53 protein-coding genes and 1 tRNA gene (2 of these 54 cut by a window edge) are annotated in these 56658 nt (G+C 57.2%); 28 read left to right on the top strand and 26 right to left on the bottom strand.

From position 1 onward, the window contains the following. Positions 1-150, top strand: the final stretch of a protein-coding gene (gene fpr / locus KO1_RS06660; protein WP_004106932.1) for a ferredoxin--NADP(+) reductase. It extends 597 nt beyond the left edge of the window; 150 of the gene's 747 nt are visible here — the last part of the coding sequence; its start codon lies beyond the left edge, outside the window; its stop codon occupies positions 148-150. Here the strand turns inward: fpr and KO1_RS06655 are convergent, their stop codons facing one another. Beyond that, positions 151-579: a DUF805 domain-containing protein gene (locus KO1_RS06655; protein WP_004106933.1), complete on the bottom strand. Its 429-nt coding sequence runs from the start codon at positions 577-579 to the stop codon at positions 151-153. A gap of 112 nt (positions 580-691) precedes the next feature. Between KO1_RS06655 and KO1_RS06650 the strand changes: the two genes are divergently transcribed. Both KO1_RS06650 and tpiA read left to right on the top strand, forming a co-directional pair. Beyond that, positions 692-1291 carry a DUF1454 family protein gene (locus KO1_RS06650; protein ID WP_017145231.1) on the top strand — a complete coding sequence of 200 codons (600 nt, stop codon included), beginning with the start codon at positions 692-694 and terminating at the stop codon, positions 1289-1291. 108 nt (positions 1292-1399) lie between these two features. Further along, a complete protein-coding gene (gene tpiA / locus KO1_RS06645; protein WP_004106939.1) occupies positions 1400-2167 on the top strand; it encodes a triose-phosphate isomerase in 768 nt (255 codons plus the stop codon). A gap of 105 nt (positions 2168-2272) precedes the next feature. Here the strand turns inward: tpiA and KO1_RS06640 are convergent, their stop codons facing one another. From KO1_RS06640 to zapB, 8 genes are all read right to left on the bottom strand, one after another. Beyond that, positions 2273-3577, bottom strand: a complete 1305-nt coding sequence (locus KO1_RS06640) for an SLC13 family permease (RefSeq protein WP_032729142.1) — start codon at positions 3575-3577, stop codon at positions 2273-2275. Positions 3578-3676: 99 nt separating this feature from the next. After that, positions 3677-4399, bottom strand: coding sequence for a GntR family transcriptional regulator (locus KO1_RS06635; protein WP_004106944.1), 723 nt, complete (start codon positions 4397-4399; stop codon positions 3677-3679). A 62-nt stretch (positions 4400-4461) separates the two neighbouring features. Continuing rightward, entirely contained in the window at positions 4462-5502 is a 1041-nt protein-coding gene (locus KO1_RS06630; RefSeq protein ID WP_032729143.1) for an ADP-ribosylglycohydrolase family protein, read from the bottom strand. Positions 5503-5511: 9 nt separating this feature from the next. Continuing rightward, on the bottom strand, positions 5512-6471 hold the full coding sequence (locus KO1_RS06625) for an aminoimidazole riboside kinase (RefSeq protein WP_004116482.1): 960 nt from the start codon (positions 6469-6471) through the stop codon (positions 5512-5514). 10 nt (positions 6472-6481) lie between these two features. Then, positions 6482-7816, bottom strand: coding sequence for an MFS transporter (locus KO1_RS06620; RefSeq protein ID WP_017145229.1), 1335 nt, complete (start codon positions 7814-7816; stop codon positions 6482-6484). Between the two features lie 266 nt (positions 7817-8082). Further along, a complete protein-coding gene (locus KO1_RS06615; protein WP_024274822.1) occupies positions 8083-8844 on the bottom strand; it encodes a CDP-diacylglycerol diphosphatase in 762 nt (253 codons plus the stop codon). A 217-nt stretch (positions 8845-9061) separates the two neighbouring features. After that, on the bottom strand, positions 9062-10051 hold the full coding sequence (locus KO1_RS06610; protein WP_004106966.1) for a sulfate ABC transporter substrate-binding protein: 990 nt from the start codon (positions 10049-10051) through the stop codon (positions 9062-9064). Between the two features lie 150 nt (positions 10052-10201). Beyond that, positions 10202-10447 carry a septal ring assembly protein ZapB gene (zapB, locus tag KO1_RS06605; protein WP_009652751.1) on the bottom strand — a complete coding sequence of 82 codons (246 nt, stop codon included), beginning with the start codon at positions 10445-10447 and terminating at the stop codon, positions 10202-10204. 443 nt (positions 10448-10890) lie between these two features. On the opposite strand from zapB, the gene KO1_RS06600 reads away from it, so the two are divergent. Then, positions 10891-11742 carry an MIP/aquaporin family protein gene (locus KO1_RS06600; protein WP_004106970.1) on the top strand — a complete coding sequence of 284 codons (852 nt, stop codon included), beginning with the start codon at positions 10891-10893 and terminating at the stop codon, positions 11740-11742. A gap of 21 nt (positions 11743-11763) precedes the next feature. Next, positions 11764-13275 (top strand): glycerol kinase GlpK, encoded by a 1512-nt coding sequence (gene glpK, locus KO1_RS06595; protein ID WP_004106971.1) that lies wholly within the window; start codon positions 11764-11766, stop codon positions 13273-13275. Positions 13276-13493: 218 nt separating this feature from the next. Here glpK and gltS read toward each other — a convergent pair whose 3' ends face one another. Further along, positions 13494-14696, bottom strand: a complete 1203-nt coding sequence (gene gltS, locus KO1_RS06590; protein WP_004116504.1) for a sodium/glutamate symporter — start codon at positions 14694-14696, stop codon at positions 13494-13496. 286 nt (positions 14697-14982) lie between these two features. Here gltS and KO1_RS06585 point away from each other — a divergent pair, with 286 nt between their 5' ends. The 4 genes from KO1_RS06585 (at position 14983) to KO1_RS06570 (ending at position 21470) form a co-directional block, all read left to right on the top strand. Further along, positions 14983-16374 (top strand): nucleobase:cation symporter-2 family protein, encoded by a 1392-nt coding sequence (locus KO1_RS06585; RefSeq protein ID WP_004106976.1) that lies wholly within the window; start codon positions 14983-14985, stop codon positions 16372-16374. 145 nt (positions 16375-16519) lie between these two features. Next, positions 16520-18235, top strand: coding sequence for an AsmA family protein (locus KO1_RS06580; RefSeq protein WP_047720523.1), 1716 nt, complete (start codon positions 16520-16522; stop codon positions 18233-18235). 282 nt (positions 18236-18517) lie between these two features. Next, on the top strand, positions 18518-20077 hold the full coding sequence (locus KO1_RS06575; RefSeq protein ID WP_004106980.1) for a PTS transporter subunit EIIC: 1560 nt from the start codon (positions 18518-18520) through the stop codon (positions 20075-20077). A 13-nt stretch (positions 20078-20090) separates the two neighbouring features. After that, positions 20091-21470 carry a family 4 glycosyl hydrolase gene (locus KO1_RS06570; protein ID WP_004106983.1) on the top strand — a complete coding sequence of 460 codons (1380 nt, stop codon included), beginning with the start codon at positions 20091-20093 and terminating at the stop codon, positions 21468-21470. Positions 21471-21566: 96 nt separating this feature from the next. Here the strand turns inward: KO1_RS06570 and KO1_RS06565 are convergent, their stop codons facing one another. From KO1_RS06565 to KO1_RS06555, 3 genes are all read right to left on the bottom strand, one after another. After that, positions 21567-22298, bottom strand: coding sequence for a MurR/RpiR family transcriptional regulator (locus tag KO1_RS06565; RefSeq protein ID WP_032729145.1), 732 nt, complete (start codon positions 22296-22298; stop codon positions 21567-21569). Positions 22299-22702: 404 nt separating this feature from the next. Continuing rightward, the gene (gene yicI, locus KO1_RS06560; protein WP_024274825.1) at positions 22703-25021 is read right to left on the bottom strand and encodes an alpha-xylosidase; all 2319 of its coding nucleotides are present in this window, start codon (positions 25019-25021) and stop codon (positions 22703-22705) included. 13 nt (positions 25022-25034) lie between these two features. Continuing rightward, a complete protein-coding gene (locus tag KO1_RS06555) occupies positions 25035-26429 on the bottom strand; it encodes a glycoside-pentoside-hexuronide family transporter (RefSeq protein ID WP_004106990.1) in 1395 nt (464 codons plus the stop codon). Between the two features lie 290 nt (positions 26430-26719). On the opposite strand from KO1_RS06555, the gene KO1_RS06550 reads away from it, so the two are divergent. Then, positions 26720-26814: transfer RNA gene (locus tag KO1_RS06550), tRNA-Sec, on the top strand. 38 nt (positions 26815-26852) lie between these two features. Here KO1_RS06550 and KO1_RS28835 read toward each other — a convergent pair. The 3 genes from KO1_RS28835 to KO1_RS06540 form a co-directional block, all read right to left on the bottom strand. Continuing rightward, complete coding sequence (locus tag KO1_RS28835) at positions 26853-26975, bottom strand: hypothetical protein (RefSeq protein ID WP_094298907.1); 123 nt, start codon at positions 26973-26975, stop codon at positions 26853-26855. Positions 26976-27253: 278 nt separating this feature from the next. Further along, a complete protein-coding gene (locus KO1_RS06545) occupies positions 27254-27808 on the bottom strand; it encodes a PIN domain-containing protein (RefSeq protein WP_224227089.1) in 555 nt (184 codons plus the stop codon). Positions 27809-27828: 20 nt separating this feature from the next. After that, on the bottom strand, positions 27829-28284 hold the full coding sequence (locus KO1_RS06540; protein ID WP_004106993.1) for a helix-turn-helix domain-containing protein: 456 nt from the start codon (positions 28282-28284) through the stop codon (positions 27829-27831). 200 nt (positions 28285-28484) lie between these two features. On the opposite strand from KO1_RS06540, the gene KO1_RS06535 reads away from it, so the two are divergent. The 4 genes from KO1_RS06535 (at position 28485) to KO1_RS06520 (ending at position 31590) form a co-directional block, all read left to right on the top strand. Continuing rightward, the gene (locus KO1_RS06535) at positions 28485-28952 is read left to right on the top strand and encodes a DUF3237 domain-containing protein (RefSeq protein WP_004106996.1); all 468 of its coding nucleotides are present in this window, start codon (positions 28485-28487) and stop codon (positions 28950-28952) included. 112 nt (positions 28953-29064) lie between these two features. Next, positions 29065-30072 (top strand): zinc-binding alcohol dehydrogenase family protein, encoded by a 1008-nt coding sequence (locus KO1_RS06530; protein ID WP_024274827.1) that lies wholly within the window; start codon positions 29065-29067, stop codon positions 30070-30072. Position 30073: 1 nt separating this feature from the next. Further along, positions 30074-30376: a putative quinol monooxygenase gene (locus tag KO1_RS06525; protein WP_029779396.1), complete on the top strand. Its 303-nt coding sequence runs from the start codon at positions 30074-30076 to the stop codon at positions 30374-30376. A gap of 164 nt (positions 30377-30540) precedes the next feature. Next, on the top strand, positions 30541-31590 hold the full coding sequence (locus tag KO1_RS06520) for an NAD(P)-dependent alcohol dehydrogenase (protein WP_004107002.1): 1050 nt from the start codon (positions 30541-30543) through the stop codon (positions 31588-31590). Here the strand turns inward: KO1_RS06520 and KO1_RS06515 are convergent. Together KO1_RS06515 and KO1_RS06510 are read right to left on the bottom strand one after the other, a co-directional pair. Beyond that, positions 31587-32540, bottom strand: coding sequence for a GlxA family transcriptional regulator (locus KO1_RS06515; RefSeq protein ID WP_024274829.1), 954 nt, complete (start codon positions 32538-32540; stop codon positions 31587-31589). The genes KO1_RS06520 and KO1_RS06515 overlap by 4 nt on opposite strands. 14 nt (positions 32541-32554) lie before the next feature. Then, the gene (locus KO1_RS06510; protein ID WP_024274830.1) at positions 32555-33334 is read right to left on the bottom strand and encodes an MBL fold metallo-hydrolase; all 780 of its coding nucleotides are present in this window, start codon (positions 33332-33334) and stop codon (positions 32555-32557) included. A gap of 169 nt (positions 33335-33503) precedes the next feature. Here KO1_RS06510 and KO1_RS06505 point away from each other — a divergent pair, with 169 nt between their 5' ends. After that, positions 33504-34058 carry an NUDIX hydrolase gene (locus KO1_RS06505; RefSeq protein ID WP_004116525.1) on the top strand — a complete coding sequence of 185 codons (555 nt, stop codon included), beginning with the start codon at positions 33504-33506 and terminating at the stop codon, positions 34056-34058. On the opposite strand, the gene KO1_RS06500 is transcribed toward KO1_RS06505, so the two are convergent. From KO1_RS06500 to KO1_RS06485, 4 genes are all read right to left on the bottom strand, one after another. After that, positions 34050-34910 carry a DMT family transporter gene (locus KO1_RS06500; RefSeq protein ID WP_004116528.1) on the bottom strand — a complete coding sequence of 287 codons (861 nt, stop codon included), beginning with the start codon at positions 34908-34910 and terminating at the stop codon, positions 34050-34052. The two genes, KO1_RS06505 and KO1_RS06500, sit on opposite strands and share 9 nt — an antisense overlap. A 24-nt stretch (positions 34911-34934) precedes the next feature. Next, entirely contained in the window at positions 34935-35744 is an 810-nt protein-coding gene (nlpA, locus tag KO1_RS06495) for a lipoprotein NlpA (RefSeq protein ID WP_017145214.1), read from the bottom strand. 255 nt (positions 35745-35999) lie between these two features. Further along, positions 36000-36470: a nuclear transport factor 2 family protein gene (locus tag KO1_RS06490; RefSeq protein ID WP_004107014.1), complete on the bottom strand. Its 471-nt coding sequence runs from the start codon at positions 36468-36470 to the stop codon at positions 36000-36002. Next, a complete protein-coding gene (locus tag KO1_RS06485) occupies positions 36470-37096 on the bottom strand; it encodes a pyridoxamine 5'-phosphate oxidase family protein (RefSeq protein WP_004116533.1) in 627 nt (208 codons plus the stop codon). The genes KO1_RS06490 and KO1_RS06485 overlap by 1 nt, the downstream gene beginning before the upstream one ends. A gap of 102 nt (positions 37097-37198) precedes the next feature. Between KO1_RS06485 and KO1_RS06480 the strand changes: the two genes are divergently transcribed. After that, complete coding sequence (locus tag KO1_RS06480; RefSeq protein WP_047720521.1) at positions 37199-38113, top strand: LysR family transcriptional regulator; 915 nt, start codon at positions 37199-37201, stop codon at positions 38111-38113. On the opposite strand, the gene KO1_RS06475 is transcribed toward KO1_RS06480, so the two are convergent. After that, the gene (locus tag KO1_RS06475; RefSeq protein ID WP_016809975.1) at positions 38110-39606 is read right to left on the bottom strand and encodes an MDR family MFS transporter; all 1497 of its coding nucleotides are present in this window, start codon (positions 39604-39606) and stop codon (positions 38110-38112) included. The two genes, KO1_RS06480 and KO1_RS06475, sit on opposite strands and share 4 nt — an antisense overlap. An 80-nt stretch (positions 39607-39686) precedes the next feature. Between KO1_RS06475 and KO1_RS06470 the strand changes: the two genes are divergently transcribed. After that, the gene (locus KO1_RS06470; protein WP_024274833.1) at positions 39687-40334 is read left to right on the top strand and encodes a TetR/AcrR family transcriptional regulator; all 648 of its coding nucleotides are present in this window, start codon (positions 39687-39689) and stop codon (positions 40332-40334) included. A 179-nt stretch (positions 40335-40513) separates the two neighbouring features. Here KO1_RS06470 and KO1_RS06465 read toward each other — a convergent pair whose 3' ends face one another. Next, the gene (locus KO1_RS06465; protein WP_004107025.1) at positions 40514-40930 is read right to left on the bottom strand and encodes a GNAT family N-acetyltransferase; all 417 of its coding nucleotides are present in this window, start codon (positions 40928-40930) and stop codon (positions 40514-40516) included. A 452-nt stretch (positions 40931-41382) separates the two neighbouring features. On the opposite strand from KO1_RS06465, the gene KO1_RS06460 reads away from it, so the two are divergent. The 7 genes from KO1_RS06460 to KO1_RS06430 all read left to right on the top strand — a co-directional run bounded on the left by KO1_RS06460 (position 41383) and on the right by KO1_RS06430 (position 51882). Next, on the top strand, positions 41383-42507 hold the full coding sequence (locus KO1_RS06460) for an efflux RND transporter periplasmic adaptor subunit (RefSeq protein ID WP_024274834.1): 1125 nt from the start codon (positions 41383-41385) through the stop codon (positions 42505-42507). Then, a complete protein-coding gene (gene eefB / locus KO1_RS06455; protein ID WP_004107030.1) occupies positions 42507-45614 on the top strand; it encodes a multidrug efflux RND transporter permease subunit EefB in 3108 nt (1035 codons plus the stop codon). Before KO1_RS06460 ends, eefB begins: the two co-directional genes overlap by 1 nt. A gap of 3 nt (positions 45615-45617) precedes the next feature. Beyond that, positions 45618-46982: an efflux transporter outer membrane subunit gene (locus KO1_RS06450; protein WP_004107033.1), complete on the top strand. Its 1365-nt coding sequence runs from the start codon at positions 45618-45620 to the stop codon at positions 46980-46982. 50 nt (positions 46983-47032) lie between these two features. Next, entirely contained in the window at positions 47033-48199 is a 1167-nt protein-coding gene (locus tag KO1_RS06445; RefSeq protein ID WP_004107034.1) for a multidrug effflux MFS transporter, read from the top strand. A 161-nt stretch (positions 48200-48360) separates the two neighbouring features. After that, on the top strand, positions 48361-49263 hold the full coding sequence (gene murQ, locus KO1_RS06440; RefSeq protein WP_004107035.1) for an N-acetylmuramic acid 6-phosphate etherase: 903 nt from the start codon (positions 48361-48363) through the stop codon (positions 49261-49263). Positions 49264-49287: 24 nt separating this feature from the next. Then, positions 49288-50721: a PTS N-acetylmuramic acid transporter subunit IIBC gene (gene murP / locus KO1_RS06435; RefSeq protein ID WP_024274835.1), complete on the top strand. Its 1434-nt coding sequence runs from the start codon at positions 49288-49290 to the stop codon at positions 50719-50721. Positions 50722-50979: 258 nt separating this feature from the next. Next, entirely contained in the window at positions 50980-51882 is a 903-nt protein-coding gene (locus KO1_RS06430; protein ID WP_004107039.1) for a DMT family transporter, read from the top strand. Between the two features lie 3 nt (positions 51883-51885). Here the strand turns inward: KO1_RS06430 and KO1_RS06425 are convergent, their stop codons facing one another. Further along, on the bottom strand, positions 51886-52848 hold the full coding sequence (locus KO1_RS06425; protein WP_024274836.1) for an Rpn family recombination-promoting nuclease/putative transposase: 963 nt from the start codon (positions 52846-52848) through the stop codon (positions 51886-51888). 210 nt (positions 52849-53058) lie between these two features. On the opposite strand from KO1_RS06425, the gene KO1_RS06420 reads away from it, so the two are divergent. Then, positions 53059-53355, top strand: a complete 297-nt coding sequence (locus KO1_RS06420) for a YicS family protein (RefSeq protein WP_224227088.1) — start codon at positions 53059-53061, stop codon at positions 53353-53355. A 23-nt stretch (positions 53356-53378) separates the two neighbouring features. Here the strand turns inward: KO1_RS06420 and KO1_RS06415 are convergent, their stop codons facing one another. Next, positions 53379-54320 (bottom strand): LacI family DNA-binding transcriptional regulator, encoded by a 942-nt coding sequence (locus tag KO1_RS06415; protein ID WP_004107045.1) that lies wholly within the window; start codon positions 54318-54320, stop codon positions 53379-53381. A 294-nt stretch (positions 54321-54614) separates the two neighbouring features. Here KO1_RS06415 and KO1_RS06410 point away from each other — a divergent pair, with 294 nt between their 5' ends. The 3 genes from KO1_RS06410 to KO1_RS06400 form a co-directional block, all read left to right on the top strand. Then, a complete protein-coding gene (locus tag KO1_RS06410) occupies positions 54615-54926 on the top strand; it encodes a PTS sugar transporter subunit IIB (RefSeq protein WP_004107048.1) in 312 nt (103 codons plus the stop codon). An 11-nt stretch (positions 54927-54937) separates the two neighbouring features. Continuing rightward, positions 54938-56263: a PTS cellobiose transporter subunit IIC gene (locus KO1_RS06405; RefSeq protein ID WP_004107062.1), complete on the top strand. Its 1326-nt coding sequence runs from the start codon at positions 54938-54940 to the stop codon at positions 56261-56263. Positions 56264-56371: 108 nt separating this feature from the next. Then, a protein-coding gene (locus KO1_RS06400; protein WP_024274838.1) for a PTS lactose/cellobiose transporter subunit IIA crosses the window boundary here: on the top strand, positions 56372-56658 show its 5' portion. The gene runs 16 nt beyond the window's last position; only the first 287 of its 303 coding nucleotides appear in the window; the start codon lies at positions 56372-56374; its stop codon lies beyond the right edge, outside the window.

The following is a 56658-nucleotide window of genomic DNA, read 5'->3' as shown; positions in this document are numbered from 1 at the left end:
CTGCCAATGAACGCCGAGAGTAGCCACGTCATGCTGTGCGGTAACCCGCAGATGGTGCGCGACACTCAGCAGCTGCTGAAAGAGACCCGGCAGATGAGCAAGCATCTGCGCCGCCGACCGGGTCATATGACCGCCGAACACTACTGGTAATCAGGGCTCCGCTTTCCAGCGCACGTCCAGCGTCTCTTTGCCAAACTTATTTGCTCCCTGGGTGCCGACAAACGCCCCCAGGTCGATAAGCATCATCACGATAATCAGCGTCGGTATAAACCGCCCGACGCCCCACTGCCAGACGCCCGGCAGCATCGACCAGTTCCCCGCCAGCAGCATCCACGCCAGAATCATCAGCAGCGCCCAGAGGCCGGATTTCCCCCGGTCGTGCAGACGTTTAATGGTCACCGCCGCCGTCGGCCACAGCAGGCATACCAGAATAAACGCCGCGGTCTGTAAGTTGAGTAGGTTGCTGCCAGCCAGCGTGAACAGCGCGCTCATGGTCGCAATCCAGATAGCAATCCAGATCCAGAAGTCGCGACGTCCAATCCGCCCTTTAATTGAGAATAGCCACTGCTGTAGGGTCATGTTTTATTCCTTATCATCATCACCGACGTAGTTTACCCTGAAGGCGTGACTTTTTGACAAGCGTGACGGTTCTCGTTTTAATCGTCGGCAGACAAAAAAAGGAAAGATGGGCATGAAGAAGTGGGCAACTTTATATTTAATTGGGCTGACGGCGCTATCCGTCGGCCAAAATGCGTTGTCCGCCGAGCCTGACTCCGCCGCTACGGCGCCCTATCTTCTCTCCGGCGCGCCGGTGTTTGATATCTCCATCAGCGCGTTTCGGGAAAAATTCAATACCGATAACCCGAAGCTTTTGCTCAATGAGTTTCGCGCCGTCGCCTCCAGTAAAGACCAGGCGAATTTGACCCGCGCCGCCACCAGGATCAACGACAATCTTTATGCCTCGACCGCGCTTGAGCGCGGTACGCTTAAAATTAAATCGATGCAGATAACCTGGCTGCCGATTCAGGGGCCGCAGCAGAAAGCGGCGAAAGCCCGGGCCCTCGAGTATATGAGCGCCGTCATGCGCGCGTTCGTGCCGACGCTCAGCCAGGCGCAGAGCCAACAGAAGCTACAAAAGCTGCTGGCCGCCGGAAAAGGCAAACGGTACTTTTCGGAAACCGAAGGCGCGGTACGCTATGTGGTGGCGGACAACGGCGAAAAGGGGCTGACCTTCGCTGTTGAACCGATTAAGCTGGCGCTATCTGAAACGCTGGAAAACAACAATAAATGACAAAAAGCAAAGCCTTTCCAGTGATGAATCTCTATACTGTTTCACAGACCATGCTGCCCGCGGGGGCGGCTATATTCCTTAATTCGCTTTAAAGCGTGGAGAATAAAAATGCGACATCCTTTAGTGATGGGTAACTGGAAACTGAACGGCAGCCGCCACATGGTAAACGAACTGGTCGCGAACCTGCGTACCGAACTGGCAGGCGTTACCGGCTGTGCAGTTGCCATTGCTCCGCCTGAGATGTACATCGACCTGGCTAAACAAGCCGCTGCCGGCAGCCACATTCACCTGGGCGCGCAGAACGTTGATCTGAACCTGTCCGGCGCATTCACCGGCGAAACCTCTGCCGAAATGCTGAAAGACATCGGCGCTGAATACATCATCATCGGCCACTCCGAGCGTCGTACCTACCACAAAGAGTCCGACGAGTTTATCGCTAAGAAATTCGCGGTACTGAAAGAGCAGGGCCTGATCCCGGTACTGTGCATCGGTGAAACCGAAGCGGAAAACGAAGCGGGCAAAACCGAAGAAGTGTGCGCACGTCAGATCGACGCCGTTCTGAAAACCCAGGGCGCGGCGGCGTTCGAAGGCGCGGTTATCGCTTACGAACCGGTATGGGCGATCGGTACCGGCAAATCCGCTACCCCGGCTCAGGCTCAGGCAGTACACAAATTCATTCGCGATCACATCGCGAAAGCCGATGCGAAAGTGGCTGAACAAGTCATTATCCAGTACGGCGGTTCCGTTAACGCGGGCAACGCAGCAGAACTGTTCACCCAGCCGGACATCGACGGCGCGCTGGTTGGCGGCGCATCCCTGAAAGCGGACGCTTTCGCGGTAATCGTTAAAGCAGCAGAAGCCGCGAAAAAAGCGTAATTCGCTTTACAGGCACTCCCCGGTCGCGCTTCGCAACCGGGGAGTGCCTGGCAGCCCGGACAGGTGCGCAGCGCCGCCTCCGGCAAAATCCCCGAACGAAACAGGCTACAGTTTGCCCAACGCCTGATACCACAGATAGTCCAGCGGCAGCAGAATTAAATAGCTCACCGCCGCCAGCGCAATACACAGCAGCATTCCCGCCCGTGCAGGTACTTTCCCTAGCCCCATCGCCACTACAATCGGTGACGCCTGATACGGCAACAGCGGCGTGGAGTATCCCAGCACCTGAATCATAATCACGCTCAGCAGCGGGAAGCCGGTCGCATCGGAGAAGCTCTGTGCGAAAGTGGTATACAGCGCCGGTACGCCGTTCGCGGTCATAATAAAGTTTAGCGCGCTGGTAATACCGGTCAGCGCGAGAAAGCTGGTAAACGGGCTCTCTTTATCCAGCGGCATAATCTGCAGCAGGGCATTCCCCACCACACCGCCGATCCCGGTCTGGGTCACGGTGATTGCCAGCCCCAAAATTCCGGCGACGTAAATACAGGTGCGGATGTTCACGCCGCTGGAAAACTCCTCGCCGCGGATAAAACCGACTCGCGGCAGCAGCGTTATCACCGCCGCCGCCAGCCCCGTCCAGGCTGGCCCTATGCCGTGCCAGCTCTCCGTCACCCAGAGCGTCAGCACCACGACCAGCAGCCAGGCAAGGCGCTTCTCATCGCGGCTCATCGGCGGCAGCGGCGACAGATCGCGCGGCGGATGCGGTTTCCCCGGGAACAGCCAACATATCAGCGCGATCAGCGCCGCCCCCTTGAGCCAGCCGAGCACCGGCGTATGCAGCAGTAAATAGGGCAGATAATTCAGATGGATACCGTACGATCCCTCCGCCGCGCCGCTCATCACCAGATTCGGGACGTTCGCCGGTAAAATAGTGGCAGACAGCTGGAAGGTACCGAACCCCACCGCCAGCGCCAGGCCAAACCAGGGGCGCGTTCCCTCTTCAATACCGGCACGCCTGGCCATTGCCGCCACAATCGGCATCAGCAGCGCGATGCGCCCCATATTGGACGGCATCACAAACGCCAGCGCATAGCTGAGCAGCACCACGCTGCCGACCATCAGCGGCCAGGAATCCGTCAGACGCGACGAAAGCGCCCGTGCCGCCCTGTCCGCCAGCCCGGTTTTGCGGATAGCAATCCCCAGCACAAAGCCGCTGAACACCAGCCAGAATGCCGACGACGCGAAGCCGCCGAAAATCACCTCCGGCGGCGCGATTTTAGCGATCATCGCTGCGGCAAAAAACAGCAGCGCGGTCATAAACTCCGGCAGGAGCGATGTCGCCCAAAGCAGGATAGTGAGGCCAACGATAATTGAAGGAAGGAACAGAGGATGGGACAACCAGAGCGACATACCTGTCTCCTGTCGGTTTTTTCAGCAAGAATACGACGGACAACAGGGCAGGTAAACGCCAGATATAGTGGGGGTTATGACAACTCTGGTGCGGGCAGATTAGTGATAATGAATTTCGCCAAAGTATTCCGACAGCACGTAATAGCGGCAATATTCGAAAGGGCTGTTATGCCCGGCCTGAAACGTCTGTCTGGCGACGGATAATAGTGGTTTATTCGCCGCAATCTGCAGCTTTTCGCACAGGTCGGCGGAAGGTAAGATCGCCTCCACCTTTTCAGTCGCCGAGTCACTGGTGACGTTTAATAGCGAATAAAGCGACGTATGCTCCAGCGCCTCTGGCGTGAGCTGCAGATTGGGAAAGAAGCTAAGATCGAGATAGATCTTTTCATGGTTAAACGGGCGATTGTTCAGGCAACGAATACGCGAGATATAGAGATAATGATGATGGGCGGGCAGGCTCAAACCATCTGCCTGAGCGTCACGCGCGCGACGCGGCGCGATCTCAAGAATACGGTTCTCTATCTCGACGCTGGCATCCTGAAGATCGCTGGTAATGCCGCGAAACGTGTGGCCGTAGCTTACTCCCTCCGGCACAGAGCACACTACCGATCCGCTTCCGCGCTGGGACGAAATAATGCCCGCATTGATTAATTCGCTCCAGGCCTGTTTAACCACGATGAGCGAGACGTTATAGGCTCTGGCAACCTCTTTTTGCGTCGGCAGCTGGCTGCCTAACGGCAAGGACCCATTCTGAATCTGCTGACAGATGATAAAAAATAGTTGCTTATAAAGCGGAGTAAAGCTCGTTTTATCAACCTGCAAACTGCGCACCTCACGTCTTCGCCAGCAGGGGACGTTTTACCGTCCCCGGCAGGGTGAATTCGCTACCCTGCGATTTGCCTGGCCAGTTGTGCCAAATCGAAATGATTCATACGATCCACGGTCGTTAAATAATCGGCGGGAAAAGCCTCCACGCCATGGAATGCGCCGGAAATCGCTCCAACCATGGTAGCGACAGTATCAGTATCATTGCCGATATTAACGCCGGAGATAATAGCATCTACGGCAGAATTCGGACAACACGCGAACAGGCCAAAGGCCGCCGGTACGGCTTCGCTGACGTGCAGCCCGGAACCAATAATATCGGCAAGTTCCACCACCGCCGTTTCCCAATGACGATGCCGTTGACCGATAGCCACGGCCAGTTCGATGCGTCGGGCAACGGATGGGCCTGCCACCATCATCGCCCCTTGATCCTGCGCCAGCAGATAGCCTCTTTGCGCGCCATAAATACCGGCGGCAATAATGGTGTCCGCATTGGTCTGCGATCGTAACGCTTCGCTGGTTGCCGCCGCCATCGCCGCTGCGCCGGACATCGCCAGCACGTTATTATGCGTAAAGCGGCAAATCTGCAGCGCGCAGTGAATCGCCGCATCAATATCTCCCGGATGCAGTACCGCCGCAGGCCAAATCTTCATGGCGGCGCCGTTGGTGGCTTCCGCGTTTCCCTTATTAATAATCTGTACCGACTGCTTTTCGCCTTCAAGATCACCCTGCAAGGAGGCGCGATGGTCATTGAATATCGCTTTCATTGCCGCACGCGTTGTCGGGCCGGTAAAGTTGGCGTAGTAAGGGTAATCCAGCCACTGCTGGAAGGCCTCGCGCATCGCCTCATCGCTGACCTGGCGCTGGTGGCGCAGCAGCGCTTCCATAATGTATTTCGCCTGAATAAAATCATCCGTGCACATACCCGCTTCGTTACAGCGGCCAAACGTATCCGCTGGCGGTTTTTGAAAGGTCGTCACCCAGCCGCCGAAATAGTCCTTAATTTGCTGCTGAGTCCGTACTTCCGTCGCCGCGCCCATCGCGTCCGCGGCGGCGGCACCCACCAGGCATCCCAGTATTTTGTTTTGATCAACGTGCATGATGACTCCTTATTTCACGGTCATGGCTTGTGCCAGCGAACGGCTGGACAGAAAAGTATTGAGCTGGTCGGGAAACGGCAGAGCAGTCATTGCCCCTTTTGCCGTCACCGCCATCGCTCCGCAGGCGTTGGCATTGCTGATCGCCTCCGCCAGCAGGGCATGATTCCAGTGGTTTTCGCGGGAAAGCGTGAACAGCAGGCCGCCAACAAAGGCATCACCGGCTCCGGTGGTATCGACGACCTCCACGCGCGGGGCAGGAAAAAGGAACTCTCCCTCGGCGGTGATAAGCAACGCTCCTTCGGCCCCCAACGAAATGATGGTGGTCTCGCAGCCCAGATCGCGCATGTAATACCGCGCATCCTGCCAGTGGCTGGCGCCGCTCAGCTGACACAGCTCATCTGCCGAGACTTTGCAGATAGACGCCAGCGCAGCGGAGCGGGCGATCAGGTCAGGGATCTCAGCGGCATTGCGCCACATCTTGCTGCGCAAGTTGACATCAAACAGAACGTAGCCGCCGGCCTCCCGCATTCTTCGCGCGCCCTCAAGGCATGCCTCGCGAGCGGGGCTGTCGGTGAGACCAATGGAGCTAAAGTAAAACCATTCGTATTTTCTGAACGTCGGCAGATCCTGAGGTGAAACGTAGGTATCAGCCCCCGGATGTACCAGATAGGTAAAGCTGCGCTCGCCGTCAGCCGTCAGATTGACGATCAGTACCGCGCTGGTCAGGCTCGCATCCAGCCGCAGCGAAGAGACATCGACGCCGTTATCCTGAAAAACCTGGCGCAGGAAACGCCCGGCGTCATCGTCGCCAAGGCAGCCGATAAAACCGCACGTTCCGCCCAGCCTGGCAACGCAGACCCCCACGTTCGCCGAAGCGCCTCCGGGACATTTCAGGTAGCTGTTCTGTTTTTCCGGTACGAGGTCTACGGAGGCGTCGCCGATCGCCCAAACCTTATTCATGGCATTCATTTACGCCTCCTTATGCCTGTTTTTGCGCAAGGGCTAGCTGAATATCACGATAATATTCGTTATTAATCAGATACTTTTTCATAAGCAACCCAACCGCAAGATGGAAAAGGGCCGGAATGAGCGTCATCATCAGCGCAATACCGGTGAGCGAACGCGCGCTCTGTTCAACGTCGGCCTGATAGCCAAAGTGGCTCAGCAGGAATCCCAGTACGCCCCCCGCGATCCCCATACCAAACTTCTGGAAGAAGAGAATGCCGCCAAACGCGAGGCCGGATACCCGCAGCCCGGTTTTCTTTTCGCCATAATCCACCGCTTCGGCGATAGAGGACCAGAACACCGGCATTTGCATATCGCAGAAGAAATTAATAAGAAAATAGAACGTAAATGCCAGGATAAGATTTTCACGCCCGACGAAGAAATACATCAGCGCGCTTAGTACAAAGGTAATAATCTGGGTGTAGCGGAACATCTTAATTTTATCCCAGAATTTAGTTATCCAGGTGGTGGCGATCATCGCCAGAATAGAGGCGACAACACCGGTAGTCAGAAAAGGTGAAATCAGGCTATCGCCGCCATTAAGATAATACTTGGCATAATAGGCCGCGACGGAACCGCGAATAACGTAACCACACATCAGCAATAAAATAACAACCCCAAGAATAATCCACTGATCGTTACGTAACAGATACTTAAACTGCTTCCCTACCGATAGCGAAGTAATTTCCGGCTCGCTACGTTCACGAGTGGTGAGAAAACAGAAGATAAACAGCAGGGCCCCCATCGCGCCCATTAGCCCCATAGAAAACTGGTAACCCAGGGCCTTGTTGCCCTGCCCAAGCCAGACGGCAAGCATCGGGACGACAATAGTCACCAGAAAAGCGGCAATTTTGGTCATCACAAAGCGATAGCCGTTTGCGCTTAGCCGTTCCACGGGATCGCTGGTAATCACGCCAATCATCGAGATATAGGGAATAGTGATAGCGGTATAGACCAGGGTCATCAGAATATAGGTGCCATAGGCCCACGCCAGCTTAGCCATATAAACCATATCAGGCGTGATAAACATTAAATAAACGGCGAAGCCAAAAGGGATGGCAAACCACAGCAGCCACGGGCGATAGCGTCCCCAGCGCGTATTCAGCTTATCGGTAAGGACGCCCATGGCCGGATCGATAATGGCATCGATCATCCGCACAACCACGAAAAGTACGCCAACATCAGCGGCGCTCAGGCCGTAGATATCGGTATAAAAATAGGCGAGAAGCAGCTGCATGGCGATGATCACAACGTTTATCGCCATATCTCCTGCGCCGAAGCCGATTTTTTCCACGATAGAAAGTTTCATGTTGATATTCCTTTACGCTTAGCCGCGCAAATAGAGGAAACAATTAATGATGTCACTACATGAAATAAAAACGTTTTTATAAATAAGCCGCCTGTCCGACACGCAATAGAGGCTATGAAGAGAGTGTAACCATCCTCAAAAAGATATAAAGGTATACCTTTATATCTTTTGATCGGTTTCACATATTTTTATGCACCCGATCCTACCCCGGCGTTAAACCGGGATAAGAATCAAGGAGATAATGAATAGCGGGAACGTAAAGAAAATTAACGGGATGCGAGAATGGCGCAGCTATGGTCCTGAACCTCTTCTGCCGATGCGCGATTCAGCGTCAGCAGGTTACGCTCGGTTGCCAGCAGCAGCAGCGAGCCGTCGCTCTGCTTCGCCATCGCCAGCGCGAAACGGCCCATATGGTCTCGCGCTTCCGGCACCTCTTCAGCCAGCATCAGGAACGGACTGCGCTGCGCCAGTTCGGTTTCGGTTACGCGGCGCGCCAGATATTCATGGCCCATGAGCCCACCGGGCAGCGGTAACCAGCGGCTGCTGATAGCGGCAGCCTGGCTATCCAGCTGATGGCGCACATCAGGTCGCAGGCAGGAGATATGAATATGGAAATGATTTTGCGTGCGTCCGCTGCGCGAGTTGATGGCCAGCGAGACCGCCTCATCCGGTACGGCAGAGCCACGGTGCTGGCTCATGATTTCGCGTCCCTGCCAGGCTTGCCAGAAGAAGTTCGGCGTCAGCGGTTCAAGCAGCAGCGGGCTTTCAGTGCCGTTGATACGGTAGGTTGGCATCAGCAAATACTGCAGCGGGCCATTGCGGTCCTTAAACAGGACATAGCCGCCCTTCAGGTTCACTTCCGCGCAGGGCGCGGGATTGTGATTCTGCTGTTGATGAGGGACGCACTGTTGCAGAACAATGTGACGCAACGCGTCACGGTTGCCGGAATGAAGCCAGTAGTAGCCGCCAGCCATCGCCGCCACAACCACTACCACCAGCGCTAAAAAAAGGTGTCGTACTCTTCGCATTATTTTTTCCTGTCTCAGCCAGAAACGGAAGAGTAGCGCAGTTTGATGACCAAATGAAAACGAGAGGAGGTGCGGTGAGTTTTGCCGGAAACGGTGCTTAACGCGCCTGAGCGGGCTACCAGACTACTCTGCCCCGGGTCGCGGCTTATGCCTTACCCGGGCGACAAGCGTTGTCGCCCCGCTACGCGCAGCGCGAGCGGGGATAAGGAGAGGCTATTTAACGCTGGTTGATCTGGTCAAAGGTGCCGCCGTTGGAGAAGTGCTCTTTCTGCGCTTTAGTCCAGCCGCCAAACACGTCATCGATGGTGAACAGCTTCAGTTTCGGGAACTCATCCGCGTATTTTTTCGCGATTTCAGGGTCACGCGGACGATAGAAGTTCTTCGCCGCAATCTCCTGGCCTTCCGGCGAGTAGAGATACTTCAGATACGCTTCCGCCACCTGGCGAGTGCCCTTTTTGTCGACCACTTTATCCACCACGGAAACGGTCGGCTCGGCCAGAATCGATTCGCTCGGGGTGACGATCTCGAATTTGTCTTTACCCAGTTCGTTGGTCGCCAGCAGGGCTTCGTTTTCCCAGGCAATCAGCACATCGCCGATCCCGCGTTCCACAAAGGTGTTGGTCGAACCGCGGGCGCCGGAATCCAGTACTTCGACGTTCTTAAACAGCGCTTTTACGAACTCCTGCGCCTTAGCCTGATCACCGTTGTTCTGGTGCAGGGCATAGCCCCAGGCCGCCAGATAGTTCCAGCGCGCGCCGCCGGAGCTTTTCGGGTTCGGGGTAATCACCGACACGCCCGGTTTGATCAGGTCGTTCCAGTCATGAATCTGCTTCGGGTTACCTTTACGTACGAGGAACACGATGGTTGAGGTATACGGCGCGGAGTTATCCGGCAGACGCTTCAGCCAGTTTTTGTCGATTCGTCCACGCTCGGCGATCGCATCGACGTCATAGGCCAGCGCAAGGGTCACCACATCGGCTTCAATGCCGTTGATCACCGAGGTCGCCTGTTTGCCGGAGCCGCCGTGTGACTGACGAATCACCACGTTGTCGCCGGTTTCTTGCTTCCAGTGCGCGCTGAAGGCTTTGTTGTACTGTTCGTACAGCTCGCGCGTCGGATCGTAAGAAACGTTTAATAGCTGAATGTCTTTTGCCAGAACGCTGGCGGATGCCAGCAACAGAGTTAACCCCACGCCCCACTTATTCATCGCACCGCTCTCTTTATGTAGTGTTGTGATGGATTAAGCGTGCCAGAAAGCAGACTGATGATTAAAGAATAAAAAAAGATTGGCTATAACTTGTGAGTATATAGAGCGAGGTGAGTTTGCCTCCTCCCGAACGGGAGGAGGCGGGAAGCATCAGACTTCTTCCATACGGCCCAGCAGCGCCTGCAGACGATCCTGCCAGCCCTGCTGCTGTTCTTTAAGCTGACCGTTTTCACGCTCAAGCTCTTCACGGCTATGCTGGGCGCTCTGTACTTCCTGCGCCAGCGTATTGTTCTTTTCTTTCAGCTCTTCGATTTCCATCTGTAACAGAGTGATGGTATCAATCGCCTGCTGAACTTTAGATTCTAATTTCTCAAACACTTCTAATGACATCGTCATACCTCTCCTGAACTTGCAAGGCGTTGATAGAAACCGTCCGTTTCGTATACGCGTTGACGCCTTAACGAAAATTAGCGCACTACAGTGGTGATGTAGTCGATTGTATGAAGCCCCGCCGCCCCTGTCCAGCGACAACCCGCGTAGATTGCGGTTTGCAACACTTTTCAGTCTTTACCTGGTCCGTTCGCCGCTTTTACCCGGTACTTTTTCGTAATTGTTAATCACCTCGTTAAAAAAATGAGCGGTGAAACGCTCCCGCAAATGACCGAACACGCGTTTATGGCGCGAAAACGCTCATTTTCTTGACGAGGTACACACATTTGAATTTCGATATTTCTCGTTTTTGTTCGTTAACGATAAATTAACACTATGCCTACATGGCAGCGTGGTCGCCTGCGACCTTCACACATACAATAATCATCACTTCGCTTCAGGATTCGATTATGAGCCAAACATCAACACTAAAAGGCCAGTGCATCGCAGAGTTCCTCGGTACCGGGTTGTTGATCTTTTTCGGCGTTGGGTGCGTCGCTGCGCTTAAGGTCGCGGGAGCCAGCTTCGGTCAGTGGGAAATCAGCATCATCTGGGGTCTGGGCGTCGCCATGGCGATTTACCTGACCGCAGGGGTTTCCGGTGCGCACCTTAACCCGGCGGTGACCATCGCGCTGTGGCTGTTCGCCTGCTTTGACGGTCGTAAAGTTGTTCCTTTTATCATTGCGCAATTCGCTGGCGCCTTTTGCGCTGCGGCTTTAGTTTACGGGCTTTATTACAATCTTTTCTTCGATTTCGAACATACCCACAATATGGTGCGCGGTAGCGTCGAAAGTCTTGAGCTGGCGGGTATTTTCTCTACCTATCCAAACCCGCATATCAATTTTGTGCAGGCCTTCGCGGTAGAAATGGTGATTACCGCTATCCTGATGGGCGTCATTCTGGCGCTGACCGATGATGGCAACGGCGTGCCGCGCGGCCCGCTGGCGCCGCTGCTGATTGGTCTACTGATCGCCGTCATTGGCGCATCCATGGGCCCGCTGACCGGCTTCGCCATGAACCCGGCGCGTGATATCGGACCGAAAGCCTTCGCCTGGCTGGCAGGCTGGGGCAACGTCGCCTTCACCGGCGGTAAAGATATTCCTTATTTTCTGGTGCCGCTGTGTGCGCCAATCGTCGGTGCTGCGCTGGGCGCATTCTGCTACCGCAAGCTGATTGGCCGCCACCTGCCTTGCGACACCTGCGTCGTTGAAGAGAAAGAAGCCGCATCTCCCTCTACGACACAACACAAAGCTTCGCTGTAATCTGACTACGGGACTCATACTATGACCGACAAAAAATATATCGTAGCGCTCGACCAGGGCACCACCAGCTCCCGCGCCGTGGTAATGGATCACGATGCCAATATCGTCAGCGTCTCTCAGCGAGAATTCGAACAAATTTATCCGCGTCCAGGCTGGGTTGAGCACGACCCGATGGAAATCTGGGCATCGCAAAGCTCTACGCTGGTTGAAGTGCTGGCAAAGGCCGATATCAGTTCCGATGAAATCGCCGCGATCGGCATTACCAACCAGCGTGAAACCGCCATCGTGTGGGAGCGCGAAACCGGTAAGCCGATTTATAACGCCATCGTCTGGCAGTGCCGCCGTACCGCCGAGATCTGCGAACAGCTCAAGCGCGACGGCATGGAAGAGTACATCCGTAAGGCAACTGGCCTGGTGGTTGACCCCTACTTCTCCGGAACCAAAGTGAAGTGGATCCTTGACCACGTCGAAGGTGCGCGCGAGCGCGCAAAACGCGGCGAGCTGCTGTTCGGCACCGTAGACACCTGGCTTATCTGGAAAATGACCCAGGGACGCGTTCACGTTACCGACTACACCAACGCCTCGCGTACCATGCTGTTCAATATCCACGAACTGGACTGGGACGACAAAATGCTCGACGCGCTGGATATTCCGCGCGCCATGCTGCCGGAAGTGCGCAAATCTTCCGAAGTGTACGGCCAGACCAACATCGGCGGTAAGGGCGGCACGCGTATTCCGATCGCCGGCATCGCGGGCGACCAGCAGGCGGCGCTATTCGGCCAGCTGTGCGTTAAAGAGGGGATGGCGAAAAACACCTACGGCACCGGCTGCTTTATGCTGATGAATACCGGCGAGAAAGCGGTGGCATCAACGCACGGCCTGCTGACGACTATCGCCTGCGGCCCGCGCGGTGAAGTGAACTATGCGCTGGAAGGCGCGGTATTTATGGCGGGCGCCTCCATTCAGTGGCTGCGCGATGAGATGAAGCTGATTAGCGACGCGTTCGATTCCGAATATTTCGCCACCAAAGTGAAGGATACCAACGGCGTGTACGTGGTTCCGGCGTTTACCGGGCTCGGCGCGCCTTACTGGGACCCGTATGCCCGCGGGGCGATCTTCGGCCTGACCCGCGGCGTCAATTCCAACCATATTATTCGCGCCACGCTGGAATCGATCGCCTATCAGACCCGCGACGTGCTGGAAGCGATGCAGGCTGACTCCGGGATCCGTCTGCACGCCCTGCGCGTTGACGGCGGCGCGGTCGCCAACAACTTCCTGATGCAGTTCCAGTCCGATATTCTCGGCACCCGCGTAGAACGCCCGGAAGTCCGCGAAGTCACGGCGCTGGGCGCAGCCTATCTGGCCGGTCTGGCGGTGGGCTTCTGGCAGAATCTGGATGAGCTGCAGGAGAAAGCCGTGATCGAGCGCGAGTTCCGTCCGGGAATTGAAACCACCGAGCGTAACTATCGCTACAGCGGCTGGAAGAAGGCGGTAAAACGCGCGCTGGCGTGGGAAGAGCACGACGAAGCGTAAGATTGTTGAGGTATTCCCGGCTGGCGGCGTAAACGCCTTAGCCGGGATACAACCCGCAGACCGCACACCCCGTAGCCCGGCTAAGCGCAGCGCGAGCCGGCGAGAAGCCACGCCGAGTCATGAATCCCGGAGTATCCCCGGGTTGCGGCGTATACGCCTTACCTGGGCTACAGCCCGCAGACCGCATAATCCCGTAGCGCACCACCTCCGGGTTTTTATCAGCCAAATACCGGCAGCAGCAGATAGAGCTTAATCACCAGCGCGTTAACGATATCGATAAAGAACGCCCCCACCATCGGCACCACCAGAAACGCCATATGCGACGGACCGAAACGATCGGTAATCGCCTGCATATTGGCAATCGCCGTCGGCGTCGCGCCGAGGCCGAAACCACAGTGGCCGGCGGCCAGCACCGCGGCATCGTAGTTTTTACCCATCATTCGATAGGTCACAAATACCGCATACAGCGCCATTGCTATCGTCTGCACCGCCAGAATGGCAATCATCGGCAGCGCCAGCGACGCCAGCTCCCACAGCTTCAGGCTCATCAGGGCCATCGCCAGGAATAGCGACAAGCTGACGTTACCCAGCACCGACACCGCGCGGTCGAATACGCGGTACAGGCCAAGTGCTGACAGGCTATTGCTGAGGATAACGCCGATAAACAGCACGCAAACGAAGGTAGGCAGTTCGAATACGGTCCCCGCCAACAGTTGCGCAACGATCTTCCCTACCGTCAAACAGATGGCGATCAGCGCGATGCTCTCAATCAGCACCAGCGACGTGATCATGCGCCCCATATCCGGCTTTTCAAACGCGGTCGGCGCGAGCTGATCGTCCGGCGTGCCGTCCGGTGATGAAGAGTGTTTGACCAGATAGCGCGCCACCGGCCCGCCGATCAGGCCGCCAAGAACGAGACCGAAGGTTGCGCAAGCCATAGCCACTTCGGTGGCGTTGACAAAGCCATAGCGCTCAATAAACAGTTTACTCCACGCCGCGCCGGTACCGTGGCCGCCGGAAAGGGTAATCGAACCGGCCAGCAGCCCCATCAGCGGGTCGAGGCCCAGCAGCTTCGCCATGCCGATACCGAGGGCGTTTTGCAGCAGCAGCAGCCCCACCACCACGATCAGGAATGTCCCCACCACTTTGCCGCCAGAGCGCAGGCTGGCGAGGTTGGCATTCAGGCCGATAGTGGCGAAGAAAGCCAGCATCAGCGGGTCTTTCAGGCTCATATCGAAATCAATTTCGATATCCATGCTTTTCTTTAATACCAGCAGCGCCAGAGCGACCAGCAGACCGCCCGCCACGGGCTCAGGAATAGTGTATTTCTTCAGGAAAGGGACGGTTTGAACGAGTTTTCTACCTAGTAGCAACACTAATGTTGCGGCAACGAGCGTCGATAAGGTATCGAGATGAAACATAAAAAGAGCTCCTTATAGGCGCATGATCCATTCACACGCGACGAAATTCCCGGTGTCGATTGCTTCTCATCATGAGTAATCGGGAAGGGATTTTAAGCAGAAGTACGGAAAAAAGGACAGGAAAAGATATTTTGTAGGGATAATGATGCGATCAAGCATACAAAATGTTAATAAATATTTGACACCTATTCCCTGCATAAATATTTGCCGCTAAAGAGTGGCAAACGTTTGCTTTTGGTCTATAGTCCGATAAAATCCCCGCTTTGCCACCTTTGGGATTGTTGTGATGTCCGTTAACACCGCAGAATCAGAAAATGCGCAACCGGTTGCGCATAAGCAAACCAGCGAATTAATCTACCGCCTTGAAGACCGCCCGCCGCTACCGCAAACGCTGTTCGCCGCGTTCCAGCACCTGCTGGCGATGTTTGTCGCGGTTATCACTCCGGCGCTGTTAATTTGTCAGGCTCTGGGCCTCCCGGCTCAGGATACACAACACATCATCAGCATGTCCCTGTTCGCCTCCGGCGTGGCATCCATCATTCAAATTAAAGCCTGGGGCCCGGTGGGTTCTGGTCTGCTTTCGATTCAGGGCACCAGCTTTAACTTCGTCGCTCCGCTGATTATGGGCGGAACCGCGCTGAAAACCGGCGGCGCCGATGTTCCGACCATGATGGCCGCGCTGTTCGGCACCCTGATGCTGGCCAGCTGCACGGAGATGGTTCTCTCGCGCGTTCTGCATCTCGCCCGCCGCATAATCACTCCGCTGGTCTCCGGCGTGGTGGTAATGATTATCGGCCTGTCGCTGATTCAGGTTGGCCTGACCTCCATCGGCGGGGGCTATGCCGCCATGGCCGACCACACCTTCGGCGCGCCAAAAAACCTGCTGCTGGCGGGGATCGTGCTGGCGCTGATTATTATCCTTAACCGCCAGCGCAACCCGTATCTGCGCATCGCTTCGCTGGTTATCGCGATGGCGGCCGGATACCTGGCGGCATGGCTACTCGATATGCTGCCGACCAATACCGCACCGACGGAAAGCAGCCTGATTATGGTTCCCACGCCGCTGTACTACGGGCTGGGCATCGACTGGAATCTGCTGCTGCCGCTGATGCTGGTGTTTATGATTACCTCGCTGGAAACCATCGGCGATATCACCGCCACCTCTGACGTTTCCGAGCAGCCGGTTTCCGGCCCGCTATATATGAAGCGTCTGAAGGGCGGCGTGCTGGCCAACGGTCTGAACTCGTTTGTTTCGGCGGTATTCAACACCTTCCCGAACTCCTGCTTTGGCCAGAACAACGGCGTGATTCAGTTGACCGGCGTCGCCAGCCGCTATGTTGGTTTTGTGGTCGCGCTGATGCTGATCGTGCTCGGCCTGTTCCCAGCGGTGAGCGGCTTCGTGCAGCATATTCCTGAGCCGGTGCTTGGCGGCGCAACGCTGGTGATGTTCGGCACCATTGCCGCCTCCGGCGTGCGTATCGTCTCCCGCGAGCCGCTGAACCGCCGCGCGATCCTGATTATCGCCCTGTCGCTGGCCGTCGGCCTTGGCGTTTCCCAGCAGCCGCTGATCCTGCAGTTCGCCCCTGACTGGCTGAAGAATCTGCTCTCCTCCGGTATCGCCGCCGGCGGTATCACGGCGATTGTTCTGAATCTGATTTTCCCGCCAGAGAAAAACTGATCCTCTCTGATGCTCCGGCCGCGCAACGTCGGCCGGAGCGCAAACATCATCAACCTCACATCATCTCATTACACAATTCCTGTCTTGAGGATTGCGCATAATTCGGGCATAACAGCCTTATGTGCCTCGCTCAGGATCGAAGATCATGAAATTTCTCAGAAAGCTGATTCTCTGGCTGCTGATTGCTCTGCTGGTAGTGATTATTGCCGCTTATTTCCTGCTGCAAACCCAGTGGGGAGGGCGTCAGGCCAGCGCCTGGCTAAGCGACGGTACCGGCTGGAAGGTCTCTTTCAACAAAATGGACCATAATTTCTCTTCGCCACTGCACCTGCAGCTGCAAAACGTCACCCTCGGTCGCGACGGCAAACCCGCCACGCTGGTGGCGCAAACCGTGGATATCGGATTTAGCAGCCGCCAGTTTAGCGACCCGCTGCATGCTGACGAAATCATTCTCAGCGACGGTACGCTAAACTTCTCCCCTTCTTCCGCAGCGCTGCCGTTCGCCGCCGATCGTCTCCGGTTGCGCAATATGGCGTTCAACAGCCCGGAGAGCGACTGGGATCTGAGCGCGCAGCGCGTCACCGGCGGCGTCAGCCCGTGGGCGCCGGAAGCGGGTAATGTGCTGGGCAAGAAAACGCAAATTCAGATGAGCGCCGGGTCGATGACGCTCAACGGTATTGAAGCCAGCAACGTGCTGATTCAGGGGAATATCGATAACGGCGAAGTGACGCTCTCAACCCTCGGGGCGGACGTCGCTCGCGGCACGCTCACCGGCACGGCGAAACGCAGCGCCGACGGCGGCTGGCAGGTCGATAATTTGCGCCTCAACGAGATCCGTCTGCAAAGCGATAAATCACTCGCCGACTTTTTCACGCCGCTGACCACCCTGCCCTCGCTGCAGATTGGCCGCCTTGACGTGACCGACGCCAGCCTGCAGGGGCCTGACTGGGCGATCGCTGGCCTCGACCTTAATCTGCGCAACCTGACCCTGAGCCGCGGCGACTGGCAAAGCCAGGATGGCACGCTGTCGATGAACGCCAACGAGTTTATTTACGGTTCGCTGCACTTCCTCGACCCAATCCTTAACGCCGGATTCTCCCCGCAGGGTATCGCGCTGCGCCAGTTCACCTCACGCTGGGAGGGCGGGATGGTGCGCACGTCCGGCAACTGGCTGCGCGCCGACCATGCCCTCGTGCTGGACGACACCGCGTTCGCCGGACTGGAATATACGCTGCCGACCAACTGGAAGCAGCTATGGATGGCGCCGCTTCCCGAGTGGCTGCAAAGCCTGACGCTGAGAAAGTTCAGCGCCAGCCGCAACCTCATTATCGATGTTGAACCGGCGTTCCCGTGGCAAATCACCGCGCTCGACGGCTACGGCGGCGAGCTGCAGCTGGTGAAAAACCGCAGCTGGGGCGTGTGGAACGGTAGCGCGACGCTGAACGCCGCCGCCGCGACCTTTAATCGTATTGACGTCCGCCGCCCGTCGCTGAAGCTGAGCGCCAATGCCTCAACGGTGAACGTTAACGAGCTCAGCGCCTTTACCGAGCGTGGGATCCTGCAAGCCACCGCGGCGGTGTCGCAGCTTCCGCAGCGTCAGGTCAATCTGAGCCTGAGCGGTCGCGGCGTGCCGCTAAATATTTTGCAGGCCTGGGGCTGGCCAGCGCTGCCGATATCCGGCGATGGTAATCTCCAGCTAACGGCGACCGGCAGCGTGCTGCCAGATGCGCCGCTGAAGCCAACCGTTAACGGTCAGCTCAGCGCAGTCAATATGGAGAAACAGCAGGTAGCGCAGGTCATGCGCAACGGTGAAGTTACCAGCGCTCAGGCTCCTTCTGCTCCGATAATGTCTACCCCCTAGTTTCCCCTCACCCTAACCCTCTCCCCGCCGGGGAGAGGGAACCGCCCTCTGCACTCTTTATTTTTTATGCCCACACCGATCGACCCCCTCTCCCTTTCAGGGAGAGGTTTGGGGTGAGGGTCATATAATATCCTTAATGGTGAAACCTGTTGCCATTTAGCGGCTATTTGTACCTATTTTCCGCAACCTGTTCCTTTCAAATAGCGGACTTGCTATAACAAAAATACTGGAAGCGAAAAAAATAATTAAAGTCCCTGAACCTACAAAAATAAAGGAACGACCATGTCCGTAATACGTCAACGTATTCTGGAGAATATGCAAAAATTCTCCAGAGCAATGATCGGTGCAGTATTGTTCTTGCCGGTCATCGGCTTAATTTTGGCACTCAGCTCAGTCTTAACCAACCCAACATTAATTTCGGAGACCAGCTTTTTACACCAGCTTGGACAGCTACTCGGCGATACCTTCTGGCCTTTATTCGGCAATCTGGGATTACTCTTTTGCGTCGGCATCAGCTATGGCCTGGCAAAAGATAAAAAAACCGAAGTCGCGCTGGTTTCAGTGATGTGTTTTATTATGTTTCTTGGCGCCAACCACTCCTGGCTGGAGCATACTCACGGCCTGGCGGAAAAAATTAACGGCGAATATTACGGCACCGGGCAAACCCAACTGCTGGGCTTTGTGGTGGTCGATATGGGGGTTTTCCTCGGCATTATTCTCGGCTGCACCATCGCCTGGGTGCATAACAAAGTATCGACTATTGAGCTACCCGGCGCGCTCTCCATGTACGGCGGGGCCAAGCTGACACTGGTGGCGATGACGCCGGTCATCATTTTCTACGCCATCGCTTTTACCTGGATCTGGCCGTTTATGACCCACGGCATCGCGGCGCTGACCGGCTTTATGAAAAACGCCGGCGTGGCGGGGGTCTTCGTTTACGGCTTCTTTGAAAAATTCCTCATCCCCACCGGCCTGCACCACTTCGTCTGGTCGCCGTTCCAGCTCACGCAAATCGGCGGCACGCTGAACGTCGACGGGCAGATAGTCTCCGGAACCCAGGCGATTTTCCTCGCCTATATGCGTCACCCGGATCTGACGCCGGTGATGAACGAGGCGCTGCGTTTCTCACAGCAGGGGATGACCACCATCTTCGGCCTGGCCGGCGCCTCGCTGGCGTTCTACCATACGGCGAAACCGGAGAAAAAAATGATGGCTAAAGCGATTCTGCTACCGGCCATTATCACTTCCATGCTCACCGGTATCACCGAGCCGATTGAGTTTACCTTTCTGTTCGTTTCCCCGCTGCTGTGGGTGATCCATGCTACCTTAACCGCAGCTTCGCAGGCGATTTGCGACATCTTTACCGTCCGTCCGTGGGGCGCCTCGGGGCTGATTGAGTTTCTGATTTACAACCTGCCGCTGCCGGTCGCCCTGACCCGCTGGCCCGGCTACGTGCTCATCGGGATCGGCCAGTTCGCCGTCTACTACGTTATCTTCCGCACGCTGGTCGTTAAGTTGAATCTCAAAACGCCGGGCCGTGAAGACGATGAAAACGTGAAGTTATATAGCAAAGCTGATTATCGTAAAAAAATGGGCGAACCGCAGTCGGTGACCAACGAGATTATTAATGGCTTAGGCGGCAAAGCGAATATTATTTCCGTCGACAACTGTTTTACCCGCCTGCGCGTCGCTATTCACAATATGGATTTAGTTGATGATGCAATATTAAAAAGCACCGGTGCAAACGGCGTAGTACGAAATCGAAATGAAGTTCAGGTTATTTACGGCGTCAAAGTGGGACAGGTCCGTTCCCGGGTTGATAGCTGGCTAGCAGAAAATTAATTAGGAGTTGTTTATGAAATTAACCGTATTAGGCGGGGGCGGCGTTCGCTCTGCGTTCCTGGCAAAATCTCTGGCATATAACGCGCACCGCATTGGTTTAACGGAAGTTGTATTTCTCGACAGCTCCGCTGAGAATCTGGCAATTTTTGGCGAAATCGCCCGCTATGTGTTTAATACGATTCGCCCGGATATTCACTTCAGCGTAACCAGCGACCCGGTGCCGGCACTCAAAAATAGCCACTATGTCATCACCACCCTGCGGGTAGGCGGCGATGAGAGTCGCATTCGCGACGAGCGTATCGCCCTGCAGCACAACACCCTGGGCCAGGAGACCACCGGCGCTGGCGGTTTCGCCATGGCGATGCGTTCCATTCCGGCGATTCTTCACTACTGCCGCCTGATTGAAGAGCACGCCGCCGGAGACGCTATTCTTTTTAACTTCACCAACCCGTCAGGGCTGGTCACCGAGGCGATTATCAAATCCGGCTTTAAGCGCCGGGTGTACGGCATCTGCGACGCGCCGTCGGAGCTGATTCGCGAGCTGCCGGCAATCCTCGGCTGCGACGAGCGCGATCTCGGCGTTGAGTGCTACGGGTTGAACCACTTCTCCTGGTTTACCCACTTCACCGTAAGCGGCGAGGATGTCACCGAGCGCCTGATTACCAGTCCTGAGCTGTATCGTAAGACGGCGATGCAGTATTTTTCGCCGGAGCTGGTTCAGCTATGCGATAAGCAACTGCTTAATGAATATCTTTACTACTACTACTATCGAGAAGTGGCTTTAAAAGCGATTCAGAACGCAGCGGAAACCCGCGGCGAGCAGATTGCCCGTATCAATCACGATATGCGCGAAGAGCTGCGGACCGTGGATGTGAAAGCCAACCCGGAAGCGGCGTTTACCATCTGGATGAAGCACTATCTGCGCCGGGAAAATAGCTATATGCAGAACGAGTCGCAGCAGGAAAAATTCCATACCCGCGAGCCGTTAACCTTAAAGCAGTTTATCGAGGAGCCGGATACCGGCGGCTACGCAGGGGTGGCGCTGGATATTCTGGAGGCGGTCAACAGCACCACCACCAAGCGTATTGTGGTGTCGATGCCCAACAACGGCACGCTGGACTTCCTGCGCCAGGACGACGTGATTGAGATCAGCTGCGATCTCAGTAAAGAGGGCCTGAAGCCGGTGACGCCGAAACATGTGCCGACAGCGCAGAAAAACATGATCGCCAGCGTGAAGGAGTATGAGCGGCTGGCGGTGGCGGCGATTCTGCAGCGGGATAAGTCACTGGCGGTACGGGCGCTGATGGCGCATCCGCTGGTCGGCTCTTATTCGCTGGCAAAAGCGCTTGTTGAAGCTTATCTCGATGATAAGCAGTTCGCCGACTGGCAATAATCCCACCCTCGCGCCACCGCACTCCTCCCGGTGGCGCTGCGCTGACCGGGCTACGGGTTCACCACCGCCTGCGGGGCGGTAGCCCGGACAGGCGCCTCAGGCGCCGCCTCCGGGGATCCCCGTGTGTGTAAACCACATCTTCAGCAGCCGCTCAAACCCGAGTATGCAGTAGCCAAAAAACGGGTTGCTCCAGTAAATATCATCATCGAATTTCTGCGGATCGTGAATAATAAACGCCGTATCCGCCGCCTGCGCCAGCGGGCTTTGATAATCGCCGGTGAAGCAGACCAGATTAATCTTCTTCCCTTCCAGCGCCTTCACCCAGTTCAGCGCCGAACTGCTACGCCCGGATTTGGAAATAATCCAGATCGAATCAAATTTGGCGGCGTTCTTCTGCTCAAGAATTTCGTAATCCGGCCACAGCGCCAGGCTGGCGTTTACCCCGGTCACCAAAAATTTATTGTAAATATACTGGGCGATCAGCTGCGAAAAGCCGCTGCCGTGAATCAAAATGCGATGATGTTGCAGGCTTTCCAGTAGAGGAGTTATCCGCTCTATCGGCTGAATGCTCATGTAGTCGATATCGTTGGTGACATCGAGTTTCGGCATGGTGATATTGAATTTAATAAAATAGACCAGCTCCAGCCAGCCGCTGAATTTCAGTTTCTTCGCCAGCCGCACTAGCGAGGAAGGGTTGCTATAACAGTGTTCCGCGACGGCGCGGATGCCCTCGCGTACGCATTGCTCAGGGTCATTCTGAATAAAACGCAGCACGGTCATTTCGGTTTTGCTTAGCTTAACGTCACGAAAGATGTTTTCTAAATCCATTCCGGGCTCCTCTCAGCGGTAAACTACGCTATCACCTGACGGCGCGAGTGTCTGTGGGGTGAATCACCAGAATGAAATGAACGTTACTTTTTCAGAAGAAATGGAATAAAAAAACCTCTCCGCAAACGAAGAGGGCATAGCCTGTAGCCCCGGTAAGCGTCGCGCCACCGGGGAGGATAACCTGAAGCTACATTGCGCCTGTATCCCGGAGGCGGCGCCTGCCGCGCCTTGTCCGTGCTACCTGGCCCACAGGATCCGTAGCCCGGCTAAGCGCAGCGCGAGCCGGGGAGCAGCAGCGCAGATGCATCAGGTTCGGCACATTCCCCGGAGGCGGCGCCTGTCGCGCCTTGTCCGGGCTACGGGTCCGCAGATGGCTGTGAACCCATGCTTCAGGAAGCAAAAACTTACAGCGTGATGGTCAACGCATTGCCCTGCGCGGTCACCACCACGCCCAGCTCACTGCCTGCCTGAACACCGCCCTGCACGCTCGCTACCTGCTGGATATTGCGCAGGCACAGCGTCCAGCCGCTGGCCTCACCGTCACCGCTGACGGTAATGACATTGCCCTGGCGTTTCGCCTTCAGGGTAAAGACCACCGACCCGTCCGCTGCCGGCACCTGGCTGACCGCTTCGCGCCCATCTTCGAGATTAAACAGCTGGAAGGCGGTGCCTTCATTCCACGCGTAGTCCGGTTTCTGGTCATTGTTGCCCAACGCCAGCAGGGTGTTGTCACGCACGTACACCGGTAGGCTCAGCACATCATGATTCTGCTTATGCCAGCGGCTGCCCTGCGCTTCATCGTTGTGCCACAGATGGGTCCAGCGGCCTTCCGGCAGCCAAAACTGGACGTCGCCCGCTTCGCTAAACACCGGCGCCACCAGCACCGAATCCCCCAGCATGTACTGCCGGTCCAGATAGTCGCAGGCCGGGTCGTGCGGGAACTCCAGCATCATCGAACGCAGCATCGGCGTACCGAACTCGTTGGCCAGCGCCGCCTGACGGTACAGATACGGCATCATGCGGCATTTCAGCTGCGTGAAGTGGCGCACCACGTCGCAGGACTCGTCATCGTAGGCCCATGGCACACGATAGGATTTGCTGCCGTGCAGACGGCTGTGGCTCGACAGCAGGCCGAAGGCGCACCAGCGCTTGTAGACGTGGGCGGGCGCGGTGTTTTCGAAGCCGCCGATATCGTGGCTCCAGAACCCAAAACCGGACATGCCGATCGACAGGCCGCCGCGCAGGCTTTCCGCCATCGATTCATAGTTGGCGTAGCAGTCGCCGCCCCAGTGCACCGGGAACTGTTGCGCGCCCACCGAGGCGGAACGAGCGAACAGCACCGCTTCTTTCTCGCCAACGGTCTCTTTCAGCACGTTCCACACCAGCTCGTTATAGATGAAGGCGTAGTGGTTGTGCATTTTCTGCGGATCGGAACCATCAAACCACTGCACGTCGGTCGGAATACGCTCGCCGAAGTCGGTTTTGAAGCAGTCTACGCCCATCGCCACCAGGCCTTTCAGCTTGTCGGCATACCACTGGCAGGCTTGCGGATTGGTGAAATCATAAATCGCCAGGCCCGGCTGCCATTTATCCCACTGCCACAATGAACCATCCGGACGTTTCAACAGATAGCCTTTCTCCTGGAGCTCTTTAAACACCGGTGAACGCTGGCCGATATACGGGTTGATCCACACGCAGACCTTCAGTCCTTTCTCTTTCAGGCGTTTAATCATCCCTTCCGGGTCAGGGAAGGTCACCGGATCCCACTCAAAATCGCACCACTGGAAGGCTTTCATCCAGAAACAGTCGAAATGGAACACGTGCAACGGCAGGTTGCGCTCTGCCATACCGTCAATAAAGCTGTTAACCGTCGCTTCATCGTAGTTGGTGGTAAACGAGGTGGTCAGCCACAGGCCGAAGGACCAGGCTGGCGGCAGCGCTGGACGCCCGGTAAACCGGGTATAGCGGTTCAGCACCTCTTTCGGAGTCGGGCCGTCGATGACGAAGTACTCCAGGTATTCCCCTTCGACGCTGAACTGCACCTTCGAGACTTTTTCGGAGCCGATTTCGAAAGAGACGCGCTCAGGATGATTCACCAGCACGCCGTAGCCGCGGTTAGTCAGGTAGAACGGGATATTTTTATACGACTGTTCGGTACTGGTGCCGCCGTCTTCGTTCCAGGTTTCGACCGTCTGGCCGTTACGCACCAGCGCGGTAAAGCGCTCGCCGAGGCCATAAACGGTGTCGCCGACGCCGAGATCCAGACGCTCGAACATATAGTTGCGATTCGTTTTGGTATCCTGCACGTAGCCGTCATTTTTCAGCTGGCTACCGGTAATACGCACGCCGTCACGCAGAAAATCCAGCGACCAGAAATCGCCTTTCGTGACGCGTGCGGTCAAATTGCCGCTTTTCAGCTCGGCATATTCAGCGCCATTATTAATCTCCACGTTCACGTCTTTCAGCACGGTCAGCGGGTAATGCGGGCCGTTGTTCAACGCGCCCTGGAAGTGCTCCATGCGTACGCCGATCACTCCTTCCTGTGGGGAGAAGAAGCGCACGGTAAAGAGCGGAACGTCCAGTTGGGCGGCGCGTTCGCGAACTTCGCGAGACGCCACATAGACGACCATCTCGTTACCTTCCTGCTCAACCTCATAGACCTGCACGGGTTGGATCAGATTGAGCCCTGGTTGAATAAGCCAGTTTCCATCACTGATTTTCATGAATAGCTTCCTCTTAGTTTTGCAATTCTTTGCCTGTCGGCGCTGAAGTGAAGTCGTGTTCGTTGCGGCGCGCGCCCTGAGCCAGTTCCGCCATCATCTTTTTCAGGAACGGCGTTTTCAGGGTGTAGTAGCGTTTCGCGATAACCGCGCTCAGCAGGTAGCAGACCGCCGGAGCAAGGGTGAACAATGAGATGATGATGGTGATAGTGGCGCTGTTCTGGGTTTTGGCCGCGGCATCGTAACCGCCGCCCGCCAGCATCCAGCCAATCAGCGCGCCGCCCAGCGCCAGGCCCAGCTTGAGCACGAACAGGGTGCCCGCAAAGCTGATGCCGGTCAGGCGTTTGCCGTTACACCATTCGCCGTAGTCGACGGTGTCGGACATCATCACCCACTGAATCGGCGTCACCAGCTGATGCAGCACGCCAATTACGAAGATAAAGGCGAACATGGTGATTTCGGCGTCCATCGGCACGAAGAACATCGCCACGCTCAGCGCCGCCAGCAGAGCATTGGTCCACCAGAAAACGCTGACTTTGCATTTCCAGTCGGTAAGCGGCTTCGCCAGCGCCGAGCCAATCAGGTTGCCGACGCAGTAGGTGGTGAGGAAGGCGGTGAACAGACCCGCGGATCCCATAATCCAGGTGGTGTAGTACATCATCGCGCCGCCGCGAACGCAGACCGCGAGAATATTGAGAATGGTCAGCAGGCCAACCACTCGCCACTGATCGTTGCGCCAGATATCACGCAGGTCTTCCCGCATCGAGGTAGAGCTCGGCGGCGCTTCGACGCGCTCTTTGGTAGTGAAGAAGCAAAACGCCAGCATCAGGAACGCGATCACCGAGAGCACCGCGATGCCGCCCTGGAAACCAAACGCTTTATCTTCGCCGCCGATAAAGTTCACCAACGGCATCATCAGGACGGTGGAGAGCATGCCGCCCGCCGTCGCCAGCACAAAGCGCCAGGACTGCAGGGAGATGCGCTGCGTCGGATTGTCGGTAATGACTCCGCCCAGCGCGCAGTAGGGGATGTTGACCACGGTGTAGAGCAGGGTCAGCAGCGTGTAGGTGACCGCGGCGTATATCAGCTTGCCGTTATGACTCAGGTCCGGCGAGCTGTAGGCCAGTACGCACACGAGACCGAACGGAATCGCTCCAAACAGTATCCACGGGCGGAATTTTCCCCATCGGCTACGGGTACGGTCGGCCAGCAGCCCCATGCAAGGGTCGGATATCGCGTCCAGCGCGCGGGCCAGCAGGAACATGGTACCGACATAGCCGGCAGGGATACCAAAGATATCGGTATAGAAAAACATCATATACAACATGACGTTATCGAAAATGATGTGGCTAGCGGCGTCGCCCATGCCGTAGCCAATCTTCTCTTTGACGGACAAAATATGATCTTTCATCGCACACTCTTCTCTCAGCGCTACCGCGGGTTGGTACCGGTTACATGCTTTGTAAACCATCCGCGCTGTAAGATGAATTGCGATATCTCATAATCAAATTACGTTTCTTGTTTTATGTGATCCCGGTAGCCTGAAAGAGTGTGTAAAAGTGTAAGCCACGGATTTTGCAAGGGAATGTTTCAGAAGGTTCTGTAAAGTCCAGTTTTCGCAGTAAAAAAGTGCGTTGGGGGATGTGGTTAATGCAGGAAAGTAGCTATAATGCGCCCGCCTCCATGTAGCAATCGAGGCGCGGAAGATCGTCATCTCCGGTGAGGTGGCTGGACTTCAAATCCAGTTGGGGCCGCCAGCGGTCCCGGGCAGGTTCAACTCCTGTGATCTTCCGCCAGTTCAATCATTTTTATCCATGTGAACTTATCCAGAAAATCAGCCTTTCGGTTCAATGCCTTTCGCTTTTAGCGCGCTTCTCGCCAGTTCTTTAAACCAGCTCGCGAGACTCACCCCCTCTTCCGCCGCCACGGCATCCAGTTGTTCCTTTAAAAGCGTCAACAACACGCTTCATCTCGTCTGACGGCCGGACATGTTCACCTTCTGGATAGCCGCTCCCAAATGACGCCGGGTTAATCGCCCGTCTAATGAAATTTATGCTCTTCTGACATGCTATGCGAACCAAAGTAGGTTAATCCGGAGGTTATATGGCAAATGAACACTTAACGTCGTCCCTCATAGATAACTTAAATGTAAACATGCCCCCTGCAAAACAGGTTTAAGACTCACCAGACGGCTGAGTTGTTTGGTTATCTCGAACAACTCAAGCTTGTAGTCGTTTAAATAGCATACTGATAATGCGCTAATTCCTTTACCGTCATCGGTAAACCCTGCTTTAGCAGCATTTCAAGAAATTCATCGACCGCCATAGATGGATGTTTTAGAGACAGTCGCTGCCGCCTGACGGCTTCAAGCGTCAGAGCATGATTAAGATCGAAGAGATCGGAAATAAACGCATCAGGGTGAAGCGTTTCTATTTCATATGGACCCAGAAGTTCTGGCGGAAAGTCCTTATGGTTAAGCGTTACAATAATTTCAGCTTTCGCTCTTATCGCTGCGGCAAGAACATGTCTGTCGTTGGGATCCGGCAGATGCAGATTACTTATTAATCCCTTATATCCCGTAACATTGGCATCTGGTAAGGCGGAATTCATCATTTTGACAGTACGCTGAAGCGTCTCTGGCAGAATGTCAGGCCGATTAGCAACCAAGTTTCTGCACCATTCATCCTGAATGCAGCGGCTCCATTTTGGTTGATACAGCCCGGCAATCCCCAGGTGCATCAGCAAATCTCTGAGTCGTGCCGGATATAACACACAGGCATCTAAAATCACCGGATAAGGTGAATGTCACATTAATACATCCCTAAGTCCTGCGCCTGATCGGCCAATGATTGCATCGCGTCCAGGCTCTCCTGTTCCCTGCGTTTCTTATACTCCATAAGATCGGCAAACAACACTCTGCGATGACGCCCCGTTTTATGAAATGGGAGCTTCCTCGCTTCCAGGAGCTTAACCATATGCGGACGAGAGACATTGAGTATATTTGCCGCCTCCTGGGTTGTGAGTTCCGCATGTACGGGAACGATTTGTACCGCATTTCCGCTAGCCAACTCCCCCAATATCTCCATCAGCAATGTCAGCGCACTTGTAGGTAGCTCTATGGTATGAGCTTTATCATCCTCTCCTACAATGGCAATACGCTGTGTTTCCAGCCTGGTGGAAAGATACGCCGCAAGCTCACGCTGTCCGCGCTGCGCAAGTTCGCTCTCCTGGCGATCGGGAAGGTTGAGATGAGTCAGTGTAGTCATATGATTGCCTCCTGTGAGTCATACAGGCGAGTATATTCGAAATATTCGAAACTCTCAATATTCGAAATAAACGAAAATAAGCCTGCCGATTTCAGATCCCATCTCCCCAGCCAATCATTTCCATCCAATGTTTGCGTTATTCCCTTCACCTTTAAATCCTTACACTAACGGGATAACGTGGCTTAAAAAGGAGACCAATGATGACACCCGAACTCAAACACAGCTTCTCTATCACCATTCAGGTCGACAAACCGGTCATCGTCTCCCGCAGCCCGCAGAGCGGGAAACGTCAGCTGATCCCTATCCTCAGCGGAATCGTACGCGGTGAGCTCAACGGACACGTCTTACCCGGCGGCGTCGACAGCCAGATCATCGAGCCTGACGGCACCTGCCGCCTCTCCGCGCGCTATGCCTTACACGTGGAAGGAGGCACGGTATATATTGAAAACAACGGCATTCGACGCCTACCCGAAGAGTATAAAGAACGTCTTTTTGGCGACGATATGCGCTTTTTTAGCGATATACCGCCGGAAGCGATCTATTTTCGTACCGTACCGACTTTCGAAGTGGATGCGCCGGCGCTGCGCTGGCTCACCACCTCGCTGTTTATCTGTTCCGGCGGCCGCTCCCAGGACGGCGTAACGCTCGATTTTTATCGCGTCCGCTGATTTTCACTTTTTCAATATAACTGTTATCGCCGCCGGGCCATTTTTCCCCCACGTGCCGCGGTCTATCCTCAATACATTCAAACGATGAACCTCATTCAAAACCGGAGAGTGTATGAAAGCGATCGCCATTACTCGCGCAGCGACCGAAGGCAGCAACATTCCTTTTTTAACCGACATCGAGCTGCCGCAGCCGGTTGCCGAGGGGCATGATCTGCTGGTTGAAGTGAAGGCCATTTCCGTCAACCCGGTGGATACCAAAGTCCGCGCCGGCTTTAACGCCGATACCCCGCGCGTGCTGGGCTGGGACGCGGTTGGCGTAGTTAAAGCCGTCGGCAGCGCGGTAACCCTGTTCGCCGCGGGCGATGAAGTGTGGTACGCCGGCGCGCTGGGCCGTCCGGGCAGCAACAGCGAGTTTCAGTTAGTGGACGAACGCATCGTCGCCCGCAAACCGCGTTCGTTGGATAACGCCGCCGCCGCCGCGCTGCCGCTCACCGCCATCACCGCATGGGAGCTACTGTTCCACCGCCTTGGCGTAGAGGAAGGCGGCAACGCGGGCGACACGCTGCTGATCGTCGGCGCGGCGGGCGGCGTCGGTTCGATACTGACCCAGCTCGCCAGCAAGCTCACCGGTATGACGGTCATCGGTACCGCCTCGCGTCCGGAAAGCCAGAAATGGGTACGGGAAGCGGGCGCGCATCATGTTATCGATCACAGCAAACCGCTTGCTGAAGAGCTGGCGCGGATTGGCGTCAAAGCGGTAACCCACGTCGCCAGCCTGACCAATACCGACCAGCACTATCCGCAGCTGATCGCCGCTCTCGCACCGCAGGGCAAGCTGGCGCTAATCGACGATCCGCAAACCCTCGACGTGGTGCCGCTGAAGGCGAAAAGCATCTCCCTGCACTGGGAATTTATGTTTACCCGCTCGATGTTCGAAACGCCGGACATGATCGCCCAGCATCAGCTGCTGACCCGCGTGGCGGCTCTGATTGACGACAACACCATTAAGACCACCCTCGGCGAGCACTACGGCGCCATCACCGCCGCCAATCTGCAAAAAGCGCACGCGCAGCTGGAAACCGGGCGCTCGGTGGGCAAAATCGTGCTGGAGGGTTTTTAAGATGAGCGGCGAGGCGATTTCATTTATCGCGGTGCTGACGGCGAAACCGGGCCACAGCGACGCGCTGCGCCAGGCCCTGCGGGCGCTCCTGTTGCCCACGCGTCAGGAGCCGGGCAATCTTGATTACGCCCTGTTTCAGCTGCGCGATGCGCCGGATACGTTCTATATGCGCGAATCCTGGCGCAATCAGGAGGCTCTGGACGCGCATATCGCCCTGCCGCACTTCCAGGCTTTTATTGCGCAGATGGATAGCCTGCTTGCCGGGCCGCTGCGGCTGGATTATCTGACGCCCGTCGCGCCCTGATATTTTCTGCACTCCGTTTGCGGGGGTGAGCCCATCTTTAACCCTTTGAGCTCTCCCCCTCCCATCGCGCCTCAACCAGGCTACGCTTGATCCTGCCGCTCAAAAAACGCTCTCCCCCTCCGTTTTATTCAACGCCATTATCATTATGTAGAAGAGGTTTTGCTATGCAAATCAACGCTATTGGAACGAATTCGGCCAGCCAGCCGTTGGGATCTATGGCCATCACCCGCCGCGAGCCGGGGCCGGACGATGTGCAGATCGCCATTGATTATTGCGGCGTCTGCCACTCGGATGTGCACCAGGCGCGCTCCGAGTGGGCAGGGACGCTCTATCCCTGCGTGCCGGGTCATGAAATCGTCGGCCGGGTGACCGCCGTGGGCAGCCGCGTCTCCGGTCACGCCGTTGGCGATTTGGTGGGCGTCGGCTGTATGGTCGATAGCTGTAAAGAGTGCGAGGAGTGCCGGGACGGGCTGGAAAACTACTGTGATCATATGGTGCTCACCTATAACGGCCCGACGCAGGATGCGCCCGGCCACACGCTCGGCGGTTACTCCCAGCAGATCGTTGTTCATCAGCGCTACGTGCTGCGCATATCCCATCCCAAAGAACAGCTGGCCGCCGTCGCGCCGCTGCTGTGCGCGGGTATCACGACCTACTCGCCGCTTCGCCACTGGAACGTTGGGCCGGGCAAAAAAGTCGGCATCGTAGGCATCGGCGGGCTGGGGCATATGGGCATCAAGCTGGCCCACGCCATGGGGGCCCACGTGGTGGCCTTTACTACCTCGGAATCCAAGCGTGACGCGGCGCGAGAGCTGGGCGCGGACGAAGTGGTGGTCTCGCGCAACGAAAACGAAATGGCCGCCCATCTGAAAAGCTTCGACTTTATACTTAACACCGTGGCGGCGCCGCATAACCTCGATGCCTTCACCACGCTGCTCAAACGCGACGGCACCATGACGCTGGTGGGCGCGCCCGCCACGCCGCATCCCTCGCCGGAAGTGTTTAATCTGATCTTCCGCCGCCGGTCAATTGCCGGATCGATGATCGGCGGCATCCCGGAAACTCAGGAGATGCTCGATTTCTGCGCCGAGCACGGCATCGTCGCCGATATTGAGCTGATTCGCGGCGACCAGATTAACGAGGCCTGGGAGCGGATGATTAAAGGCGACGTGAAATACCGTTTCGTCATCGACAGCGCCACCCTCGGCGGCTAAGCCCCGCGACGAAAGGTGCGCCGCCACTCCACCGGGCTGACGCCAAAGCGCGCTTTAAACTGCTGACGCCAGGTTACGGCGGAGCGATAGCCCACTTCCTCCGCCACCTGCCCGACGGGTAAATCCCCGGCCTCCAGCAGGATCTGGCTGCGCCGCAGGCGCTCGGCGGCCAGCCAGTCGGCAATGCCCATACCGGTCGCTTTGGCGAAATGGCGGGTCAGGGTACGGCGGCTCATCGCCGCCACCTGCGCCAGCGAATCGAGATTATGCGATTCGCGGATATGCTGCTGAAGATACTCAAGCAGGCCGTTTATCCGCGCGTCGCGGGTGTTTTTCGGTACCGGCTGAGCGATAAACTGCGCCTGTCCTCCCTCCCGGTGCGGCGGGACGATCATCCGCCGGGCGATCTGATTGGCGGCAAGGCTGCCGAAGCGCTGGCGAATGAGATACAGGCAGCAGTCGAGCGCCGCCGCGGTGCCCGCCGAGGTGATGATCCCCTCATCGTCAACGTACAGCGCGTTGATATCCAGCCGCACCTGCGGAAACAGGTGCTGAAAATCCTGCTCGAACTCCCAGTGGGTCGCCGCACGCCTGCCATCCAGCAGCCCGGCGTAGCCGAGCACAAACGCCCCGAGACACAGGCCGACGATCTGCGCACCGTTGTTACGCGCGCGAACCAGGCCGTCAAGCAGCGGCTGCGGTGGACGCTGATTCACCGCCCCCCAGTAAGGCACCACCACAATATCCGCCTGCTCCAGAGTGGAAAAATCGCCGCTGGCGTTCAGCGCAAAGCCGTCGCGAGCGTTCAGCAGCCCGGGGTGTTCGGCGCAAATATGCAGGTTAAAGCGTTTGGTTTCCGAGACCGTATCGCCAAACAGCATACAGGGCACCGAGTAGTGAAACGGACTAAACCCGTCCACCGCCACAATCGCCACTTCCGTCAGTTTCATCGCCCGCTCCGCTTCTAAAAGACCATACTTTCCCCATCCTGCGGGATGCTGACCGCCCCGGCAATCTGATTGTCAGCCACGTACTGGCGCAGCTCATCGCGGCTCAGCAGACAGTGGTTCACCGCTTCCATATGGCTGGCGACGATTTTGGCTTCCGGTAGGGTGAAGTGCGCCTTCAGCACATCCTCTTTGCCCATGATGATCGGCCCAAAACCGATGACGTGCGCATACCCGGCATTCAGCACCACCACCTCAGGGCGCAGCCTGAGCATGTCGGCTTCCACTTCATCGCGCCAGATAGAGTCCCCCACCAGCCACAGGGTTTTCTCCTGCGGATGGCGCAGCACCACGCCGCAGGCTTCGCCCAGGCGCTCGGCCATTGCCGGCACCGCATAGGTGCGGTCGCTGCCGTGCTGGCCCGAGGTGGTTTTTACCAGCGCAACGTCAGCAAACGCGCTGTCCTCAGAGAGCAGACGAATATCGCGAAAGCCCTGCCCGCGCAGTAGCTGTCCGTCGGCCTCATGCTGGACGTAAACCGGCAGGGTTTTGGGGATCGCGGCGATCGCCGCTTCGTCCCAGTGATCCTGATGGGTGTGGGTAACAATCACGGCATCCACGTCAACGATCGCTTCGATGGAAAAAGGCAGGTCCACCAGCGGGTTACGCAACTCGCTGCGCGCGGTACCGGCAAAGCCCGCCCAGGCGTCTTTGGCAGAAAGCATCGGGTCAATGAGAAACTTTTTACCCGCATAATCAATAAGCTGGGTGGCATTACGCACATGGGTGATTTTCATGATGTTCATTCCTCTTCGCGGTCATCTGCTGAACATCGTACGTCCCACAAGCCTGGCGCAATATGGGCGTTTGGGCAATGAACGATGAAATCGGGCCAATCTGCGACGGTTGCCATCGCCGCCCGGCTATGGTGTGCTGAAGGCTCATTTTTCAGAAACAGTGGCGACGATGAAGAAGAAACTCACCTCAGACGACCTGCATGATGCCGAAGTTCTGGCGCATTGTCCGTGGTTCAGTATGCGCAAGGTTGGGATTGATATGGCGCCCGGCGATCGGCGGGATTTTTACTCTATTCACTACCCGCACCCGGCGGTAGGGATTGTGGCGATGCAGGATGACAAAGTGCTGCTGATTCGCCACTACCGTTACCTGATCGATCGGGTGGTATGGGCAATTCCTTCCGGCGGCGTCGATGAAGGCGAAGACCCGCGCGAGGCGGCCCTGCGGGAACTGCGAGAAGAGACCGGCTGGCAGGCGCAGCACGCTGAAGAAATTATCCGCTATAACCCCTCCTACGGCAGCAGCGATCAGCTGTTTATTACCTGGCTGGCCCGCGATTTGGCCTGGGTGGGAATGGATGAAGATCAGGACGAAGTGATGGAAACGGGCTGGTTTACCCTCGAAGAGATAGGCCAGATGATCGCCCGCGGCGATATGCCGGACGGGCTATCGCTGGTGCCGCTGCTGCATCTGATGGCGCAGCGGCGTACCGGTTTAGCGTAGCGGCTTCAGCATTCGCCAGCGGAACCATAGCTGAGCGACGAGGATCAGCAGGCCGCCGATAATTTTCTGCAGCGGTAGCTGTTCGCCGTACCACAGCGCCGCGGCAATCACCGTCAGCAGCGGCTCCAGCACCATAATTATCGCCGCGCTGGCGACCGCCGCGTACTTCTGCCCCTTCATTTGCAGGCCGAAGCGCAGGCTGGTGGCGATAACGATACTGGCGAGAAGCCAGCCGAAGGTCGGCAGCGTAAACGGCTGATCCCAGCTTTCGACGGCGGCGGAGACCCCCAGTCCAACAATCCCGGTAATGCCGAGCTGCACGGTGGTCAGCGGGATTAGCGGCACCTCGCGGGCGCTTTTGCTGGTGTAGCAAAACCAGATCGACTGCACCAGCGCGGTCAGTAGAAACCAACCCTGGCTGGGGTGAAACGCAATCGGCATATGCAGACTGAGCAAGCCGAGACCGACAACCGCTATCGGCAGGCACTCCCAGTAGGCCCGCGCCGGCCTCGCCTTCATCATCACCCAGGCGGTAAGCGGCACGAACAGCATCGACAGGCTCATGATAAACGCCCCTTCTCCCAGCGACGGGGTCGTCGATACCGAGTAGATCCACAGGCACAGGTTTAAGGCAAACCACAGACCGCTGATTATGATGCGCGGCCAGTGCTCCCTGCCGACGCGAAAGCCGCGGCAGAAAGGCAGCAGCAGCAGCGCGGCGAAGAAAAAGCGCAGACCGAGGAAAGCGAAAACTGGCATACCGGCAATCGCTTCCCGGGAAAAAATCCATCCGCAGGCGGCGATAACCGTCGCGGCTATGAGCAGCAAATCAGCCTGGCGTTGCCGGGTCATCGCCACGTCTCCTTGTGTGAGTGATTACCAGCCGGGCACCGCGCCGCCGTTAAAGATCGTCTCTGCCGCTTTCGCCACTTCCGGCGACTGGTAGGAGTGGATAAACGCTTTGACGTTTTCCGCGTCTTTGTTGTCTTCGCGGGTCACGATGATGTTCACATAGGGCGAGTTTTTATCTTCAATAAAGATACCGTCGCGCACCGGGGAAAGGCCCGTTTGCTGCAGGTAGGTGGTGCTGATGATCGCTACGTCGACCTTCGGGTCGTCGATAACGCGCGGCAGTTGCGCCCCTTCCAGCTCCATAATTTTCAGGTTATGCGGGTTGTCGGTGATATCGACCGCCGTCGGCAGCAGGCCGGTGCCCGCTTTGAGGGTAATCAGCTTTTCCTGCTGGAGCAGAAGCAGCGCGCGCCCCAGGTTGGTCGGGTCGTTCGGTATGGCAATCGTCGCGCCGTCTTTCAGCTCGGTGACGGATTTAATTTTGCGCGAGTAGCCCGCCATCGGGAAGACGAAGGTGTTGCCTACCGCTACCAGGTGATAGTTGTGGGCTTTATTATCCTGTTCGAGGAACGGGCGATGCTGGAAGACGTTGGCGTCCAGATCGCCAGCGTTGGTGGACTCATTGGGCAGCAGCGAGCCGCTAAAACCCACCAGCTCAACGTCGAGGCCATATTTCTCTTTGGCCACTTTCTTCGCTACTTCCGCCACATCCTGTTCCGCGCCGTTAATCACGCCGACTTTAATGTGTTTCGCATCGCTGCCCTTCTGGTCGCAGCCCGCCAGCAGCAGGCCCGCCAGCACCACGGCGGCGGCTGTCCGTAAACGCAATTTCATTGTTATCACCCCGTCAGTCCATAGAAGATCGTTATTATTTTTTCGTCTGAAACTATAACGACTTTGTGGGGAGGTTTTAAACGCAAAAACCGCAACCGGAAATAAAATCATCTTCCCCTTTCTCCCGGGGGCAGCGCGATGCGCCTGCCCGGGCTACGGATTCACCGCCGGCTGCAATCGAGTAGCCCGGACAGGTGCGCAGCGCCGCCTCCGGGGATCTCTTCAACGGTGAGGCTCGTTCCGCAGAATAGCGCCTTACAGCCCCAGCTCACTCAGCCCCGGGTGATCGTCCGGACGACGGCCCTGGGGCCAGTGAAACAGACGCTCGCTTTCGGTTATCGGCAGATCGTTGATGCAGGCGTAGCGCGTCTGCATCAGGCCGTGCCGATCAAACTCCCAGTTTTCGTTGCCGTATGAACGAAACCAGTTGCCGCTGTCGTCGTGCCACTCATAGGCAAAGCGTACCGCAATACGATTATCGTTCCACGCCCACAGCTCCTTAATCAGCCGGTACTCCTGCTCTTTACGCCATTTGCGCTGCAGGAAGTCGATAATCTGCGTTCTGCCGTGAACAAATTCGCTGCGGTTACGCCATTCGCTATCGACGGTATAGGCCAGCGCGACCTTAGCGGCATCGCGGCTGTTCCAGCCATCTTCAGCGGCTCGGACTTTTTGCGCGGCGCTCTCGCGGGTGAACGGCGGCAGAGGCGGACGTTGTTCGGTCATCATGAATCTCCTGTATGAATACGCTGCTGCAGACGCTGATTTTCCCGCTCCAGCTCGTCAATACGCTGTTGCAGCGTCTGGCTATACTCCGCCACCTGTCGGGCGGTGTAGCGCGGGGTAATATGCTGCGGGCAGTTCCAGTCAAAAGCCTGTAAGCGGAAACGATAAATGCGCTCAATCCGGGCCCGATAGTTCTCCGGGGCCACCCGCGCCAGCAGCTGCGGGTCGGCATCCACCGCCACAACCTCTACGGTGGCGTAGATTTTCAGCCTGGCACGCCGCGGGTAATCCATCAAAAACAGACAGGCTCGATTGCTGCCGCGCAGGTTGCCGGTGGTGATGTACTGGCGATTACCGGAAAAATCCGCCATCGCCAGGGTGGTTTCATCCAGCAGATGCACAAAGCCCACCGGACCGCCGCGATGTTGAACATAGGGCCAGCCGGTTTGCGAAAGGGTGGCCAGATAGAAGCTGTCGCGGGTGACAATCATCGCCTCCTCGCTGGCGCCGAAGCGCTCACCCCGGCGCTGGCGATGCGGCGCCTGCCACAGCTCATCGCTGCCCATTTCATGCTGGACATCCATTACGTCCGGCGTCATGGCGATATCAAGAAATTCTGCTGGCATAGATCCTCCCGATGCGTTGCGGCGTAACTCATCATGGACTGTGCTGGCAGAAAAGATAATAGTGGGAATATGACAATCATCTTTCCGTAAAACGGGATAATTATGGACCGACTTAGCGCGATGGCGCTGCTGGTAAAAGTGACCGAACTCGGCAGTATGTCGGCGGCTGCGCGGGCGCTGAATATGCCCCTGACTACCGTCAGTCGCCAGATTGGCGAACTGGAAAATACCCTCGGCGTACGCCTGATGATCCGCACTACGCGCAAGCTGACGCTGACCGATGCCGGCGTCGATTATGTCGCCGCCGCGCGGCGCATTCTGGAAGAGGTAGAGCGCGCCGAGCGCCAGGCGGCGGGTGAATATCAGGAGCCAAAAGGCGAACTGGTTCTCTCAGCCCCAACCATGTTTGGGCGCCTGCATGTTTTACCGATAGTCGCCCGTTTTCTCGCTCGTTACCCGCAGATTCGCGTCCGTTTGCTGCTCAGCGACCGCAATGCCGACCTGGTGGGCGACCATATTGACTTAGCGGTACGTATCGGCCCGCTACCGGACAGCGGGATGGTGGCCACCCGGCTGGGCGAGATGCGCATCGTGACCTGCGCCCACCCGGCATTGTTGGAAAAATACGGCATACCACAACGCCCGCGCGAGCTGGCCGCGCTACCGATCATTGGTATTGAATCACCGATGCCTTACCGCGGCTGGCGCTTTCACGCCGAAGAGGCGGAGGACCGGCTGGTGCTGGTGCAGCCGGTGCTGTCACTGACCACGCCGGAGAGCGCCGCCGAGGCTGCCCGCCAGGGAGTCGGCGTGGCCCGACTGCTGCATTACCAGGCGATCGATGGCCTGGCCCGCGGCGAATTACGGATGATCCTGCAAGCGATGGAGCCGGAACCTGTGCCGGTGCACCTGCTGTACACCTCCCGGGATCTGGCTCCGCTCAAGCTGCGTAAATTTATCGATTTTGCCACACCGGCACTGCGCCAGGCGCTGTTACGTATTGCCGCCGCCGTCTAGCCTGCGGTGGTTTTTAACGGCGCTTCTTTCAGGAACCAGGAGAGCGCGAACGCTACCGCCATAATGCAGGCGGCCATCAGAAACGCCGCATGAATAGCGGACCCGAAGGCATCCAGGTAATCGAGGCGAATCTCCGCCGGAAGATTCTGCACCGCCGCCGGGTTCAGCGCCCTCGGCAGCTGCGCGCCTTCCGGCAGCAGGCGCTGGAGATTGCTTTGCAGCACATGCGTAAACACCGCTCCAAATAGCGCCACGCCGATGGAACCGCCAATCGATCGAAACAGCGTGACCCCGGAGGTCGCCACGCCGTACATCTGCGCGGGCATCGCGTTCTGCACCGCCAGCACCAGCACCTGCATCACCAGCCCCAGGCCCGCCCCCAGCACCCCGGTAAACAGGTACAACTGCCACATCGCGGAGTGAATAGTGATGCGCGTCAGCAGCACCATGCCGATGACCCCCAGCAGAGTGCCGATAATCGGAAAAAGGCGATACTTGCCGGTGCGGCTGATAATGCGCCCGCTGATGATTGACGTCAGCAGCAGGCCACCCATCAGCGGAATTAACTGCAGGCCCGCCTCGGTCGGCGTCGCCTCTTTGACCACCTGTAAATAGAGCGGCAGAAAGGTCACCGAGCCAAACAGCGCCATGCCGATAACAAAGCCAATCAGGCTGCACAGCAAAAAGCTGCGGTTGCGGAACAAGGAGAGCGGAATAATCGGCTCGCTGGCCAGCCGCTCTTCATGAATAAAGCCAACGATCCCGACCAGACCAAACGCCAGGATGCACCACAGCTGCGGGTCGCTCCACGCGCGGACGCTGCCGCCCTCGGAGGTAAACAGGATGATGCACAGCAGCGCCATGCTGAGATAGATCGCTCCCAGCCAGTCGATCTGATGCTGGCTGCGTTTGTTGCTGCTGTGAAAAACCGCACCGATCACCAGCAGCGCAAACAGCCCCAGCGGCAGGTTGATATAAAAAATCCACCGCCAGGAGGCGTGCTGCACCAGGAAGCCGCCAATTAACGGCCCGATGACCGTCGCCAGGCCAAAGACGCCGCCAAACAGTCCCTGATAGCGGCCGCGTCTGGCGGGAGGGATAACGTCAGCCACCGCCGCCATACTGATCACCATCAGGCCGCCGCCGCCCAGCCCCTGCAGGCCGCGCATCAGCACCAGTTGGGTCATATTTTGCGCCAGCCCGCAAAGAACGGAACCGGCAAGAAACAGTACAATCGCCACCTGCAGGACAATTTTGCGCCCGAACAGATCGCCAAATTTGCCATACAGCGGCACCGCGATGGTCGAACTCAGGATATAGGCGGTGACCACCCAGGAAAGCTTATCCAGCCCGCCAAGTTCACCGACGATGGTCGGCAGCGCGGTGGAGACGATGGTCTGATCCAGCGCCGAGAGCAGCATCACCAGCAGCAGGGCGCTGAAGAGCAGGCGGATCGAGGGTACCGCCGGTTGGGTGGCGACTTCAGATGTCATAGCATCACTCGCTTGAAATTAATTAAATGCATAATTAATATTTAGGGAAATGATGAATCTGGTCAAGGGATCGCCACAAGATGTCAGCACAAAAAGACAACGAAGCGCCGCGTCGTCCCGGTCGTCCGCGCGGGCAAAAATCCGGCTCCGCCAACCGCGAACAGCTGATGGATATTGCCCTGGCGCTGTTTGCGCGCCACGGGATCGCCCGCATTTCGCTGAACGCCATTGCTAAAGAGGCGGGGGTGACGCCCGCGATGCTGCACTACTACTTCAGCTCGCGTGAAGCGCTGGTGGAAAAGCTGGTTGAAGAGCGCTTTATGCCGCTACGCAGCGAGATCGGACAGATTTTTGTCGCGCACGGCGACGACCCGGTCACCGCCTTTACGTTGCTCATTAAAACCCTGGCGAGCATGGCGGAGAAAAACGCGTGGTTCGCGCCGCTGTGGATGCAGGAGATCATCGGCGAGATGCCGGTGCTGCGCCAGCATATGCACGCGCGTTTTGGCGATGAGAAGTATCATAAGATGCTGGAGACGGTGCGCCGCTGGCAGCGGGAGGGCAAGCTTAATCCGGCGCTCTCCCCGGAGCTGCTGTTTACCACCCTGATAAGCCTGGTGCTGGTGCCGTTCTCCCGCACCCACACCGATCCGCGGTTAAAATCGGTAGACCGGGAGATGATTGTCAGCCATGCCCTGGCGTTAACAGGCAATGGCATCGGCGGCTAATTCCCCCCGGCTCGCGCTGCGCTTAGCCGGGCTACAGGTTTATAACCGTCTGCGGTTGAGTAGCGCGGATAAGGCGCAGCCGCCATCCGGGGGATTTAACCCGATTCACAGCCGCCTGCAATTGGGTAGCCCGGACAGGCGCACAGCGCCGCCTCCGGGATGGTCTCCTGAAGCCAGATTTACAAGACTTTCGATAAATAATGGCGCTGCATACCCGCGTGCGGAAAATCCGGCAGCGACATCTGCAGCTGATAGCCCAGCTTCTGATAAAACGGCAGCGCCTGAAAGCTGAACGTATCCACCAGCATATGGCTGCAGCCACGCGACCGCGCCTGAGATTCCGCTTCATACATCAGCTCGCTGCCCAGGCCGCTGCCGCGCGAAGCTTCGCTGACCCACAAATACTCAATGCACAGCCAGCTGCCTTTGCGTTTGGCAATCAACCCGCCGCGCATCGCGCCAGCTTCATCGCGTGAATAAACGCCCAGCTCGCCGAACTGAGCCGGGTCGAGAAAGCGCAAATTGTATTCCCGCAGGCCCGCCAGCAGCTCTTCTTGATCGGTAGGATTAATGTTCTCTGTTATTATTAATGCCATTGATTATCTCCATTTTTTATTTTTCACAGACCATTCACCACCCTACTTTCACAAAATATCCTTTTTTTCTCCATTATTTCCTGACTAAATTCCCTGCACTAAATTTTGTGTAAAAAATCTTCCCATCATTCGGTTCAGACGTATAATGGAAAAAATGAGAACGATCATTCTCATCATCTTAAACCATGGAGAAACCCGTGATAAATAGCCTGTAGCAGGCATGACTACTCGGTTCAGAGCCTGTAACCGCCGTCTGATGCCGTATTCGCCGCACAGGAAAATCTCGGAAAAACCGCGCAATCAATAGCGGTATTCACCGAGTTATTTACTGCAAACAGGAATATTTATTTCCCACTTTGTTATTTGTGCTTGCCCGGAGATGCATCATCGCCCGGCCCATCACCCCGCCAGTGAATTTGCGGGGCGGACGTCGTTCATCCTGAGAAAATATAATGAAATACACTATAGCCCCCATCGCAGCAGCATTATTTCTCCTTAGCGGGTGCGATAATGCGCAAACCTCCTCCCCGCAGCAGATGACGCCGGAAGTCGGCGTCGTCACTCTGCAGGGGCAACCTGTCCCGGTGGTAAGCAGCCTGACCGGACGCACCACCGCCTCGCTTAGCGCTGAAGTTCGCCCGCAGGTGGGCGGGATCGTGCAAAAACGCCTGTTTACCGAAGGCGATATGGTCAAAGCCGGACAGGCGCTGTACCAAATCGACCCGTCAAGCTATCGAGCAACGTTTAACGAAGCCGCCGCATCGCTGAAACAGGCCCAGGCGCTGGTGACCGCCGACTGTCAAAAAGCCCAGCGCTATGCGGTGCTGGTCAAAGATAACGGCGTCTCCCGTCAGGACGCCGATGACGCAATAGCGACCTGTAATCAGGATAAAGCCAGCGTCGAGTCGAAAAAAGCGGCGCTGGAAAGCGCGCGTATCAACCTGAACTGGACCACCGTGACCGCGCCGATTGCCGGGCGCATCGGGATCTCATCCGTCACGCCGGGGGCGCTGGTATCCGCCGATCAGGACACCGCGCTGGCGACGATCCGCGGCCTGGATACGATGTACGTCGATCTCACCCGATCCAGCGTCGATCTGCTGCGCCTGCGTAAGCAAAGCCTGGCGAGCAACAGCAATACGCTCAACGTGACCCTGACCCTTGAAGATGGCAGCACCTACAGCGAAAAAGGCCGCCTGGCGCTGACCGAAGTGGCGGTAGATGAATCGACCGGATCGGTCACGCTGCGCGCGGTCTTCCCCAATCCGCAGCATGTGCTACTGCCCGGTATGTTCGTTCGCGCCCGCATAGACGAAGGCATTATGAACGATGCGATCCTCGCCCCGCAGCAGGGCATTACCCGCGATGCCAAAGGCGATGCCACCGCGCTGGTGGTTGATGCTAATAACAAGGTTGAACAGCGCAGCGTGGAAACCGGCGAAACCTACGGCGACAAATGGCTGATCGTTAACGGTCTGAAGAGCGGCGACCGGCTGATTGTCGAAGGGACCGGCAAAGTGGCGCCGGGCCAGCAGGTCAAAGCCGCCGAAGTCAAAAATGACGGAGGCAACGCCTGATGTTCTCCCGTTTCTTTGTGCGACGCCCGGTCTTCGCCTGGGTTATCGCCATTCTGATTATGCTCGCCGGGATTCTGGCTATCCGCACCTTGCCTGTCGCCCAGTATCCTGACGTCGCGCCGCCGGCGATAAAAATCTCCGCCACCTACACCGGGGCCTCTGCGGAAACCCTGGAAAACAGCGTCACCCAGGTGATTGAGCAGCAGCTCACCGGACTGGATAACCTGCTCTACTTTACATCCACCAGCAGCTCCGACGGCTCGGTCAGCATTACCGTCACGTTCGAGCAGGGTACCGATCCGGATACCGCCCAGGTTCAAGTGCAGAACAAAGTGCAGCAGGCGGAATCCCGTCTGCCGAGCGAAGTTCAGCAGTCTGGCGTAACGGTGGAGAAATCGCAGAGCAGCTTCCTGCTGATCCTCGCGGTGTATGACAAAAACAACAAAGCCACCAGCTCCGATATCTCCGACTGGCTGGTCAGCAACATGCAGGATCCGATGGCGCGTATAGAAGGCGTCGGCAGTCTGCAGGTGTTCGGCGCCGAATACGCCATGCGCATCTGGATGGACCCGACCAAACTGGCCTCCTATTCGCTGATGCCATCCGATGTGCAATCGGCTATAGAGGCGCAGAACGTACAGGTGTCCGCCGGTAAAATCGGCGCGCTACCCGCCTCCAACGCGCAGCAGCTGACCGCCACGGTACGCGCTCAGTCGCGGCTGCAAACCGTCGCCCAGTTCAAAGAGATTATCGTCAAGAGCAAGAGCGACGGTTCGGTGGTGCGCCTGAGCGACGTCGCCCGCGTTGAAATGGGCAGCGAAGATTACACCGCTTCCGCCAATCTTAACGGCCATCCGGCTGCGGGGATCGCGGTAATGATGGCGCCGGGCGCTAACGCCCTGAATACCGCGACGCTGGTAAAAAACAAGATTGCCGAGTTCCAGCGCCAGATGCCGCAGGGCTACGATATCGCTTACCCGAAAGACAGCACCGAGTTCATCAAAATCTCGGTGGAGGATGTGATTCAGACGCTATTCGAGGCGATAATCCTCGTGGTCTGCGTGATGTATCTGTTCCTGCAAAACTTCCGCGCCACGCTGATCCCGGCGGTGGCGGTTCCGGTCGTACTGCTGGGCACCTTCGGCGTGCTGGCGCTGTTCGGCTACTCGATCAACACCCTGACGCTATTTGCGATGGTGCTGGCGATAGGCTTGCTGGTGGATGACGCCATCGTGGTGGTGGAAAACGTCGAGCGTATCATGCGCGACGAGGGGCTGCCCGCCCGCGAAGCCACCGAAAAATCGATGGGTGAAATCTCCGGCGCGCTGATCGCCATTGCCCTGGTGCTCTCGGCGGTATTTCTGCCGATGGCCTTCTTCGGCGGCTCAACCGGGGTGATTTATCGCCAGTTTTCAGTGACCATTATCTCGGCGATGATGCTCTCGGTAGTGGTCGCCTTAACCTTAACCCCGGCGCTGTGCGGCGCGCTGCTGAGCCATTCGAAACCGCATACCAAAGGCTTCTTCGGCGCCTTTAACCGCCTGTGGGGACGCACCGAGCAGGGCTATCAGCATCGTGTTGTCGGCGGCCTGCGTCGCTCGGCGATGATGATGGGCGCTTTTGTCCTGATTTGCGGCGGCATGGCGCTGGCGATGTGGAAATTGCCGGGCAGCTTCCTGCCGACGGAGGATCAGGGCGAAATCATGGTCCAGTACACGCTGCCTGCCGGAGCAACGGCGGTACGCACCGCCGAGGTTCGCCGCCAGGTCACCGACTGGTTCCTGACGAAAGAGAAAGCCAATACCGACGTGATCTTTACCGTTGACGGTTTTAGCTTTAGCGGCAGCGGACAAAACGCCGGGATGGCCTTCGTGTCGCTGAAAAACTGGTCCGAACGTAAAGGCGAAGAAAATACCGCTCAGGCCATCGCCCTGCGCGCCACCAAAGAGCTCGGCAGCATTCGCGACGCCACCCTGTTCGCCATGACCCCGCCGTCGGTAGATGGCCTGGGGCAGAGTAACGGTTTCACCTTCGAACTGATGGCCAGCGGCGGCACCGATCGCGACAGTCTGATGAAAATGCGCAGCCAGCTGCTGGCCGCGGCGAATCAAAGTTCCGAGCTGCAGTCGGTACGCGCCAACGATTTGCCGCAAATGCCGCAGCTGCAGGTCGATATCGATAACAATAAAGCCGTCTCGCTCGGGCTGTCATTAAGCGATGTTACCGATACCCTCTCCAGCGCCTGGGGGGGAACCTACGTTAACGACTTTATCGATCGCGGTCGCGTGAAGAAGGTCTATATCCAGGGCGAAAGCGACGCCCGCGCCGTGCCGTCCGACCTCGGTAAATGGTTCGTACGCGGCAGCGATGACAGCATGACGCCGTTCTCCGCCTTCGCCACCACCCGCTGGCAATACGGCCCGGAGAGCCTGGTGCGCTACAACGGCTCCGCCGCCTTTGAAATCCAGGGCGAAAACGCCAGCGGCTTCAGCTCCGGCGCGGCAATGGACAAGATGGAAGCCCTGGCCAATGACCTGCCGGCCGGTACCACCTGGGCATGGAGCGGCATGTCGCTGCAGGAAAAACTCGCCAGCGGCCAGGCGATGAGCCTCTACGCCATCTCGATTCTGGTGGTCTTCCTGTGCCTCGCGGCGCTGTATGAGAGCTGGTCGGTACCGTTCTCGGTGATCATGGTGATCCCGCTTGGGCTGCTCGGCGCGGCGCTGGCGGCATGGATGCGCGGTCTGAACAATGACGTTTACTTCCAGGTGGCGCTGTTAACCACTATCGGCCTGTCGTCGAAGAACGCCATCCTGATCGTCGAATTCGCCGAATCGGCGGTGGAAGAGGGCTATTCCCTGTCGCGTGCCGCCATGCGCGCCGCGCAGACCCGCCTACGACCTATTGTGATGACCTCGCTGGCGTTTATTGCCGGGGTGCTGCCGCTGGCGATCGCCACCGGAGCCGGGGCCAACAGCCGCGTGGCGATCGGTACCGGGATTATCGGCGGAACCCTGACCGCGACGCTGCTGGCGGTGTTCTTCGTGCCGCTGTTCTTTGTGCTGGTGAAACGCTTCTTCACCCGCCATCGTTCTTCTCAGGAGTAAGTTATGTTTCGTTTTACCTTAGTCTTTGTTGCGCTCCTGACGGCGGGCTGCGTCTCTCTCGATCCGAACTATGAGCGCCCGGCCGCGCCTGTGCCAGCGACCCTGCCGGGCAGCCACGGCGAGGCAACCGCGGTGGTCAGCGACTGGCAGCAGGTAGTGAATGACGCCCGCCTCAAAAAAGTGGTGAACATCGCGTTAACCAGCAACCGCGACGTGCAGAAAGCGCTGGCCGACATCGAAGCCGCGCGCGCCCAGTTTGGTGAAACCCGCGCCTCGCTGTTTCCGACCCTCGACGCCGAGCTGAGCCATACCCGCAGTAAAACGGTGGCCAGCGGTCTCACCTCGTCAGCGGAAGCCGACGGCGCGGTTTCCAGCTTCGAGCTGGATCTGTTTGGTAAGAACCAAAGCCTGACGCGCGCGGCGCGGGAAACCTGGCTTGCCAGCGAATTCACCGCTCAGAATACGCGTCTGACGATGATTGCCGATCTGACCACCGCGTGGATAACCCTCGCCGCGGACAACAGCAATCTGGCGCTGGCGCAGGAAACCATGGCCAGCGCGGAGAACTCGCGCAACATCGTCACCCGCCAGATGGAAGTCGGCACCGCCTCAGCTGGCGACCTGAGCGATGCGGAAAGCGTTTATCAGCAGGCGCGCGCCAGCGTCGCCAGCTACCGCACGCTGGTGGCGCAGGATAAAAACGCGCTCAACCTGCTGGCCGGAGAAACCGTGCCGGATAGCCTGCTGCCCGGCACCCTTGAAAGCCTTGGCGATCGTAGTATCACCCTGGTGCCGGCGGGCGTCTCTTCATCGGTACTGCTGCGCCGCCCGGATATCCAGGAAGCGGAGCATAATCTGAAGAGCGCTAACGCCGATATCGGCGCGGCGCGGGCCAACTTCTTCCCGTCCATCTCGTTGACCGCCAGCGCCGGGGTCGGCAGCGACTCGCTCTCGTCGCTGTTCAGCCACGGTATGCAGGTGTGGTCATTCGCGCCGTCCATCAGCCTGCCGCTGTTTACCGGCGGCAGCAACCTGGCGCAGCTGCGCTACGCTGAAGCGGAGAAAAAGGGTCTGATCGCCACCTATGAGAAGACCATTCAGAGCGCCTTTAAGGATGTCGCCGACGCGCTGGCGCGCCGGGAAACGCTCAGCGAACAGCTGGACGCGCAGAATAAATACGTCGCGGCGGAGCAGAAATCGCTGAATATTGCGATGAAGAGCTATCAGGCCGGGGTCGGAGATTATCTGTCGGTGCTGACCGCCCAGCGAACGCTGTGGTCGGCGCAGGCCACGCTGATCTCCCTCCAGCAGACCGATCTGGAAAACCGCATCACCCTCTGGCAGTCGCTGGGAGGCGGCGCCAGCTAACACTTTTGCCGGGCGGCAACGCCCGGTTTGATGACAAGGAGCCCGTTGATATGTCCCGAATTTCCCTCTCCTGGGTCGTGGTTCTCGGTTTGCTTAGCGCCATTGGGCCGCTGTGTACCGACTTCTATCTGCCCGCGCTGCCGGAAATCACCCAGCAGCTCAGCGCCACCGGCACGCAGACCCAGCTGTCGCTCACGGCGGCGCTGATTGGTCTCGGCCTTGGGCAGCTGTTTTTCGGCCCGCTGAGCGATCGCATTGGCCGTAAAAAGCCGCTGGCGCTCTCCCTGCTGCTGTTTATCTTCTCCTCGGCGATGTGCGCGATAACCTACGATATCCATATGCTGATCGCCTGGCGCTTTCTGCAGGGCTTCGCCGGCGCGGGCGGCTCGGTGTTGTCGCGCTCCATCGCACGCGACAAGTATCAGGGCACTCTGCTGACCCAGTTTTTCGCCCTGCTGATGACCGTTAACGGCATTGCGCCGGTGCTTTCACCGGTACTCGGCGGCTGGATCATCACCGCCTTCGACTGGCGTATTCTGTTCTGGGCGATGGCGGCGATCGGCATTATTTTGCTGCTGCTCAGCCTGACGGTGCTGCACGAAACGCTGCCGGTTAAAAGCGCCGCCTCGGTTACGCAGCAGCAGGATGAGGCGCCGGTACTGAAAAACCGCCGCTTTATGCGCTACTGCCTGATTCAGGCCTTTATGATGGCCGGGCTATTTTCGTATATCGGCTCATCTTCGTTCGTTATCCAGAGCGAATATGCCATGAGCGCGATGCAGTTCAGCCTGCTGTTCGGCCTTAACGGCATCGGGCTGATTATCGCGGCGCTGATCTTTTCCCGCCTGGCACGCCGCTTCAGCGCCGAAGCCCTGCTGCGCGGCGGCCAGCTGCTGGCAGTAACGTTTGCCGCCATCACCCTGCTCTTCGCCTGGCTACCGCTGCCGACGCTGGCGCTGGTCGGCCTGTTTTTTACCGTTTCTATGATGAGCGGTATCAGCACCGTCGCCGGTGCGGAAGCGATGAATGCCATTAATGCCCGTCAATCCGGCACCGCGTCAGCCCTGATGGGCACGCTGATGTTTGTGTTCGGCGGTATTGCCGCGCCGCTGGCCGGGCTCGGCGGCGAAACGATGCTCAAAATGAGTTTCGCGATGAGCCTTTGCTATCTGGCCGCGCTGCTGATTGGCCTGAAAAAGCCGCGGCCCACGGTATAATCTTCTCCGGCGGTAATAAAAAATTCCAGTTTTATTACCGCCATCTTTCCCGCCAGTGCTGAAATCACCTATTATTCCTTCAACACCAATCGTGATAACCTTCACAGGAAAGGAATAATTAATTCCTTATACTGCCCGCCACTGTGAATAAAGAGGTTCCTATGAGTATCGACCTGAGCAAACTGCTGACCGAGCGCCGCAACGCCAATAGCGTCAACATTGATACCCTTTCCACTGAAGAGATGCTGACGGTGATTAACCAGGAAGATCGGAAGGTGGCCCACGCCATTACCCCCTATCTGCCGCAAATTGCCCAGGTCGTGGATAACGTCGCGGCGGCGCTGCAGGCGGGAGGGCGCCTGATTTACATTGGCGCGGGTACTTCCGGTCGCCTGGGGATCCTTGATGCCAGCGAGTGCCCGCCGACCTTCGGTACCCGCCCGGAGCAGGTGGTGGGCATTATCGCGGGGGGTCATAAAGCGATCCTGAGCGCCGTGGAAAACGTCGAAGACAACAAAGCCCAAGGGGCGATGGATTTGCAGAACCTGAACTTTAGCAGCCGCGATGTACTGGTCGGCCTGGCCGCCAGCGGACGCACGCCGTACGTCATCGGCGCGATGGAGTATGCCCATAGCCAGAGCGCTTTTGTCGCCATCGTCAGCTGTAACCCGCACGGCGAAATGGCCCGGCTGGCGGACGTCGCCATTACGCCGGTCGTGGGTCCGGAAGTGGTGACCGGCTCAACGCGCCTGAAGGCGGGTACCGCGCAGAAGCTGGTGCTGAATATGATTTCAACCGGGGCGATGATTCGCATCGGCAAGGTTTACAGCAATCTGATGGTGGACGTTGAAGCGACCAACGCCAAGCTTATCGAGCGCCAGGTGTCCATCGTCATGGAAGCGACCGAATGCGATCGCGCAACCGCCCAGAGCGCGCTGGAAGCCTGCGATCGCCACTGCAAAACGGCGATTGTGATGGTGCTGGCTGATTTAAGCGCCGCGGAGGCTCAGGCGCTGCTGGCAAAAAATAACGGCTATATCCGCAAGGCGCTGAGCCACTCCTGACCGCTGACTCACGGGGAATCTGCAATGGCGAAAATAAATAAAGAGATGATAGCGCGGATCCTGCAGCACGTGGGCGGAGCCGGGAACGTCGCGCAGGCGGGCAACTGTATGACCCGGCTGCGCCTGACCCTACGCGATGAATCACGGGCCGACAGCGCCGCCATCCGTCAGATTGACGGCGTGATGGGAGTGATCGTTAGCGATGCACAGTTCCAGGTCGTCCTTGGGCCCGGCAAGGCGCAAAGCGCGGCGGAAATGATGAACGCGTTACTGGAAGACGCGCCGGCGGAGGCGCCATCGCTGGCCGACGTCGCCGCCGAAAAGAAACAGGCGCTGAAGAGCAAGCAAACCAGCGGCATTCAAAAATTCCTCGCGAAATTCGCTACTATTTTCACCCCGCTCATTCCCGGTTTTATCGCCGTCGGCCTGCTGCTGGGGTTCGCCACTTTGGCGGAGCAGATATTCGTCCTTGAAAACGCGCATCCGAATGCGACGCTGCTGGCGCTGATCGGCTACATGAAGGTGTTCAGCAAGGGGATGTTTACCTTTCTGAGCATCCTGATCGGCTATAACGCCCAGAAAGCCTTCGGCGGCTCCGGAGTCAACGGAGCGATCATCGCTGCGCTGTTTGTCCTCGGCTATAATCCGGAAGCCACCAGCGGCTTCTATTCCGGAATTTCGACCTTCCTCGGCCACGGTATTGACCCGCGCGGCAATATTATCGGCGTACTGATCGCCTCGATTATCGGCGCGTGGGTGGAGAAGCAGGTGCGACGCATCATGCCTGCCAACCTCGATATGATCCTCACCTCGGCGGTGACGCTGCTGATCATGGGCGCGATAACGTTTACCGTTATTATGCCGATCGGCGGCTGGCTGTTTACCGGGATGTCATGGCTGTTTTTGCACCTTAACGGTAACCCGTTCGGATCTGCGGTGTTGGCCGGCCTGTTCCTGCTGGCGGTGATGTTCGGCGTCCATCAGGGCTTCGTGCCGGTCTATTTCGCGCTGGTGGATGCGCAGGGGTTTAACTCGCTGTTTCCGATACTGGCCATGGCCGGGGCCGGACAGGTTGGCGCGGCGCTGGCGCTTTTCTGGCGGGCGAAGCACGGTTCTCTGCTGCGCACGCAGATTAAAGGGGCAATTATCCCCGGCTTCCTCGGTATCGGCGAACCGCTGATTTACGGCGTCACGCTGCCGCGTATGAAGCCGTTTATCACCGCCTGTCTCGGCGGCGCCTGCGGCGGTTTCTTTCTCGGTCTCATCGCCTGGATGGGGCTGCCGGTTGGCCTGAATACGGTGTTTGGCCCGTCGGGGCTGGTGGCGCTGCCGCTGATGACCTCCGGCAGCGGGATCTACGCCGGAATGGCGGTGTATGCCGCCGGGCTGGCGGTCTCTTATCTCTGCGGATTTGCCCTCACCTGGCTGTTCGGCAGTAAAAACGTTGATTTAAGCTAAGAGGCGCGTCTGGCGCACGGCGGTGAACGTGAGTTTATCCGCCGCGTGGCGGGAGGCACTGACGCCCCATGTTGAATATTTTTTGCACGTGGCGTCGCGTTTCTGTCGGCCCGGTCAGGCGCCAGCCGCCGGGCGACGTCGGCCGGGGTACGCTTTGCTGGCCATCTGATAAAGGATCCGGCTACCATTTCCTGCCCCGCTTCCCGCGCGTGCTCATGCTATGATACTGCTTTCGCACTATTTTCACCTGAGGGAAAGATGGGCTCCAGCAAAAAAGGGATGCTGAACGTACTGATCGCCGCCGTGCTGTGGGGCAGTTCCGGCGTCTGCGCGCAATATATTATGCAGCAAAGTCAGATGTCATCGCCGTTTCTGACCATGACGCGCCTGCTGTTCGCCGGTCTGATTCTTCTGATGCTCTCGTTCGTTCACGGCGATAAAATTTTCCGCGTCCTGCAAAATCGCCAGGACGCTATCAGTTTGCTGATTTTTTCGCTGTTCGGGGCGCTCACCGTGCAGTACACCTTTCTGATGACCATCGAGAAATCAAACGCCGCCACCGCGACGGTGCTGCAGTTCCTGTCACCGACGATTATCGTTGCGTGGTTTGCCATCGCCCGCAAAACGCGCCCCAGTCCGCTGGTGCTGGCGGCCATCGGTACCTCGCTGGCGGGCACATTTCTGCTGGTGACCCACGGCAATCCGACAACGCTGTCGATTTCTCCCGCAGCGCTGTTCTGGGGGATTGCTTCGGCATTTGCCGCCGCGTTCTACACGACATATCCATCGACGCTGATTGCCCGCTACGGCACCCTGCCGATTGTCGGCTGGAGCATGCTGCTCGGCGGCGCCATGCTGCTGCCATTCTACGCCGGACAGGGCAACCATTTTGTGGTGACCGGCGGCCTGCTGCTGGCCTTTTTCTACCTGGTGGTTATCGGCACCTCGCTGACGTTCAGCCTCTACCTGAACGGCGCGCAGAAGATTGGCGGCGCGAAGGCGGGGATCCTCAGCTGCGCGGAGCCGCTGAGTAGCGCCCTGCTCTCGCTGCTGCTGCTCGGCATTACCTTTAGCCTGCCGGACTGGCTGGGCACGCTGCTGATTCTCTCGTCGGTGGTGCTGATCGCCATGGATTCGCGGCGGCGGGTGAAAACAGGCTGACAATTATCTGGCCGGAGATGCTGCGACCTGAGTTTGCAGCATCTTCAGATCGTCATCCGACAGCTCACAAACCACCTGCACCAGCTCGCGCTCAAATCCCTGTTCCAGACATGAACGAGCAATACGCAACGCTTCTTCTTGTCTACCCTCTTGTTTACCTTCTAACTTGCCCTCTAACTTGCCCTCCAACTTGCCTTCTTGTCTCCCTTCCTGCCGTAGCCTTTCCGCAATCGTCATGAGTACCTCCTTATGTTGAGGAACGCGCCGCTCGACCTCGTGAAGAAATTCACCAAAATGAGGCGCATCACCACACTGCAGCATGTAATTAAACAGCGCTTTCAACTGGCTGTCATTAGCGCAACCTTTAACCAACAGCTCTGCTAATCGCTCCACCAGGCCAAGTAAATCGCGCTGGCGAATATGCTTTTGAATCAGCTCCAGCAACGCTACACGCCGGTGCTGCATAATGTCGTCATCCGGCACCACCGTAATATCCACCAGTGGGAAAGCGGCGGCATAAAGTCGTCGCGCTGTCTGCGTATCGGTAAACTCATCCAGCCAGCAAAGCGAGAAGGGATAAGGGCTTTTCGCGCCGTGATAAAACAGCATCGGCACCACCAGCGGCAGCGTTTTATGCCCGGCATCCAGATGACGCTGCATCGCCGCCAGCGCGTAGCGCATCAGCCTGAATGCCATATGCGCATCCGGCGTGCTCTGGTGTTCAATCACCACGTAGATATAGCCATCACCGTCGCTGGTTTTTAGCGACCACAGCACGTCGGAGTAGCTGGCGCGTAAATTCGCTTCAATAAAGCTGCCTGACTCCAGCCTGAGCGTTTGCAGATCGCATAGCTGGCGCAGCGACGCGGGAAGATGAATGTCGATAAAATCCCTGGCGCACTCGGGATGCGATAAAAACTGCTTAAAAACCGCGTCGTGCGGCGTCGAGGAGGTTCCTTTTTTCATCATGCTCCGCCATCCCTGAAACGCAATGGCAGAAATATATCCATCAAAAGAAAGGGGGGCATCTGCGCATCAACGGCTTTGCTTGCCGGTACGGAAGATAAATTTCAGCGGCTGAAACGGATGCATTTTTGCGGAAACCGGCACGCAAAATGGTTATTTCGGGAATGTGTCTATAGTTAGAAAAACCCTTTAATAAAAATAAGGATATCCATGATGAAGAGAATGAGTATTGCGCTTTCGCTGGCAGCCAGCCTGATGCTACCCCATCTGGCCGCAGCCGCGCCGCTCTCCGGCCTGAAGTTTGAACAGCAGAAGCAGCAGATCGTGAAGGATGTGAGGAAAAACTGCCCTGCCAGCAGCGCGCTGGATGATACGCAGTTTGCTAACCGCGTGCTGGAATCAGCGGAAAATAAGACCGCCATACAAAGCGCGACGCGGGCGCTGGATAAAAACAACAGCGCCGCTTATCAGAAGGCCATTAGCGGCATTCAGTGCCCAACGCCCTGATTCCGGCGGCGGGTTGGACGCCATCAGCGGTTCGGGATGATCAAATCCCCGCGCAGCGGGCTACTGCCGAGCATTTGCGTCTTCTCGGTCAGCCAGTTGACTATCCGGCTGGCCATCGCGTCCATGGAATATTCAATCGCCGGGATGGTCGGAATACCGGGCAGTTGTAACGAGCCCGCCAGGCTGAATACCATGACTTTTTCCGGCACCGCGCGGTTAAATGCCTGGAGCTGCGGCACCACCAGCTGCGCCTGCTGCTCGTTGGCAACCAATAACGCATTGAAGTTCAAGGTTGTTGCGTTATTCACCAGCTCCTGCACCGCTACGGATGGCGAAGGACTGTCGAGAAAAACCAGGTTGCGATTAAACGGCAGAAAATTCTTTTCCAGCGCGTGCTTATAGCCCAGCAGGACCTGGTCTGCAAAGCCGCTGCCCTGCGGGTGGATAAGCGCAATCTGCCTGCGCCCCTGGCTTATCAGATAGTTACAGGCCGTTTCCGCCGCGAATGCGTGGTCAAAATGAATACTGTTCGCCCCTTCGCTTTCCAGACAGTCGATCAGCACCACGTCAGGACGGTCGATATTGAGCGGAAACCGGGCGCCGATAATCAGCACGTTGTCGCATAAACCGCAGGTTAACTCTTCCAGAGAGTGCAGCACCCTACCGCGGCTGTTGGCAAAACGCAGCAGCAGATGCTTCTGGTGCTGGCTGAGCTGCTTTTCCAGCGCATAGAGATAGCTGGTGGTTTGATTGATGTTGTCCTGGGCGCAGATCACGCCGATGCAGCCGGTGGTCTGACTCAGCAAAGATTGCGCTATCATGTTCGGCCGGTAGTTGAGTTCTTCCGCCGCCTGTAATACCGCCTGCCGGCTGGCTTCCTTTACGCCGCGCGAACCGCTCAACACCCGAGAGACTGTGGCTTTAGATACCCCAGCTAATCGTGATACATCGTTGATAGTAGACATTATTTTCCCCTGACAGGGCTAATCCGATCCCTGTAAATCCATAAACCTGAATCGCTTCAATAATAACCAGCGGCAGTATATCCGTTTCCTTTTTTATTTGGAAACCGATTTTCCGTTTCGCGGAAAAACGTAGCAAAAATCACGAAAATCTGTGAGCCAAATCTAATTAACACACCCTTTGACTGATGGATCTTGACGGTTATCACAGTTCTGTTTTTTATAAATGGAAACCGGTTTCCGTCTGATATCAAATCATCCACGCAATAACTTTTTACATTTTGAGGATGATCGTCGATGTACAAGATTATGCTGTGCTGCTCTGCCGGGATGTCCACCAGTCTGTTGGTCAGAAAGATGGTCGATGCCGCGAAGGAACGCGCCCTGCCGGTGCAGATTGATGCCTATGGAGTTTCCGAATTTGATATGCAGTTTCCGCAGTACCAGGTGGTGCTTCTTGGGCCCCAGGTGAAGTACATGTTGAAAACCTTATCTGAGAAAGCCGCGCCCCTGAATATTCCGGTCCAGCCAATTAACACCATGGATTACGGGATGCAGCGGGGAGACAACGTTCTGGATTATGCCCTGTCGCTGATCGAAGCGCATTAAGAGGTGTACAAATGAGTTCTCTGTATCAGTCCATGATTGCCGTGATCGAGCAATCAATTACCCCGCTGGCAGGACGCCTTGGGCAGCAGAAATACGTTATCGCGATTCGCGATGGTTTCACTGCCGCATTGCCGTTTATGATCATCGGCTCATTCATGCTGGTATTTATCTTTCCGCCTTTTTCGCCGGATACCACTAACGGTTTCGCCCGCGGCTGGCTGGACTTCTCCCAGCAGTATCGCGAACAGCTGATGCTGCCGTTTAACCTCAGCATGGGCGTGATGACGTTCTTTATTTCGGTGGGAATCGGCGCCAGCCTGGGACGCCAGTTCCAGCTCGATCCGGTGATGTCCGGTCTGCTGGCGTTTATGGCTTTCTTACTGGTTGCCGCGCCGTATGCCGACGGCAAAATCTCCACCCAGTATCTCTCTGGTCAGGGTATTTTCACCGCTTTGATCACCGCTATCTACTCTACCCGCGTTTACGCCTGGCTGAAGCAGAACAACATTACGATTCGTCTGCCGAAAGAGGTGCCGACCGGCGTCGCGCGCTCGTTCGAAATCCTTATCCCGGTGCTGGTGGTGATCGCGACACTGCATCCGCTGAATCTGTTTATCGAAGCGCAGACCGGTATGATTCTGCCGCAGGCGATTATGCACCTGCTGGAGCCGCTGGTTTCCGCCTCTGACTCTCTGCCGGCGATACTGCTGTCGGTGCTGATGTGTCAGATTTTCTGGTTCGCCGGGATCCACGGCTCGCTGATCGTGACCGGCATTATGAACCCCTTCTGGATGGCCAACCTGTCGGCGAACCAGGCAGCGCTGGCGGCCGGCGCGGCTCTGCCCCATGTCTATCTGCAGGGTTTCTGGGACCACTATCTGCTGATTGGCGGCGTCGGCTCCACGCTTCCGCTGGCCTTCCTGCTGCTGCGTAGCCGCGTAGCTCACCTGCGCACCATTGGCAAAATGGGTATCGTTCCGAGCTTCTTTAATATCAATGAACCGATTCTGTTCGGTGCGCCGATAATCATGAACCCGATGATGTTTATCCCGTTCGTCTTTGTCCCGATGATTAACGCCGTTCTGGCTTACGGTGCGACGCGCCTCGGCTGGCTCAGCCAGGTCGTTTCGCTGACGCCGTGGACGACCCCGGCCCCTATCGGTGCATCCTGGGCTGCAAACTGGACGCTAAGCCCGGTGGTGATGTGCTTAATTTGCATGGTGATGTCAGCGGTAATTTATCTGCCATTCCTCCGCGCCTATGAACGCTCATTAATGAAAACTGAAGTCGAAAAAGCCAAAGCTGCGGTGCCGGTTGCCGAAACGGTCAGCCAATAATTAACTCATATATTTAATAGCATATTTATCATGACGGCATAAATAATGCGGAAAAGGGACTTTCACTGCATTATTTAAATAATAAGGTTAATGACCTCAGGAACTATTATGATTGAACTAGAAGATGCGGTAATGGAAATTATCGTTAATGCGGGACAGTCACGCTCATTATGTTTTGAAGCGCTGCATTGTGCCCGTAGCGGTAATATAGATGAAGCGCGCTTGCTGCTGAATGAAGCCGATGGCTACGCCCGTCGGGCACACCAGATGCAAACCCAGCTTATCGAGCAGGATGCGGGCCAAGCGCGCCAGCCGATGACCCTCATTATGGTGCATGCTCAGGACCATCTGATGAATTCCCTGCTCGCGCGTGAATTTTCAGAAGAGCTTATTCA

This window comes from Klebsiella oxytoca NBRC 105695 (assembly GCF_001598695.1).
Classification (GTDB): domain Bacteria; phylum Pseudomonadota; class Gammaproteobacteria; order Enterobacterales; family Enterobacteriaceae; genus Klebsiella; species Klebsiella oxytoca.
Note: the sequence above shows the minus strand (reverse complement) of the source record. Positions and strands in the feature narration are given on the sequence as shown.

What these genes read in the sequence shown, in the direction of transcription:
- KO1_RS06450 (WP_004107033.1), top strand. Translation starts at nt 45,618, where the DNA reads ATGTTTCGTTTTACCTTAGTCTTTGTTGCGCTCCTGACGGCGGGCTGC.
- KO1_RS06460 (WP_024274834.1), top strand. Translation starts at nt 41,383, where the DNA reads ATGAAATACACTATAGCCCCCATCGCAGCAGCATTATTTCTCCTTAGC.
- KO1_RS06650 (WP_017145231.1), top strand. Translation starts at nt 692, where the DNA reads ATGAAGAAGTGGGCAACTTTATATTTAATTGGGCTGACGGCGCTATCC.
- KO1_RS06630 (WP_032729143.1), bottom strand. Translation starts at nt 5,502, where the DNA reads ATGCACGTTGATCAAAACAAAATACTGGGATGCCTGGTGGGTGCCGCC.
- KO1_RS06465 (WP_004107025.1), bottom strand. Translation starts at nt 40,930, where the DNA reads ATGGCATTAATAATAACAGAGAACATTAATCCTACCGATCAAGAAGAG.
- KO1_RS06500 (WP_004116528.1), bottom strand. Translation starts at nt 34,910, where the DNA reads ATGACCCGGCAACGCCAGGCTGATTTGCTGCTCATAGCCGCGACGGTT.
- eefB (WP_004107030.1), top strand. Translation starts at nt 42,507, where the DNA reads ATGTTCTCCCGTTTCTTTGTGCGACGCCCGGTCTTCGCCTGGGTTATC.
- KO1_RS06410 (WP_004107048.1), top strand. Translation starts at nt 54,615, where the DNA reads ATGTACAAGATTATGCTGTGCTGCTCTGCCGGGATGTCCACCAGTCTG.
- KO1_RS06570 (WP_004106983.1), top strand. Translation starts at nt 20,091, where the DNA reads ATGAAATTAACCGTATTAGGCGGGGGCGGCGTTCGCTCTGCGTTCCTG.
- KO1_RS06655 (WP_004106933.1), bottom strand. Translation starts at nt 579, where the DNA reads ATGACCCTACAGCAGTGGCTATTCTCAATTAAAGGGCGGATTGGACGT.
- KO1_RS06540 (WP_004106993.1), bottom strand. Translation starts at nt 28,284, where the DNA reads ATGACTACACTGACTCATCTCAACCTTCCCGATCGCCAGGAGAGCGAA.
- KO1_RS06600 (WP_004106970.1), top strand. Translation starts at nt 10,891, where the DNA reads ATGAGCCAAACATCAACACTAAAAGGCCAGTGCATCGCAGAGTTCCTC.
- zapB (WP_009652751.1), bottom strand. Translation starts at nt 10,447, where the DNA reads ATGACGATGTCATTAGAAGTGTTTGAGAAATTAGAATCTAAAGTTCAG.
- KO1_RS06625 (WP_004116482.1), bottom strand. Translation starts at nt 6,471, where the DNA reads ATGAATGCCATGAATAAGGTTTGGGCGATCGGCGACGCCTCCGTAGAC.
- gltS (WP_004116504.1), bottom strand. Translation starts at nt 14,696, where the DNA reads ATGTTTCATCTCGATACCTTATCGACGCTCGTTGCCGCAACATTAGTG.
- KO1_RS06640 (WP_032729142.1), bottom strand. Translation starts at nt 3,577, where the DNA reads ATGTCGCTCTGGTTGTCCCATCCTCTGTTCCTTCCTTCAATTATCGTT.
- yicI (WP_024274825.1), bottom strand. Translation starts at nt 25,021, where the DNA reads ATGAAAATCAGTGATGGAAACTGGCTTATTCAACCAGGGCTCAATCTG.
- tpiA (WP_004106939.1), top strand. Translation starts at nt 1,400, where the DNA reads ATGCGACATCCTTTAGTGATGGGTAACTGGAAACTGAACGGCAGCCGC.
- KO1_RS06490 (WP_004107014.1), bottom strand. Translation starts at nt 36,470, where the DNA reads ATGACCGAACAACGTCCGCCTCTGCCGCCGTTCACCCGCGAGAGCGCC.
- KO1_RS06620 (WP_017145229.1), bottom strand. Translation starts at nt 7,816, where the DNA reads ATGAAACTTTCTATCGTGGAAAAAATCGGCTTCGGCGCAGGAGATATG.
- nlpA (WP_017145214.1), bottom strand. Translation starts at nt 35,744, where the DNA reads ATGAAATTGCGTTTACGGACAGCCGCCGCCGTGGTGCTGGCGGGCCTG.
- KO1_RS06555 (WP_004106990.1), bottom strand. Translation starts at nt 26,429, where the DNA reads ATGAAAGATCATATTTTGTCCGTCAAAGAGAAGATTGGCTACGGCATG.
- KO1_RS06475 (WP_016809975.1), bottom strand. Translation starts at nt 39,606, where the DNA reads ATGACATCTGAAGTCGCCACCCAACCGGCGGTACCCTCGATCCGCCTG.
- KO1_RS06530 (WP_024274827.1), top strand. Translation starts at nt 29,065, where the DNA reads ATGAAAGCGATCGCCATTACTCGCGCAGCGACCGAAGGCAGCAACATT.
- KO1_RS06610 (WP_004106966.1), bottom strand. Translation starts at nt 10,051, where the DNA reads ATGAATAAGTGGGGCGTGGGGTTAACTCTGTTGCTGGCATCCGCCAGC.
- KO1_RS06615 (WP_024274822.1), bottom strand. Translation starts at nt 8,844, where the DNA reads ATGCGAAGAGTACGACACCTTTTTTTAGCGCTGGTGGTAGTGGTTGTG.
- murP (WP_024274835.1), top strand. Translation starts at nt 49,288, where the DNA reads ATGGCGAAAATAAATAAAGAGATGATAGCGCGGATCCTGCAGCACGTG.
- KO1_RS06445 (WP_004107034.1), top strand. Translation starts at nt 47,033, where the DNA reads ATGTCCCGAATTTCCCTCTCCTGGGTCGTGGTTCTCGGTTTGCTTAGC.
- KO1_RS06470 (WP_024274833.1), top strand. Translation starts at nt 39,687, where the DNA reads ATGTCAGCACAAAAAGACAACGAAGCGCCGCGTCGTCCCGGTCGTCCG.
- KO1_RS06575 (WP_004106980.1), top strand. Translation starts at nt 18,518, where the DNA reads ATGTCCGTAATACGTCAACGTATTCTGGAGAATATGCAAAAATTCTCC.
- KO1_RS06505 (WP_004116525.1), top strand. Translation starts at nt 33,504, where the DNA reads ATGAAGAAGAAACTCACCTCAGACGACCTGCATGATGCCGAAGTTCTG.
- KO1_RS06415 (WP_004107045.1), bottom strand. Translation starts at nt 54,320, where the DNA reads ATGTCTACTATCAACGATGTATCACGATTAGCTGGGGTATCTAAAGCC.
- KO1_RS06520 (WP_004107002.1), top strand. Translation starts at nt 30,541, where the DNA reads ATGCAAATCAACGCTATTGGAACGAATTCGGCCAGCCAGCCGTTGGGA.
- KO1_RS06515 (WP_024274829.1), bottom strand. Translation starts at nt 32,540, where the DNA reads ATGAAACTGACGGAAGTGGCGATTGTGGCGGTGGACGGGTTTAGTCCG.
- KO1_RS06425 (WP_024274836.1), bottom strand. Translation starts at nt 52,848, where the DNA reads ATGAAAAAAGGAACCTCCTCGACGCCGCACGACGCGGTTTTTAAGCAG.
- KO1_RS06480 (WP_047720521.1), top strand. Translation starts at nt 37,199, where the DNA reads ATGGACCGACTTAGCGCGATGGCGCTGCTGGTAAAAGTGACCGAACTC.
- glpK (WP_004106971.1), top strand. Translation starts at nt 11,764, where the DNA reads ATGACCGACAAAAAATATATCGTAGCGCTCGACCAGGGCACCACCAGC.
- KO1_RS06510 (WP_024274830.1), bottom strand. Translation starts at nt 33,334, where the DNA reads ATGAAAATCACCCATGTGCGTAATGCCACCCAGCTTATTGATTATGCG.
- KO1_RS06485 (WP_004116533.1), bottom strand. Translation starts at nt 37,096, where the DNA reads ATGCCAGCAGAATTTCTTGATATCGCCATGACGCCGGACGTAATGGAT.
- KO1_RS06565 (WP_032729145.1), bottom strand. Translation starts at nt 22,298, where the DNA reads ATGGATTTAGAAAACATCTTTCGTGACGTTAAGCTAAGCAAAACCGAA.
- KO1_RS06535 (WP_004106996.1), top strand. Translation starts at nt 28,485, where the DNA reads ATGACACCCGAACTCAAACACAGCTTCTCTATCACCATTCAGGTCGAC.
- KO1_RS06405 (WP_004107062.1), top strand. Translation starts at nt 54,938, where the DNA reads ATGAGTTCTCTGTATCAGTCCATGATTGCCGTGATCGAGCAATCAATT.
- murQ (WP_004107035.1), top strand. Translation starts at nt 48,361, where the DNA reads ATGAGTATCGACCTGAGCAAACTGCTGACCGAGCGCCGCAACGCCAAT.
- KO1_RS06585 (WP_004106976.1), top strand. Translation starts at nt 14,983, where the DNA reads ATGTCCGTTAACACCGCAGAATCAGAAAATGCGCAACCGGTTGCGCAT.
- KO1_RS06580 (WP_047720523.1), top strand. Translation starts at nt 16,520, where the DNA reads ATGAAATTTCTCAGAAAGCTGATTCTCTGGCTGCTGATTGCTCTGCTG.
- KO1_RS06430 (WP_004107039.1), top strand. Translation starts at nt 50,980, where the DNA reads ATGGGCTCCAGCAAAAAAGGGATGCTGAACGTACTGATCGCCGCCGTG.
- KO1_RS06525 (WP_029779396.1), top strand. Translation starts at nt 30,074, where the DNA reads ATGAGCGGCGAGGCGATTTCATTTATCGCGGTGCTGACGGCGAAACCG.
- KO1_RS06420 (WP_224227088.1), top strand. Translation starts at nt 53,059, where the DNA reads ATGATGAAGAGAATGAGTATTGCGCTTTCGCTGGCAGCCAGCCTGATG.